Below are 44,583 nucleotides of genomic sequence, written 5' to 3'. Positions count from 1 at the left end.
CGTCGCGCAGGTCGATCGAGGGGATCTTGATCGTGACCGTGGTGCCGCTCTCTTCGTCGATCGCGAGATAGATATGGCTGCGGTGCGAGGCATGCAGCTCGCGCACGATGCGATAGCCGTCGAACAGCACCCGTGCATCGAGCAGCGGCGGCAACGGCAGCTCGGTGGGCTGGCCGAACACCTCGCTGGCATCGCCGTCGGGCAATTCGTCGATCCGGATGATCTGCGCGGTGAGATTGTCCGGGCTGCCGTTCTCATAGGCCTGTTCGACGATCGATTTCGCCGCAGCATCGAGGTCGGCAGCGCCGTCCCTGATCGTCTTCGCGAGCTGCCGCGCCGGAACGTGCTCGTAGACGCCGTCGGTCACCAGCAGGAAGGTGTCGCCGCGCTCGAGCGGAAGGTTCTGATAGTCGATCTCGAGCTGCGGGTTCACGCCGAGCGCGCGGCCGAGATAACTCTGCTGCGAGGAGATCACCACGCGATGATCGTTGGTCAGTTGCTCGAGGCTGCTGCCGGCGACACGGTAGATCCTGCTGTCGCCGACATGGAACAGATGCGCCGTGGTCGACCGGATCACCAGCGCGCTGAGCGTGCAGACGTAGCCCTTGTCCTTGTCGTAGGGATTCTGGCTGCGCCGCGTTTGCGCGTGCAGCCAGGAATTGGTCGCCTCCAGCACCCGCTGCGCCGAGGTCTTCACCGACCAGGATTCCGAGGTGCAGTAATAGTCGGTCAGGAAGCTCTTGACCGCGGACTCCGCGGCGACGCGGCTGACGCTGCTCGAGGAGATGCCGTCGGCGAGCACCACGGCGATGCCTTTCAAGCCGAGCAGCGGCTCGTCGGGGATCAGCACGCCGTGAAAATCCTGATTGGTGTCCTTGCGGCCCTGATCAGTGAATTGCCCGACCGATATGTTCAGCGCGCGCGGCATCGCCTCATGCAGGCCCCTGCGGGTCTCTCCATGACAGGAGAGACCCATAAGCCGGCCAGGATCAAGCCGCGAGGCGCTGGCGCTTCGGCGCCGTCTTCACATGCGTGGTGTAGAGCGTGAGCCCGGTGAAGGCGAGGCCGCCGGCGAGGTTGCCCAGCACGGTCGGAATCTCGTTCCAGATCAAATAGTCCATGATCGAGAACTTCGCATGCAGCATCAGTCCGGACGGGAACAGGAACATGTTCACCACCGAATGCTCGAACACCATGTAGAAGAACACCAGGATCGGCATCCACATCGCGATGACCTTGCCCGGCACCGTGGTCGAGATCATGGCGCCGACGACGCCGGTCGAGACCATCCAGTTGCAGAGCATGCCGCGGATGAACAGGGTCGCCATGCCCGCCGCGCCATGCGCTGCGTAGCCCAGCGTTCGCGCCTCACCGACATTTCCGATGGTCATGCCGACCTTGTCGGGCTCCTGCGTGAAGCCGAAGGTCGTCACGAACGCCATCATGAACGCCACCGTGAGTGCGCCGGCGAAATTGCCGACGAACACGAGGCCCCAGTTGCGCAGCACGCCGCCGAGCGTGACGCCGGCGCGCTTGTCGAGCAGCGCGAGTGGCGACAGCACGAATACGCCCGTCAGCAGGTCGAAGCCCAGCAGATAGAGCATCACGAAGCCGACCGGAAACAGCAATGCGCCGACCAGCGGCTGGCCGGTGTTGACGTTGATCGTCACGGCAAACCAGGCCGCCAGCGCCAGGATCGCACCGGCCATGTAGGCACGGATCACGGTGTCGCGCGTCGACATGAAGATCTTGGATTCGCCGGCGTCCACCATCTTGGTGACGAATTCGGACGGTGCGAGGTAGGCCATTCGTAAAGTCCCCTTGCGCAATTCGGCCGCGCCGGTTGCCTGCCGGAAGCGACGCGGGTTGATAGAAATGCTCGTCCGTTCGGGGAGATGGGGTGCAACGATTGCTCGAGACGCCCGGGCCGGGCGCCTTGATCCCCTCACCTCGGCCTTCGCTGGCTTCGGCAATCCGGAGGACGGCAGTCGTCATTGACCAATGCATTCAAAAGCAATGGATATGCCAACCGCCGACGGCGGCGGCTGGACAAAAAAATTGTTCGAATACAGATACTTAAATGGATGACCGATAGGCTAACCGGCGCGATGCCGCCGATTTATGCAGCCTGCACAGATGTCGCCCAAGGGATGCGCGCCTCTCCATCACCGTCATCCTGAGGAGCCGCGAAGCGGCGTCTCGAAGGATCGACGGCCACCAGCGGGGCCGATTCATCCTTCGAGGCTCGCTTCGCTCGCGCCTCAGGATGACGGCGATAGGGTCGATGCGCGCCGCTGCTTCACTTCACCTCGGTCCGCACCGGCGTGTTCTTCAGCCCGTTGGCATCATAGGCCTTGCGCAGCGTGCCGTTGGCGATTGCATCCGTCATGAACCTGGCGGCGAACGCTGCGGCCAGCGGATGGTCGAGCGGCACCGCGACCGCGGTGACGGTCTGCTTGAAGGTCTCGTCCAGCACGCGGGTGCCCGGAATTTTCCTGGCCATCGCGTTGAGCTGATCGCGCGACAACGCGAACGCATCGACCTCGCCGCTCTTCAACAGATTGAAGATCTCGTCATAGGTCTGATAGCCGGTGACCTTGGCGTGCTTGAGATGCGCGATCGCACCGCGCATCGTGGTGGTCGCGTTGACGGCCGCGACCTTGACGCCGTCCTGATCCAGCGCGGCAAAATTCGCAATCGTCGAGCCCGGCTTGACGATGTAGGTGGCATCGGCGACCTCGTAGTTCGGCCCGAACGTCATCCTGGTCTCGCGCTCGGGATCCCGGGGCAGGAAGGTGATATCCCAGGTGTTCCTGGCCGCCGCGTCGGTGATCTGGCCGGAATTCTGGTGCACGACGTATTCAACGGAAAACACCGAGCTGCGACGCCATCTCGCGGCCGAGATCGACGGGAACGCCGGCATAGCCGTTCTCGGTCCTGGTGCACCAGAACGCGCCGCCCGCCGGGCTGATCGCGATCGCGAGCCGGAGCTTTCCGGTCGGTGCGATCTGATCCTTCAAGGAATCGGCGTTGGCGGATGTGGCCATGACAATCACTCCCAGAACGAGGCCGGCCAGACGCAGCAGTCGCGACAACATCGGACGTCCTCCACACCGGGTCTTGCGCCCGACCGGCGCGCAACAAACCGCACGAGGCCGCTTTGCGCAAGCGGCGGTTCGCGCAAGGGAGCTATCCGTATCGGCCTATTTGACGCGGATGGTGATTTTTTCGGAGACCACCGGCGGGTTGAATGGATAATGCTTGGCGTCGCCCAGCACCAACTGCAAGGTATGCTTGCCGGGCGCCAGATCGAGCTGCGTCTCGGTCTGGCCCGCACCGAAGTGCTGGTGAGACTTGTCCGACGGGATCGGCTCATTCGGATTCAACGGCTCATCCACATCGATCAGAAGATGGTGATGGCCACTGTTCGGATATTCGTCGCCGGCATGGGTGACGCCCATGTTGCGCAGCCCGAAGCGGCACGTGAACGGGCCTTTGAGCTTGGTTCCGTTGTGCGGCCAGATGAAATACAGCTTGGTGTCTTTCCCCGCCGGCTTGTTTTGCGCGTTGGCCGGACCAGCGAGCAATGTCAGTGCTGCAGCGAGCATGATCAAGCCTGCACGTTTCATAGCTCCTCCAAACCCGGCAATTGCAGATAATCTCTCAGGGCGACAGCGCGACCCGGAAACCGTGGGTCGGGTAGCGAACATTGGTGCCGTAATTGTCGCGATTGGCCGGACGGACATAGCGCGCGTCGTTCTTCCAGGAGCCGGAACGAATGACATGGGAGCCGCAGTCGCCGCCGGGCCACACCGCACCGTCGGCCGGCGCGCCCTGGTAGTTCCGGTGCCAGCAATCCTCGACCCACTGATCGACGCTGCCGCCCATGTCGTACAGGCCAAATGGATTCGGCTTGAAGCTGCCGACCTTGACGGGCTGGTCGGTGGTAGCGTCGCCGCCGCAATCCTTACAGCCGGCGTGGCCCGATTGCATCTGGTCGCCCCACCAGTATTTCGACTGCGTTCCGCCCCGCGCCGCGTATTCCCATTCGACCTCGCTCGGAAGCCGGTAGGCCTTCTTCGTCCCCTCGGCGAGCCAGGCCACATATTGTTTCGCATCGCTCCAGCTCACATTGGTGACCGGAATGTCGTCCTTGCCACTGGCCGTGAAGCCGCAAGCCTTGGCCGCCGCGCAGGCATTCCATTCCCGCACGGTGACCGGATATTTGCCCATGGCGAACGGCTTGACCGTCACCCTGCGGATCGGCCGCTCCGAGGGATCGTCATTGCTTCCCATCGAGAAGCTGCCGCCCTGGAGCGAGACCATTTCAGGCTCCGGCACCGACGCGGCCGGAGTTGCAGAGGGCGCGGCTTGAGGCGAGGCTTGCTGCGCCGGTGCGGCCCTCGGGACCGGACTCGCAGCCTGGCCTGGAGCCGGAGGCGGGCTCGGTGCCGGCTGCTGAACGGCCGGCGATACGGCCGGTGACGGAGGCGCCTGCGCCACGTCGATCGGCTTGCTGCGCGGTTGCGCCAGCAGGTACCACAGCACGCCGCCCGCGATGATCGCGATCGCCAGCCCAAGCAACGTGAGCAGGATGGACTCGCGGCGCCGGCGTGTCCTCTGGTACGCGGCAGCGTCCGGCAGCACGCGATAAACCCGGATAGGATCGGTGATGTTCTTCACCTTCTTGTCACCGAGCGATTCGTAGCCGCAGACCATCTTGTGCTTGATCTGCTCGTAGATGCCGCCGGAGATGAAGACGTCGCCCGGCGCTGCGATCCCCTCCAGTCGCGAAGCCACGTTGACGCCGTCGCCATAGATATCGTCGGGCTCGATGATGACGTCGCCGAGGTTGACCCCGATCCGGTACTCGATCCAGCGATCTCGCGCGACCGCCGCGTTGCGGCCGATCATGTTCTGCTGAATCACGATGCTGCACCGGACGGCCTCGACCGGACTGTCGAACATCGCGATAAAGCCGTCGCCGGTGGTCTTGACCAGCTTGCCATGGTGCTCGGCAATGGTCGGCTCGATCAGATCGCGCTCGGCCCGCTTGACGCGGGTATGCGTGCCCTCCTCATCGAGTTGCATCAGCCGGCTGTAGCCGGCGATATCTCCGACAACGATCGCCGCCAAGCGCCGCGGCATCGAAGTTCCGGGCGGCTGTGTATTGTCGGACTGTGACCGGCCTGACTTGAAGTCGCGAATTTCGCCCATGGCGCTCCGGCTGCTCCAAAATACGTGCAAGGAGGCGCAACCGACGCCTTCGTCCCCGAGGCCCGGCTAAAGCTATCACACCTGCAGGCTGGAACAAAGTTCGCGAAGCGTGACCAAGTCACGAACGCCGGCAGGCGCCGATCAGCGCACCCGCTCGCCGGTGCGCATTGCCTCAACGGCAAACGGATCAGGACGCCCGGTTCAGCCCCCCTTGCGTGGCCGGGGTGCGGATCTCGCGCGGCAGGATGATCGCGGCCGCGATCGCCAGCAGGCACAGCGCGGCAAAGGCGCGCAGCATCATGGAGAAGCCGCCCTGGTCATACAGCCAGGCCACCAGGCCGACGGAGGCGCCGGCCGCGGTGAAGCCGACGAAATAGCGCACCGCATAGGCGCGCGAGCGCCATTCCTCGGTGGTGTATTTTCCGACCATGGCATCGTTCACCGTGACTTGGCCGAACGCGCCCATCACGATGCCGATCGAGACCACGATCAGCGGCAGATTGGACAGGCTCGCCGCGAAATAGAGGAACGGCGCCAGCATGAACGACAGCGGCAGCGCCACCGTCTTCAGCGAATGTTTGTCGAGCAGCCTGCCGATCGTGTACTGCGTCATCGCGCCGAACACATAGACGCCTGCGGCGATCACGCCGAGCAGCGCCGGGCTCCTGGTCAGATCGGCGAGCCGCTCCGCGAACAGTTTCGGCAACGCCACCGTCACCGCGTTGAACGTGGTCGAGATCGCGATCACCACGATCACGAGCGACAGCACCACGCGCCACATGTCTTCCTTGGCGACCCGCGCTTGCGCCGCGGCCTGCCTTGCCCCCTTGCGGTCCTCATGCATCACCGTCATCGCAAAGGCGATACCGATCAGCACGGTGACCACGCCGGGCACGATGAAGGCCCAGCGCCAGCCGAGATATTGGCCGATCACGCCGGTGACCAGCGCCGAGGAGGCAACCCCGAGATTGCCCCAGACGCCGTTGATCCCCATCTGGGCGCCGAGCTTCTCGGCATAGGACACGATCATCGCGGTGCCGACCGGATGGTAGATCGAAGCGAAGATGCCGATCGCGAGCAGCGCGGCGCCGAGCTGCAGCGGCGTCTGCACGAAGCCGACCGAGATCATCGACAGGCCGATGCCGACGAAGAAGATCACCATCATGTGGCGGCGGCTCCAGCGGTCGCCGAGCCAGCCCGTGATCAACGAGCCGGCGCCGAAGGCGATGAAGCCCGGCGTCGCATAGGGCAGGAGCTCCGAATAGGCCATGCCGAGCGCCGGGCCCATGATGATGACGGCGGCGGCGAAAATCAGCATCGCATAATGATCGATGAAATGGCCGGCGTTGACGAAGGTGATCACCCGGCTGGGACTATTCATGGCACGTCTCTCACGCGATTCTTCCATTGCTCGAAAATAGGTTATAGGTGCTTGTCCTGACGGGATGTCGCCAATGACTATCGCTGAGCCGCCAATAAGAGCCCTCCACCAGGACCGGCGCGTCACCGGCGACGGCGTCCACATGGTCGCGCGCAACTACCCGAAGGGCATCCGCCTCGACCCGCACATGCATCGCGAGGCGCAGCTGGTCTATGCCGCCAGCGGCACCATGCAGGTGACGACACCGAAGGGCCGCTGGCTTGTGCCGCCGGATCGCGCGGTGTGGGTCCCTGCCCTGCTTCCGCACGCGATCGACGTGCTCGCCGACATCGAGATGCGCACGCTGTATTTCGACCAGGCCTGGCTCGCGCGCGAACAACGCAGCGGCAGCCTCGACCATGAATTCGTGGTGCGGGTGTCGCCGCTGGTGCATCAAGCGATCCTAGCGCTGTTCGACGCCTCATGCGGACGCGAGCGCACCGACCTGCTGATCAGGCTCGTGATGCTGGAGCTGCACCAGGCCGAGGATTCCGCGACCTTCATCCCGCTGCCGCAGGAACCGCGCTGCCGCCGCGCCGCCGACATCGTGCTGGCCGATCCGACCAGGGACCACGAGATCGATGCACTGGCGCGCATGGTCGGCACCTCGGCGCGGACACTGTCACGCCTGTTCTCGGCTGAGACACAACTCTCCTTCAAGAGCTGGTGCCAGCGCGCCCGGATCGCAGCGGCGATCGAGCGCCTGTCGACCGGCGCGAACGTCTCGGTCAAGCAGGTCGCCTCCGACCTCGGTTATGCCAGCGTGCCGGCATTTTCCCACGCGTTCCGCCAGGTTACCGGCAAGACACCGACCGCCTTCGCGGAGAAAACGTGCGAAAAAACGTGAAAGCGATTTGTCACCGGGCGCAGTGAGGACAAATTATACCGCTGTCGCGCTGCGACATATTTCCGTACGATCCATGCGCTTGATTGCAGTCCTCCCGACCTTAAATCCCGTGTAAGGTCCGGCTTCACTGGATACGACCTGCTGGATACGACCCACACATGGCCAACGCCTTCTTCTCCGACTTGCTCTCGACGATTTCCGAACGCGGCCGCGTCCTGCTCGGCCGCGCCAGCCCGGCCGACGACAAGCAGGATGCGTCCGAACTTCTGGAATTGTGCGAGGCGCTGCTGTCCGGCCGCGGCGAGGCCTCCGGCACCGCGATGGCGCGCGAAGTGCTCGACCGCTACCACCACCTCGATGCCGCCGGACGGCTGTCGTTCTTCCAGACGCTGGCGCGCGATTTCGGACCCGATCACGCCCGGCTGGCGCAGGCGATCGACGCCTGGCGCGCCAAAGCCAATGGCGAGGACGCGAGCGACCTGCATTTCGCCTCCGAGCCGCGCCGCCAGGAATTGATCCGCCGGCTCAACCGCGCGCCGGGCGGCACCGGCGAGCTGGTGTCGATCCGCTCGGATCTGCTTTCATTGATGAAGGGCAACAAGGACCTCGCCGCGCTCGATCGCGACGTGGTGCATCTGCTCTCGTCCTGGTTCAACAGGGGATTCCTCGTGCTGCGCAGGATAGACTGGTCGTCTCCGGCCAATATTCTGGAGAAGATCATCCGCTATGAGGCTGTGCACGAGATCCGCGATTGGGATGACCTGCGCCGCCGCATCGATCCGATCGATCGCCGCTGCTACGCATTCTTCCATCCGGCGCTGGCCGACGAGCCGCTGATCTTCGTCGAGGTCGCGCTGACCGAAACCATTCCGGGCGCGATCGCACCGCTGCTTGCCGAAGAGCGCGAGCCGGTTCCGGTCGAGAAGGCCCGCACCGCGGTGTTCTATTCGATTTCCAACACCCAGCGCGGCCTCGGCGGCATCTCGTTCGGCAGCTTCCTGATCAAGCAGGTGGTCGAGGAGTTGCGCCGCGAATTGCCCAAGCTCGACAATTTCGTGACGCTGTCGCCGGTGCCGGGCTTCATGCAGTGGGTCAAGCAGGCCGATGACGTGCCGCTCACCGATGAGGACCGCCAGCTGCTGGAAAGCCTCGGCAAGCCGGACTGGTTCGAGAACGCCGAGCTCGCCACGCAGCTGCGCGCCGTGCTGGAGCCGCTCGCCGCCTATTATTTCCTGAAGGCCCGCACGCCGAAGGGCCGGCTGATCGATTCGGTCGCGCGCTTCCATCTCGGCAATGGCGCGCGGCTGGAGCGGATCAACTGGCTCGGCGACCTCTCGCCCAAGGGCCTGCGCGAATCCGCAGGCGTCATGGTCAACTACCTCTACCGCCTCGACGACATCGAGAAGAACCACGAGGCCTACGCCAACAACGGCGAGGTGATCGCCTCGAGCGCGGTGAAGAAGCTCTTGAAGGGCGAAGGCCGGCGGCTGCTGGACATGCGGTTGTCGTAAGCCGCCGCCGCATTACGCGGTCGCGGATCGCGGCCGCAACCCCGCCGGCAGATGCGTGTCGAGCCAGGCCGCGATCGCGCCCTCGTTGCGATGGTAGAGCAGGCCTGCGGCGATCACGGCAATTCCGATCAGCGACAGCGAGAACGGAAACCACAGCGAGTCCTTGAACACTACGTCGGCGAGATGGCCGAGATAGAGGCAGATGCCGAACGCGCCGAACACTGCATAGGCGCGCCGCATCAGGATCACGGCGACGACGATCAGGCCGACATTGAGCAGGCAGTAGATCGCCTTGCTCAATTCGGTCGAGCCTTCGGAGGCGCTGATGCCGCCCCAGAATGCCATCAGGCCGAACAGATGCAGCCAGAACGCAAAGTCGCCGTTGCGGCTGCGATAATCCACGATCCACGCCACCGCGAGGACGGCCAATCCGAACCACACCGACACCCGGCGCCGCATCTCGAAATCGGCATAGGCCGTGCCGCTGAACCATGGCGCCAGATCCATCGACATGAACCACAACGCGACCGAGATGATCGCGACGATGAAGGCGAAGCGGTAGTAGCGCAGCGCAACGACGCCGGCGGCAATTGTTGCGATCTCCATGAAGATCCAGCTGCCCTTCACCCAGACATAGAAATCCTGCACGGTTCCGGGCTTGCCGAACTTGCCCCACCAGCCGAGTTCGTCCTGGATGCCATAGACCGCGAGCGGCGCCATCGAGACCGCGATCGCGATCAGCAGGCCGCCGGGAACCCGCAAATTCTTGCCGAACCAGAGGTGATGACCTGCCACGGCGAACGCAGTGGCGTAGGCGATCGCGCAGGCCGTGAGCGCCCGACCGCCCATCTGGGTGAAGGCCAGGGTCGAGAACAGGCCCATGGCGCCGATCACGATCAGCGCGCCGGCATACCAGAGCACGTGTGCGGCATCGAACCTGGCTGGCCGGCTTGCGCCATCGGCCGTGCCTTGCCCGGCAGTGCTGGCGAGGAAGGCGAGCAGCCGCTCCAGATCAGCCGCGCTGATCACCCCGGCATCTGCGGCTTCCCGGAGATTCTTTGCTGAATATGGCATGCGGCGATCCTCATGACCGGTTCCAGGCGCCTTCCGGGGATCCGAACAGCACGCCCTCCCGAATGAGTATAGCGTAACGTGAGCAACGTTCAATTATTTCTTGAGCGTCGCTCACATAATTTCGTGAGCGAACTCAACCCTACCCGCGGCCGCCGATCGGCATCGGCCGGGCTGGATCAGTCGGCCAGCGCCTTCATTTCCGCATAGAGGTCGGACTTGCCCTCGAAGCCGATGCCCGGCAGCTCCGGCATCACGATGTGGCCATCCTCGACGCGCACGCCGTCCGGGAAGCCGCCATAGGGCTGGAACAAATCAGGGTAGCTCTCATTGCCGCCGAGGCCGAGGCCGGCCGCGATGTTGAGCGACATCTGGTGGCCGCCATGCGGGATGCAGCGGCTCGGCGACCAGCCGTGGGTCTTCAGCACCTCGAGCGTGCGCTGATACTCGCAGAGCCCGTAGGATAGCGCGCAATCGAATTGCAGCCAGTCGCGATCGGGCCGCATGCCGCCGTAGCGGATTAAATTGCGCGCATCCTGGTGGCTGAACAGGTTCTCGCCGGTCGCCATCGGACCGGGATAGAATTCGGCCAGGGCGGCCTGCAATGCATAATCGAGCGGATCGCCGGCTTCCTCGTACCAGAACAGCGGATACTCCCGCAGCATCTTGGCATAGGCGATCGCGGTCTCCAGATCGAAGCGGCCGTTGGCGTCGACCGCAAGCTGCGCAGTGCTGCCGATCTCCTTCAGCACCGCCTCGATGCGCTCGCGGTCCTCGGCGAGCGGCGCACCGCCGATCTTCATCTTCACGACGTTGTAGCCGCGGTCGAGATAGCCGCGCATCTCCTTGCGCAGCGCGCCGAGGTCCTTGCCCGGATAGTAATAGCCGCCGGCGGCATAGACGAAGACGCGCGGATTGGCGGTCAGGCCATGACGCTCGGCGAGCAATCGGAACAGCGGCTTGCCCGCGATCTTTGCGACCGCGTCCCACACCGCCATGTCGATGGTGCCGACCGCGACCGAGCGCTCGCCATGGCCGCCCGGCTTCTCGTTCGACATCAGCGTCGACCAGACCTTGTCCGGATCGAGGTTGCCGCCATCAGCATCGAGCAGCGATGTCGGATCGGCTTCCAGGAGACGCGGCGCAAAGCGCTCGCGGATCAGACCGCCCTGCCCGTAGCGGCCGTTGGAATTGAAGCCATAGCCGACCACCCGCTTGCCGTCGCGCACCACATCGGTGACCACGGCGACCAGGCTCGTGGTCATCTTGGTGAAGTCGATATAGGCGTTGCGGATCGGCGAGGAGATCGGCTTCGTCACCTCGCGGACGTCGACGATGCGGACGGACATGTGCTTTGCTCTCGCGGTTGCGGTTTGCGGCTTCTCCGCCGTCATTGCGAGCGAAGCGAAGCAATCCAGCTCTCGACATCCGCGGATGCAATGGATTGCTTCGTCAGCGGAGTTTATCATCGGGCCCGCCGAAGGCGGGACCCGTTGGCTCCTCGCAATGACGCGGGGCGATACCGTCAGGACTTCGCCTTGTCCTTGAAATACGGCTCGACCGGCCCGTGCACCTTGATGGTCAGCGGATTGCCGTAACGGTCCTTGGCGTTACCAGCGGTGACCCGCACCCAGCCTTCGCTGATGCAGTACTCCTCGACGTTGGTCTTCTCGGCGCCCTTGAAGCGGATGCCGACATCGCGGGCAAGAATCTCCGCGTTGTAGTACGGACTGTTCGGATCGACCGAAAGGCGGTCGGGGAATTGGTCGTTGGTGGTGTCGTCGCTCATAGCAGCGCCTCGATGTCCTTCTTCAATCCTTCGGGCCGGGCCGTCGGCGCATGCCGCGCCACGACCTTGCCGGAGCGATCGACCAGGAACTTGGTGAAGTTCCATTTGATCGACGGCCCGAGCAGGCCCGACTTCTCACGTTTCAGGTATTCGTACAATGGATGCGCAGCACTGCCATTGACGTCGATCTTGGCGAACATCGGAAACGTCACGGCGTAGTTGGTCTCGCAGAACGTGGCGATCTGCTTCGCATCGCCCGGCTCCTGCGCACCGAACTGGTTGCAGGGAAAGCCGAGCACGGCAAAGCCGCGCGGCGAGAGACCGGCGTGCAGCTCCTGGAGGCCCTTGTATTGCGGCGTGAACCCGCAGGCGCTCGCCGTATTCACGATCAGCAGCACCTGCCCCTCGAACTGCCGCAGCGGCATGTCCTCACCGGCGAGCGACTTGGCGGTGAAATCGTAGACCGTCGCCATCGTTCCTCTCTTATTTGCGCATGATCTCCGCGCAAACGCGTTCCGCGTTTGTCGCGAGGGAAAACCGGTACCCACTTTTCCGGATCATGCGCTAGACCACCGGATCGATTGGAGAGGACGGCGTGCCGCCGGCCTCGATCGCCTCGCCTGCCGCAAGACAGAGATCCTCGCGGTAGCGACCCGCCACCAGCTGCACGCCGACCGGAATCCGTCCCACCAAGCCGGTGGAGACGACGAGCCCAGGAAGCCCCATGAAGGGGATCGCGATCTGCGGCAGCTGCGCGTGCCACACCCGCGCGAACGAGGCCTCGTCCTTGCGGTCGAGATGATCGGGGAACGGCAGCTCGCTGGAGACCGGCATCAGCAGCACCGGATATTTGTCGAGGAAGGCAAACCAGTCGCGCGTCAGCGTGGCGCGGCGGGTCAGCGCCTGCGACAGGGCGAACGGATGCACGCGGGCGCGAACGCCGCGCAGGCAGGCCAGCGCGCCGGGATCGCCCTCGCGCTCGGCGAAGGCGAGCTGGGCCTCGTAGCCGTCGCCGAGCCAGAGCCGGGTCTGGATCTCGGCCGCCTCGCGCAGCGACGGCGTGTCGTCGATCTCCTCGACGATCCAGCCAGCATCTCGCAGTCGCTTGCCGGCATCGGCCACCGCGGCGACCACTTCCGGCACCGGGTTGAGGCCGTCGGGATTGAGGCACATCGCAACGCGCTTCTCGCGCGGCGGTCCCTCGAGCGGCACCGGCGCGTACCAGGGATCGCGATAGTCAGGCGCCGACATCGCCGCGAGCGAGATGCGCAGATCGTTGACAGTCCGCGCCAGCGGCCCCGACACCGCGCTGATCTGCGGGCCGATCGGCCGCTCCGGCAATGCCGGGTTGAAGGCCGGGATACGGCCCATGCTCGGCCGCAGGCCGTGCACGCCGCAGGCATAGGCCGGATAGCGGACCGAGCCGGCGATATCGGTGCCGTGGGCGATGTGACCGATGCCGGCCGCGACCGCGGAGCCCGCGCCGCCCGACGAGCCGCCCGGGGTGATGCCGGGATCGCGCGGGTTCTTGGTGTCGCCGTGAATGAGGTTGGTGGTGAACCAGCGATAGGACACCGCCGGACAATTGGTGCGGCCGAGCAGCACCGCGCCGGCCTTGCGCAGATTGGCGACCACGGGGTTGTCGACCTTGGCGATCAGGTCGCGCTGCGCCTTCAGTCCGTTGGTGGTGGCGTAGCCCTCCTGGTCGACATTGACCTTGATCGTGATCGGCACGCCGGCGAGCGGCCCGACCGCCTCATTGCGCGCAATTGCCGCATCGATCTTCGCGGCCTGCGCCAGCACGTCGTCCGGCCGGTGATCGACCACCGCGTTGAGCTTCGGGTTGACCGCGTCGAGCCGGGCGAGCCCGGCCTCGGCCGCCTCCTTCGCCGAGACCTTCCTGGATTTAATGAGGGAGGCGAGCTCGGCCGCCGACAGACGCCAAATATCCTGCATGAGACACTCCGTATGACGCAGGCGTTTTAGCCCCACACGAAGGGCAAGGCCAGCGGCCCGCCGCCCGATGTTTCAGCGGACATGCGCGATGTAATAGGCAAGGTCGCCGATCTGCTCCTTGGCCACCGTCTGCATCACGTCGGCCATGGTGGCGTCGTAGCCGTGGCGGCTGTTGTCCTTGTATTCGGCCAGCGTCTTGGCGAGGTAGTCCTCGCGCTGGTTGGCGATCCGCGGGACGTTTTCCTTGCCGGAGAAATCGGTGTTGTGGCAGGTGTTGCAGCGGTTCTGCTGCGCCAGCGCCTGGCCACGCGCCATCCGCGCGGGATCGCCGGCATCCGTGGGCGGCGTGGGCTTCGGCAAAGTGGCGATGAAATCGGAGAAGGCGCGCAGATCGTCGTCGGTCATCGACTTCGCCATCTCGTTCATCGGGTCGAACACCCTGAGCTTCTCGCGAAACATGAACAGCTGGATCAGCGCATAGGGCGCCTGCTGGCCGCCGAGCGACGGCGTGTTCTCGGTTTCCGACGTACCATGCTCGCCATGGCAGGCAAAGCACGCCGCAGCGCGCTCCTGGATGGTCTCGGCATTTGCGGAAAATGCGATAGAGGCAAGTGCCAGGGTGGCGATGATCGTCTTGTGCATTGGCCGCTCCGGGCATTAGCCGTCATTGCGAGGAGCCAACGGGTCCCGCCATCGGCGGGCCCGATGATAAACTCCGCTGACGAAGCAATCCATCTCTCCGCAAGTGGCGGAATGGATTGCTTCGCTTCGCTCGCAATGACGATGACGACTTTCAATTACTGGTTTGCGACCTTCGGCTTGCCGTAGCTGACGCGATAGACCGCGCCGTTCCAGTCGTCGGAGACCAGCAAGGAGCCATCCTTCAGCAGCATCACGTCGACCGGGCGGCCGACATACTTGTTGTCCTCGAGGAAGCCGGTCATGAACGGCTCGACCGACTTCACGGTGCCGTCCTTGTTGAGCCTGACGACGACGACGTCACCGCCCTGCTTCTGCGACTTGTTCCAGGAGCCGTGACGCGCGACGAAGATCACGTTCTTGTAGGTCTTCGGGAACATGCTTCCGGTGTAGAAGCGCATGCCGAGCGAGGCAGTGTGCGGGCCCATCAGGCCGACCGGCGGCGTGTAGTCCTTGCAGTTCTTGCCCCAGCCGAGCTCCTGGTCGATGATGTTGCCCTGGTAGCAGAACGGCGCGCCGAAATCCTCGCCCGCCTTGGTGACGCGGTTGAGCTCGTCTTCCGGCACCGTCTCCGACAACCAGTCGCGGCCGTTGTCGGTGAAGTACATCTGCTTGGTCTCGGGATTCCAGTCGAAGCCGACCGAGTTGCGCACGCCGAGCGCATAGACCTCGGCGCCGGAGCCATCGAGATTCATGCGGCGGATCTGGCCGTGGTCGGCGTCATGCAGCACGTTGTTGCCGGGCTGGCCAACCGGGACATAGAGCTTGTTGTCGGGACCGATGGCGATGAACTTCCAGCCATGCGCCTCGTCCTTCGGCAGCTTGTCGTAGATGACGGTGGGCTTCGGCGGGTTGTCCAGATTGTCCTCGATCTTGTCGATCTTGGAGACCTTCGAGAGCTCGGCGATGTAGAGCGTGCCGTCCTTGAAGGCGACGCCGTTCGGGCGGTAGAGGCCGGAGGCGATCACCTTGACCGAGCGTTTGCCGTCCTTGTTGACGATTGCATAGACCTTGTCGACGAGCCGGCTGCCGACGAACACGGTGCCCTTGTCGCCGAGCGCCAGCGAACGCGCATTGGCCATCCCTGCGGCATAGACCTCGACATTGAAGCCGGCCGGCACCTTCAGCTTGGCGAGCGGCAGCTTGTCGGGCGCGGCCGGCAGCGGCGGCGGCGCCACCGGCGCGAGCTTGGCGGCGGCTTCATTGTCCGGACGGCCGATCATGGGCGAGCCCGGCGGCAGCGGCTGGGCGGCAGGCGCGGCACCAGCGGCAGGCGCGGCCGCCGGCTGTTGCGCCGCAGCAGCGAGCGTGAACGCCCCCAGCATGGCACCCGCGAGCAGCAGGCTGCGCGGTGCGAACGAGTGTTGTTTCATGATGATCTCCCCTAGGTAGAAGCCGTTGTTATTGCGCCATTGACGTCGACCGGCGCCATTCGGCTTTCCGTTCATAGTCTTGCGAATTTGTCCGGACAATTGCAATCGGAAACATGCTGACATCGGCCAACGCATGGTTGTGGCCGGGCGGCCCTGTCGGCCCGTGTCAGCCCGTGTCAGTGTAGCCCGTGTCAGTGCCTTGTCATCGAGCGGTCCGGGCGATCGAGAATCGCCTCCGTGAATGGAAACTCCAGCACGATTTCGCCCTCGTCGTCGGTCACCTCGATGACCGCGCTGAGCAACGCGCCATCGGCGCCCTCGGTCTTGAGCAGTTCGCGAATCATCGCCCGCGCCATTTCCCACGCACGATCCGGATCCCGCAGGATTTCGCCGTCGGGGTCGGAGATCAGCTCGTCGCCGATACGGGTATTGAAGAAGTAGCGTGGCATCGGCAGAACTCGGCTCGGTTAGTCGCTTCCCGTCACCGGGAAGCACAGGATCGTCATCAGGACCTTCGGAGGACCGCGGGGCCCCTGTCTCTTAGTCCAAGATCACCATTCACCGTGTGGCGAACAACAGCAAAAAGGTCTGATGGCACCGGGTTTTGACGGGAATTGCGCGCACAAATTTGTGACTGGCCGGAATTCACCCTTCGCAGTGCAGCATGTCCTTGAACAGGGCAGCTTGCGAAAAATTTAAGTGGCGAACTTTTCCAACCGCAGTAGTTTAAATGCAGGGCGGAAAGTTCGTCCGGTTGCAACAAGGAGAGCCAAATGGCCTGGAAAGCACCGAAGATCGTGGAAGTGTCGGTCGGCATGGAAATCAACATGTATATGTGCGCCACCCGCAAGTAAGCGGCAGCGCTCACTACACGTTTAGCGTTTTAGCGCAGGTGGACGTCCGGCGTGACGCGCTCCCGAGCAAGGGGGCGTGTTTCAGACCCGGGGTCCACCTCGTAGCGTTTTTGGGTCCGGGTTAAACTGCTCCAGGGGACGGATCATGCTTCGTGTCGTCGTCCTGGGTGCCGCAGCTGGTGGCGGCGTTCCGCAGTGGAACTGCGGGTGTGCCGTGTGCAGGACGGCGCGAAGCGACCATCCTGAATTGCAGAGCACGCAAGCCTCGATCGCCGTCAGCGGTGATGGCGCGCACTGGTTCCTGGTCAACGCGTCCCCCGATCTGCGCCAGCAAGTGACCGCCACGCCGCAGCTGCACCCGAAGCCCGGCGCCTTGCGCCACAGCCCGATCGCGGGCGTCATCCTCACTAATAGCGAGATCGATGCGGTCACCGGGCTGCTGTCGATGCGTGAGGGCTCGCCGTTCAATATCTACGCGCATGAGCGGGTGCTGGCGATCCTGCGCTCGAACAGCATCTTCAACGTGCTGAGCGAAAAGAACGTGGCGCGGCTGCCGATCGCGGTCGACCAGCCCTTCGAACCAGCCCTGCCCGACGGCTCGCCGTCCGGGCTCGAGGTGCTGCCGTTCGAGGTTCCCGGCAAGGGTGCCTGGTATCTCGAGGGCAAGGCGCACCCGGCGGGCGCCGACGGCGTCGGCGATACGCTCGGTCTGCGTATTGCGGACAAGCGCAGCGGCAAATACTTCTACTTCCTGGCCGCCTGCGCGCGGGTGACTGACGACCTGAAATCGCGGCTCAAGGGCGCCCCGCTGGTGTTCTTCGACGGCACGGTGTGGCGCGACGACGAGCTGATCGCGGCGGGCCTTGGCAACAAGACCGGCCAGGGCATGGGACATATCGCGATGTCGGGCGATCAGGGCGCGATCGCGAGCCTCGCCGGGCTCGACATCGGACGAAAAGTGTTTTTGCATATCAACAACTCCAACCCGGCGCTGCTTGGGACCTCGGCCGAACGCAAGGCGGCCGAACAGGCGGGCTGGCAGATTCCCTCCGACGGAACGGAGATCGTGCTGTGAATGTGGTGCCTACAAACGGAATGACCGCGCTCTCGATCGGCAAGGGCATCACGCTCGACAGTGCCGAGGAGATGGAGGCAACGCTGCGCACGATCGGTGCGACGCGCTATCACAGCCTGCACCCGTTCCACCGCCTGCTGCACGGCGGCAAGCTCAACAAGGGCCAGGTCCAGGCCTGGGCGCTGAACCGCTACTACTACCAGAGCACGATCCCGCTGAAGGACGCGATGGTGATCTCGCGCTTCCGCGACCGCAACACGCGGATCGAATGGCGCCACCGCATCGAGGATCATGACGGCGACCTCGGCAATGAAGGCGGCATCGAGCGCTGGCTGAAGCTGACCGAAGGCCTCGGCCTCGACACCGCCTATGTAGAATCCACCGAAGGCATTCTGCCGGCGACACGCTTCGCCGTGGAAGCCTATGTGCATTTCTGCCGCGACCGCACGCCGCTGGAGGCGATCGCCTCCTCGCTCACCGAATTGTTCGCGCCGAACCTGCACGAGGAGCGCATCTCGGGGATGCTGAAGCATTACGACTTCGTCAATCCCGACATCATGAGCTATTTCAGCCGCCGCCTGACCCAGGCGCCGCGCGACGCCGGCTTTGCGCTCGACTACGTCAAGCAGCATGCCAGGACGCCCGCCGAGCGCGAAGCGGTCTGCAACGCGCTGATCTTCAAGACCAACGTGCTGTGGGTGCAGCTCGACGCGCTCTATCACGCCTATGTCGACGGCCAGATTCCGCCCGGCGCCTTCGTGCCGAAGACGAGCTAGGAAACAGGGTCATGGCCAGCCGCAACATCAGCGTCAGCGAGACCAGCCGGCCGAAACTGCCGCGCCACACCAAGCTGAAATTCGACGAGACGCGGCAGGTCTGGGTGATCCTGGCACCGGAGCGCGTGCTGGCGCCCGATGAGATCGCGGTCGAGGTGCTGCAGCTCTGCGACGGCGTACGCAGCGTCGCCGCGATGGTGGACCAGCTCGCGGAAAAATACGCAGCGCCACGCGAGGCGATCGCGACCGACGTGGTGGCGATGTTGCAGGATCTGGCCGACAAGGGCTTTCTCACCGAAGCGCGCGAGAGCACAGCATGAGTGACACGCTCGCCGACAACAAGACCGCATCGCCGGGCCCGAACGCGGCCCCGAGTGACGGGCTCGCCGTGCTGGAGAGCCGCCGGTCGGCGGCCGAGACCTACGGCATCCCGCTCGCGGTGCTCCTCGAGGTCACCCACCGCTGCCCGCTGCAATGCCCGTATTGCTCCAACCCGGTCGAGCTCGACCGCGGCTCGACCGAGCTCAGCACCGAGGAATGGAAGAAGGTGCTGAGCGAGCTCGCCGAACTCGGCGTATTGCAGATCCATTTCTCCGGCGGCGAGCCGACCGCGCGCAAGGACATCGTCGAGCTGGTGCAGCACGCATCCGATGTCGGGCTCTATTCCAACCTGATCACCTCGGCGGTGCTGCTGACCAAAGACAAGCTGTCGGCGCTGGCCGATGCCGGCCTCAGCCATGTCCAGATCAGTTTTCAGGGCAATGAACCCAATGTCGCGGATCGGGTCGCAGGGCTGAAGGACGCGCACAAGAAGAAGCTCGAAGTCGCGAAATGGACCCGCGAGCTCGACATGCCGCTCACGGTGAACGCCGTGATGCACCGGCAGAACCTGCATCAGCTGTCCGACATCATCCAGATGGCGCTCGATCTCGACGCCGACCGGCTCGAAGTCGCCAACGTGCAGTATTACGGCTGGGCGCTGAAGAACCGTGCCGCCCTGATGCCGACCATCGAGCAGATCGAGGAGACCAGCCGGATCGTCGAGGAAGCGCAAGCGCGCCTGAAGGGCACGCTCGCGATCGACTATGTCGTGCCGGACTACTACGCGCTGCGGCCGAAGAAATGCATGGGCGGCTGGGGCCGCCAGTTCTTCAACATCTCGCCGGCCGGCAAGGTGCTGCCCTGCCATGCCGCCGAAAGCATCACCGGGCTCGAATTCGAGTCGGTGCGTTCGAACCATTCCATCGCCTGGATCTGGCAGAACTCGGAAGCCTTCAACCGCTATCGCGGCACCGGCTGGATGCCGGAGCCGTGCAAATCCTGCGAATTCCGCGAGGTCGATTACGGCGGCTGCCGCTGCCAGGCCTTCGCGCTGACCGGCGACGCCGGCAACGCCGATCCGGCCTGCGCGCTGTCGCCGCGGCACGAGGAAATCTTCAAGCAGGCCGAGCGGGAATCCGCCGGCACGCAGAACCGCTTCCTCTACCGCAACTTCGCCGGCGGCACGCTGGAGTCGAACGACCATCAGGACAAGCTCCAGGACAACCCCAATGGCGCCTGACGCCGACGCCGGCAAGGCCGCAAGGCGATCCGATCCGTTTGCGCCGCTGACGTCGGAATTGCTCGATGTCGGCGACGACCACAATCTGTATGTCGAGAGCGTCGGGCGCGAGGGCGGCATCCCCGCGGTCTATCTGCATGGCGGCCCAGGCAGCGGCTGCCAGCCCGACCACCGGCGGCTGTTCGATCCCGAGCGCTTCCACGCCGTGCTGTTCGACCAGCGCGGTTGCGGCCGTAGCCGGCCGAAGGGCAGCCGCGACCACAACACGACGCAGCATCTGATCGCCGACATGGAGAAGATCCGCGAACGCTTCGGCTTTGCGCGCTGGATGGTGGTCGGCGGCTCCTGGGGCGCGACGCTGGCGCTGGCCTATGCGCAGGCCCATCCCGAGCGGGTCAGTGGCCTCGTGCTGCGCGCGACGTTCCTCGGCACCAGCGAAGAGCTGGAAGACGTTTTCCTGCGCGCTCTGCCGCGCTTCTATCCCGGTCTCTCCGATGACTTCCTCAACTTCCTGCCCGAGAACGAGCGCGCGGCGCCGCTTGCGGCCTATTACCGCCGCATCCTCGATTCTGATGTGGCCGTGCATGCGCCGGCCGCGCGCGCCTGGCACGACACCGAGCGCACGCTGTCGGAACACACGCCGAAGCAGACGCGGCTCGATCTCAAGGCATCGGGCGCCCTGCCCGCGACGCCGTTTATGGAGGCGCACTACTTCGCCAACGATTGCTTCATGCGGCCGCACCAATTGATGGATGAGGCCGGCAAGCTCGCCGGCATTCCCGGCCTCCTGGTGCAGGGCCGCTACGATCTGCTGTGTCCGCCCGCGACATCGCACGCGCTCGCCGCGCGCTGGCCGGGCAGCGAAGTCCGCATCGTCGATGGCGCGGGCCACATCCTCTACGATCCCGGCATCCGCAACGCGGTGATGAAGGCGATCGCGGATCTGGCGGCGAAGAGCTAGATCGGGATGAAGTTAGATTGAATCGGTTCGGCCACGAACACGATTCACCTCTCCGCGCCAAGCCGATTTAATCAAAACTCATCCCGCCCTGGGTTTCAGCCGCCGGCCGGATCGCCGACTGCCGCTTACTGGTCCATACCGACGAAACCCGGCATTCTTCTGCGTGTCGGCCGACGAGGATAAACCGGACCCACCGAGCATCGGCAAGATCGACGCAATTGACCCAACTCGGACATGTCCGTACGCCTGCGGAGTGGCTGATTGCGTTGCTACCGCCGGGTCAGCTTAATCCTTCAGCGCGGCGCTGGGGGCAGCGTCACCGCGCTGCTATTTCGTGAATCTCGGCCTTGAGGATGTCGGCGGCGTCGGCGCCGCGGGCTGAAGATTGAACGTCAGCCAGAGGTTCCAGCCCGCCGGCCGATTTTCATTGGCGAACTCGCCGTAAGCCTTCAGGTTGAGATATCCCTGCATGTCCCCGACCGGGAAAATGTAACCGACCTGCGGGCCGACGCCAACGACCCGCGACTGGAAGCAGCCGACACGGTCGCCGGAGCCGCTGTCGCAGCCGATCTGCTGATAAAGGTAACCGACGAGGCCGACCTGCCACTGCTTGGTCAGGAATTGCGACGCGCCCCAGTCGAGGTGCATGTCGACGCCGCTTTGATATTGAGTGGAGGGGTTGACGAAGTTGTAGGTGAACCCCAGCACCGCCGAAAACTCATGCCCGGTCTGTGGATTGAAGTAGGTGTAGCCGCCGCCCGCGTCGATTGCCCAGTGCCCAATCCCTAAATTCGCAAGGCGGGTCGACTGGTAGGCGCCGGCCGGGAGGTCGGCGGTAATGTAGGTCATGTAGTTGTTGACGCCGGCATTCCAGCGCAGCGCGAACTGCGGCACCAGATCGCCAAATGCAATGAGTGAACTGTCGATGCTGTCGAACCGGGAGAAGGGGAACGTTCCGCCGCCCGGTCCCGTCAATGTCCCCACAAGCGATCCCGCGAGCGACGTGGAGTTGGAGCCGTAGGCCGCCAGCAGGGTGGCAGAGGCCTGACCACCAAGCACCGGTGTCGCAAAGGTGTAGGTCCCGGCCACAAAGCCAAGATTCACATTCGCATTGACGTTGGCGCTCACGTTGACGTTCAGATTCGCGGGAATGCGGCCGAGCGTGATCTCGCGCGCCCGCGCCACGTCGGCCCCGGCGGAAACCGAGTCATGATAATAAATCGAGGTCACCGACCAGCCCGGCGCCTGCTGAGGAACAGCCGCGAGGCTGCCAAAAAATCCGGGTACCCAAAAGCTCACACCACCTTCATCGGCGCGAGCCGCTTGGGTGGAAAGCACCAGCAGAGCGGCAAGCGCCCCAACACTGAAATGCCGCTGCGAAAATCTGCGTCCCAAACCCAGTCCAAGGTACCGCATCGCTGATCCCCCGACTCTCGCGATCCCGTCGTTGCCGGGAGGCTCCGGCGACAGGAAACTCGGAAAGAATAAGCTGACGCCGCCGTTCGTCTATCCAAAATCGGCATACTTGCGCTCAGCCGGCCTTATATTGTAAAGGTTGTGTCTCACATGCCACAGCCCCGCCGCTTTTGCATAACTGTCAGGGCGCTCTCGACAAGACAACGGCTGCTGGCCCGATTGATCTAGATCAATAACAGAAGGACGCGTTGCTGGAGCATCTCGTCCTGCCTGGTTCGCAGACGCTGCGTTGTGACTTGGCCACCGCTTTTCCAGTTCTAACGACCATCTTTTCGGACGTCGCCCAAGATTCGCTTTCTCCTGTAAGGAAGGGCAAGTCGTTATGTCGACGTTGAGACCGAAGCCCTCTTCCCGCGAAGCAAGCCTTTGATCAGAGAACGCAATGGGTACCTTCTCAAAAATCGTGACACGACTTGACGGCACCACTGCGGGTGCCACCGTTTGGCCGGCAATCGGATTGTCCGCAGTCATGGTGATGGCGAGCATCCCCTCGGCGTACGCTCAACAAACCACCGGCACGCCCGGCTCGCCCAGTGCCACGACAACGATCGATGGTCGATATCTACCCGCATCGCCCCAGCAGTTTCGGGGCGACATAGGGCTCAACGCCGCGCAGTCGAAGTCGGCGTGGCCGGCGCGGGTGGTACCGCCGAAAGATGCGCCGAACATCCTCTTGATCATGACCGACGATGTCGGCTTCGGCGCCCCTGCGACGTTCGGCGGGGTGATTCCAACCCCGACGCTCGATCGTATCGCTGCCAGCGGGCTGTGCTACACCAACTTCCATACGACCTCGCTGTGCTCTCCGACCCGTGCCGCCCTCATTACCGGGCGCAATCACCACAGTGCGGGGTACGGCGTCATCGGCGAGATGGCGACGGGATTCCCCGGCTACAACAGCATCATCCCCAAGGACGCCGCCACGATCGGCCGCATTCTCACGGAGAACGGCTATCGCACCTCCTGGTTCGGAAAGGATCACAACACGCCAACCTATCAAACCAGCCAGGCTGGGCCGTTCGATCAATGGCCGACCGGCATGGGTTTTGAGTATTTCTACGGCTTCATCGCCGGCGATACCAGCCAGTGGACTCCGCTGCTGTATCGCAACACGACGCGGATCACTCCCTATGTCGGGCAGCCGGGGTGGAATCTGACCACTGCCATGGCCGATGATGCCATCGGCTGGTTGAACCAATTGAACTCGATCAATCCGTCGATGCCGTTCTTTCTCTACTATGTCCCGGGCGGCACCCACGCGCCGCATCATCCGACGCCCGAATGGATCAAGAAAGCGACCGACCTGCACTTGTTCGACAAGGGCTGGAACGCGCTCCGCGACCAGATCTTCGCCAATCAAAAGAAGCTCGGCATCGTCCCCCGGGATGCCAAGCTGACAGCCTGGCCGGATGATCTGCTCAAGACATGGGACACCCTGTCAGCCGACGAGAAGAAAATGTTCATCCGGGAAGCCGACGTATACGCCGCATATCTCATGTACACCGACCACGAAATCGGCCGCGTCGTCCAGGCGGTGCAGGACCTTGGCAGACTCGACAACACGCTCATCATCTTCATCAGCGGCGACAACGGCGGAAGCGCGGAAGGCACGCTGAATGGCACGATCTCGGAGAATCTCTCGATCAACGGCGTCAATATGACGATCCCCGAACTGCTGAAGTATTACGATGTCTGGGGCACCGACAAGACCTTCCCGCATTACGCCGTCGGATGGGCCTGGGCATTCGACACGCCCTTCAAATGGACCAAGCAGATTGCGTCGTACTTCCGCGGCACGCGCAACGGTATGGCGATCTCCTGGCCGGCGCGTATCACCGACAAGGGTGGCATTCGCAGTCAGTTCCACCATGTCATCGATATCGTGCCGACCATCCTGGAGGCGACGGGCATTCCCGCACTGACCATGGTGGACGGCATCGCGCAAAAGCCGATCGAGGGCGTCAGCCTGGCCTACAGCTTCGACAAGGCCAACGCCGAGGCGCCGTCGCCGCACCACACCCAGTACTTCGAGATGCTGGGCGTTGGTGGGCTCTACAACGACGGCTGGATGCTCAGCGCGCTGCCCAACCGCCCGCCGTGGCAACTTGTCGGCAGTGCGATCGAGAATCCCGCCACCGCTTTCAAGATGGAGTTGTACGATCTCCGGCACGATTGGACGCAGTCCACCGACGTGGCCGCGGCCAATCCTGACAAGGTGAGGGAGATGACGGACCTGATGTTTGGCGAGTTTGCCAAATACCAGGTCCTGCCGCTCGATGCTTCGGTGATAACGCGCTGGGTGTCCGAGCGCCCCTCGGTAACGGCGGGACGAAAGGTGTTTACCTATTTGATGCCGGTCACCGGGTTGCCCGACAGCGTGGCCCCGCAGTTCCTCAACACCTCCTTCACGATCACGGCGGATATCGACGTGCCGCAAGGAGGCGGCGAAGGTTCGATTGTTGCCGAAGGCGGACGGTTTAGCGGGTACGGGCCATATCTGCTGAAGGGCAAACCGGTGTTCAACTACAACCAACTCGACGTCAACTGGGTCCGCTGGGAAGGTCCCGACGCGCTCTCGCCCGGCAAGCACACAATCGTATTCGACTTCAAATATGACGGACTCGGCTTCGCCACGCTTGCCTTCAATAACCTGAGCGGCGTCGGCCGTCCCGCGACCGGAATATTAAGCGTGGACGGCAAGGTCGTCGCGACGCAGAAGATGGAGAAGACAATTCCGTTTGGTATGCCGCTCGACGAGACCTTCGACATCGGTTCGAAGACCGGCTCGCCGGTGGACGACCGCGACTATCAAATCCCGTTCACGTTCACCGGCAAGCTCAACAAGCTGACGATCTCTGTCGAACCGCCGCAGCTGACGCCCGAGGACGAGAAGAAGCTGGCGGAGGCGCATCGCGCCGCTCAGGACGCGAAGTGACTTGGCAGGGTCGCATCTCGGTGCGGCGCGGATGGGCTTGGATGACGGGCGGCTCGCACAGGGCAGCCCGGTAATGGAGAGGACATCCCATGCACCCGGTAATCATGGCCATGGCGGCGGCTACTCAATTGTTGACGCCCATTTCCGATGCTGTCCCAAAATTCAACGTCGAGGCTACTTGCAGAGCGTCGGTAGAAGCCGACAAGGCGATGAATTTGAGCTTGCCTCAAAGTTTAGACAAGTGTTTGAGCGATGAGAACTCAGCGCGTGAACAGCTGAGCCGGATTTGGTCTTCGTACTCCACGGCAGTCAGGACCCAGTGTGAGGCCGAGGCGACGATAGGCGAAGCGAGCTATGTCGATCTTTTGACCTGTCTTCAAATGACTGATGGATCAGTCACGACCTCGGCAGCAGCTTTGAGGGGCGCGAGCAAAAAGAAAAAGGCTCCAAACTAATCCGTATTGTCGCCGCGGCGCCTGCTGCCGGGGGATAGACCGGACGTCCTCATGACTTGATCCAGGGTGTTCTGGGTTGTAGTCGCGCCTTGACACTTATTAGTTGTTACAAGCATGATTGCAAACCTTCGCTGCCCGGCTCAACGTGATGCTATAGGTTGTGCCGCTGCGAAGGGCGTAGTCGGCCTCGCACTTCAGATGCTCGATCGTCTTTTCGACTGACCAAGGCGTTAAACGCTCCCCCGACGAATCGGCGCGCTAGAAAGCTGCCGAGAGATTCTCGAAATTGCTCGGGGCGGCGCTCGTAACTTTGAAACTCGTTCACTGCGAGTAGCCTATGCAAGACGTTGGCGTTGCGGCAGGCGTACCTTTGTCGGATGGGCCCGGTGAGAGGGGTATGGTCTGGATTCCGGGCGGCACGTTCCGTATGGGCTCCGACAGGCACTATGCCGAAGAGGCGCCGGTCCATCGCGTCTCGGTGAGCGGCTTCTGGATGGACCGGACGCCGGTCACCAATCGCGATTTTCGCAAGTTCGTCAACGCAACAGGCTACGTGACGTCAGCGGAGACGCGGCCTGACGCAAAGGACTATCCAGGCGCACTGCCGCACATGCTCAAGGCAGGCTCGCTGGTTTTCACACCACCGAAGCGTCCGGTCGATTTGCGCGACTGGTCGCAATGGTGGAATTTCAAGTTTGGCGCCGACTGGCGCCGGCCGTACGGCCCCCGCAGTTCGATCAGCGGCCTCGACGATCATCCCGTGGTCCACGTTGCCTATCGCGATGCTGAGGCCTACGCGAGATGGGCTGGCAAGGATTTGCCGACCGAAGCCGAGTGGGAGTTTGCCGCACGCGGCGGCCTCGACGGAGCCGAGTTCGCCTGGGGCGACGAGTTCATGCCCGGCGGCAGGCCAATGGCGAATACCTGGCAAGGCGCATTTCCGTACGAAAATCTCAGCAGCGATGGCTACGCGCGCACCTCACCCGTCACCGCATTCCCGGTAAATGGCTATGGCCTCCATGACATGATCGGCAACGTCTGGGAGTGGACCACAGATTGGTGGTCCACCAGACATGAACCCGATGCTGCCAAGGCGTGCTGCATTCCGCACAATCCGCGCGGTGGGCAAGAGCAAGCCAGTCACGATCCGTCTCTGCCCAAGATCAAGATTCCCCGCAAGGTTCTCAAAGGCGGCTCGCATCTCTGCGCGCCGAACTACTGCCGTCGCTATCGCCCGGCTGCGCGCCATGCGGAAGCGGTGGATACGTCCACGAGCCACGTTGGTTTTCGATGCGTCATGAGGAAGGGAGCAGATTATGAGCGAGGACAAGGATAACACCTCACGCGATATGAGCCGTCGCAATGTTTTGCTCGCGACGACAAGCCTGGCTGCCGCGTCCGCATTGGGCGCCGCCGCATCGGTTGAAAAGGCACTGGCCCAGGCGCAGCAGGCACCGAGCGGCCAGCGGCCCAACATCGTCGTCATCATGGGCGATGACATCGGCATCTGGAACATCGGTGCCTACCACCGCGGCATGATGGCTGGACGGACACCGAACCTCGACAAGCTCGCGGCCGAAGGAATGCTGTTCACCGATTACTATGCCGAGGCAAGCTGCACCGCCGGCCGCGCCGCCTTCGTCACCGGCGAACTGCCGATCCGTACCGGCATGACGACGGTCGGCCAGGCCGGCGCTCCGACCGGGCTTCCGGCGGAAGCGGCGACGATCGCCACCGTGCTCAAGTCAATGGGCTACGCGACCGGCCAGTTCGGCAAGAACCATCTGGGCGACAAGAACGAGTTTCTGCCGACCGTGCACGGCTTCGACGAATTCTTCGGCTATCTGTACCACCTCGACGCCATGGAGGATCCAGCGCACCCAGCCTACCCCCAAGAGCTGCTGAACGTGGTCGGTCCGCGCAACATGGTTCACTCGTGGGCAACCGACACCGACGATGCCACGGTCGACCCGCGTTGGGGCAAGGTCGGCAAGCAGAGGATCGAGGATGCCGGCACCCTCTATCCCAAGCGCATGGAGACGGTGGACGATGAGATTCGCGACTTTGCCGTGAAATTCATCGAGAAGGCCAAGGCCGACAACAAGCCGTTCTTCCTCTGGCTTAACCCGACGCGCATGCACATCGTCACTCACCTGTCGCAGAAGTATGAGGCGATGCGCAACTCGAAGAACGGCTGGACGATTCATGAAGCCGGCATGGCGCAGCTTGACGATATCGTCGGCGAGGTGATGAAGAAGCTCAAGGACATGGGTGTCGACGAGAACACCATCGTCGTCTTCACCACCGACAACGGCACCGAGGTGTTCACGTGGCCCGACGGCGGACAGACGCCATTTGCTCAAGCAAAAGGCACGATCATGGAAGGCGGTTATCGTGCGCCTGCCATGATCCGTTGGCCAGGCCGGGTGCCGGCCGGCAAGGTCGAGAACGGCATCATGTCGGGGCTCGACTGGTTCCCGACGCTGGTGGCGGCCGCGGGCAATCCGAACATTGCCGAGGAGCTGAAGAAGGGCAAGCAGATGGGCGACCGCACCTACAAGGTCTATCTCGACGGCTACAACCAGATGGACATGATCACCGGCAAGGGGCCGTCGAACAGGCATGAGATCTGGTATTTTGGCGAGAGCTCGCTAGGTGCCATACGCATCGACGACTACAAGTACCGCTTCATTGACCAGCCCCAGGGTTGGCTGGGTGAAAAGACCAAGGTCGACGTGCCTTACATCACCAATCTGCGCCTCGATCCTTTCGAGCGCACCGGCTGGCCCGATAACGGCACAAAATCCGGTGCCCAAGAATACTTCGGCTGGTTCCAGTACGAATTCTGGCGCTTCGTGTTCATCCAGCAGAAAGTGGAGGAGCTGGCCAAGACAGCCATCGAATTCCCGCCGATGCAGAAGGGAGCGAGCTTCAATCTCGACGCGGTGAAAGCCCAGATCGAGGCGGCGAGGCATGCCGTGGCAAGGTGAAAGGACCGCGATTGACTTCGTGCCGATGCGAAAAGATACAAGTTTCAATCTGGAAGCCGTCAAGGCGCAGATCGAGAAAGCCATGCAATCGCACGCCGGCAAGTAGAATACGCGATCGGCGGGCGCCCAAGCCCTGGGGCGCCCGTCTGGACGACCATCGTCGCAACTGGGCGACGACCAAGCTCGCATTTCCGATGTTGGCCCATACCGACGAGGCCCAGCATTCTTCCGCGTGTCAACTGACGAGGGTAAGCCGGCCCCCACCGAGCATCGGCAAGATCGACGCAATTGACCCAGAGCGATCCAGGGGTGCGCGAGCTGCGCTCCGTTGAGCGGCAGTTTCCAAGCGCAGCTAAGCCGTCCCGCGCGGATCACCATCAACTCAACTCATTCGCCGGCGGCCTCATCACCGTCGACCGTCGCCGACGGCGCAATACTCGGCGAGGAGGAGCAGGCCTCAAGCATCGACTTCGCAACGGCGTCGCTTGGGAACTCTTCCAAAACGTCCTGGTAGCGACGGGCGGCCTCGCCGAACTCTCCCCTCTCGAAATACTCCGACGCTTCCCATGTCATTTGGCTCAGCCTTACGTCACGGGGTCGAGCTTCGATCTCCGGGTCGCCGCTGCCGGTTATCCCAAGCAACTCATACACCATGAATTCCTGTTTACGGCCCTTGACCTGAACGTGACGCAAGGGCCGCACCACCACCCTGGATGCCACGGCAGCGAGCATACTGTCGCTGATGCAGATCGTCGTCCCGAATGCCTTGTTCAAGCCCTCGAGCCGGGCGGCGACGTTCACCCCGTCGCCCATGACCGTGTAACTCAGTCGCGCGGTTGAACCGACATTGCCGACCAGGACATCCGCGCAATGCAAGCCGATGCGCAGCGTCAGCGGCCGCCGACCTTCCGTGCTCCATGTCGCGTTCTGCTGTCGCATCCGCCGTGCGGCCTTGAGCGCGCCGCAACAGGCGCGCAGCACATGGTCGTCGCGATGCGCCGGTGCGCCCCAAAACGCCATGATGCCGTCGCCGATGAACTTGTCCACCGTGCCGTGCTCCTCAGTGATCGCCTGCGAGACGGTCTCAAAATAGACCGACAATTGAGCGAGGAGATCGTTCGGCGCCATGTGCTCCGCGAGACTGGAAAAATCCTGCAGATCGGCAAACAGCACCGTCATGAAGCGCGGTTCGACACCGAGCGTCAGCGGAACGCCGGATTTGGTCAGTTTGCGCACCACATCCAGGGGCACGAACGAGGAGAACGAGCGCAGCGAGGTTTCGAACAGCGACAGCGCCGTCTGCAGCTCCTTGATCTCCCGGATGTTGGATGACGGCCGCGTCGCGTGCGAGAATGTGAGGTCCTCGACCGATCGCAGCTCCCGCGAAACGTTTTCAATTGGTCGCGATAGCCGCCGCGAGAGCACATAGATCAGCAGCAGTTCGATGCCGGTCAGGGCGGCGATCAGAACGATCATCTGCCGATTCGTTCGCTCTAGGGTCCCGACAAAGTCGTCGGTCGGCGTCAGGATGATGATCTCCCACGGTTGTCCGAAACTGCCGGGATAGCGAGTGAAAGAAGCGCTGATCTTCTCGCCGCTCTGTGGCGAGCTGAAGAAGAAATCCTCGCTGTTGGTCTCCTTCTTCAGTCGATAGGCCTCGCGCAAGTCGGCGTCGGCGATGGTGTCCAGCCTGGCAAGCTCCAGCCGGTTGTTCTCGAATCTTACCGTCTTCTTGGGGTCGGGATGCGCGATAATGGTACCCTTGGTTGCATTGGCGATAACCGTAATGCTGTGGGGGCTCGCACGATGAATGGTCAGAAACTGCGATAGTATGTCGAGCGTGATATTGGCGCTGGCGCAGCCGATGAATGCATCATGCCTGATGATCGGAACCCGGACGAAGATGACGGGGTATCCAGTATCCGGATTGAGCGCCGGTTCCTCTATGGTGAGGGCGCGGGCGTCCTTCGCGGCCTGGTACCCCCGCAGAGTTCTGACATCCATGATTTGCTCGACATCGTAACTCCCGACCACATGGGACCAAGTGTCAAAAAACGTTCGATGCCGGACCCGTCGCGGGGAGCCGGAAAAACTGTCGATATAGCTCGAGTGCCAGTTCGCGTTTGGCGGAATTGCGGAGTCGGAGCGCCTGCGGTCGTCATCGATCCGGGTCACGACCCGATGATAGCCGTCTTCAAAGCTGACATAGGCCGCGTCAATCTGCGGCGCCGACGTGAGCGCCCTGTAGAGCAGATCCCGGCTGTCTTCCTTTCGAAATACCTCCGGGTCCTCTGCGGCTACCGCAGCGAGCAGCTCAAGCGTAGCAGCGACCGGATTGATCAGGTTCCCTGCGTCCTCGATGCTGACCTGCCTGGTCTTGGCCACAACGTCGTGGAGGGTCGCGTTGATCGCCGCAGCGTTTTGTCGATAGTTGTACACCAGGATGAAGATCAATACGGGAATGCTGAGAAGGACGAACAACCCCGACATCACCGCGCTGAGGTGTATCGCTCCGAATGCGCGTGCGCTCCGGTAAAAGGTCCAGCCCAGCGCGGATACGAGAATTGTCGCAAGCAGGCCCCACAGCAGCGGGGCCTGCAGCCTCGTCAGCCATCCTCCGCTGTCTGGCTCGTAGATCAGCCCCGCGGGCAGCTTCGCCTCGCTCAACATTCCGAGGTCGACATAGGCGTCGGCGATGGCCTTCCAGCGCGCGCTGCTCTGATCGCCGATCGGCCTCAGATGCGGCTGGATCAGCAACTCGGTCCGCGCCGCCTCGTACAGCAGCGCCTCGCGGGATTTCCTTGAGGAGTATTTGCGCAAGATCAGGTCGACGATTTCGTCCTTGTGATCGAGTGCGTATTCCCAACCCTTCAGGCTCGCGGCGCGAAATGCGCGCACGCGCTCGGAATGCTCGGCCACCTGCCGTTTGGAAGTGCACAAGCTGTCGCCGTAAAAGTCGAACCCGTAGGCGCGTGGGGCGAACATCAGATACGGCGTGCCCAACTTTTCGAGCGCGTAAGGCTCGTTGGTGCTGTAGGCGACCATCGCATCCGCCTTGCCGCTGAGCAGATCGCGGGAATCGCCGGTGTGGGCAACGCGCGGAAGGCTCGCGTAGTCGACCCCCTCGCGCTTGAGCATGGCGGCGATGTCGTCGCTGCCGGGGGCATCCATCAAGCGGTGTCCCTTCAATTCCGAGACCGCGCGGATGCCGGTGCGGTGCGGCACCAGGATGACGGCTGGGGAATGCTGAAAGATCGCACCGAGGACGACGACGGGCGGTGCATCGGGCTTCTTAAGCAAAACGCCTGTGGTGCAGACTCCAAAATCAGCCTTGCCTTCCTCGACTGCCTTCATCGCGTCTATGTTGGGGCCGCCCTCGCGAATGTCGACGTCGAGCCCGGCACTCCTATAGAAGCCGCGATCGAGCGCCGCGTAATAGCCAGCGAACTGGAACTGATGCAGCCATTTCAGCTGCAGCGACACCTTATCCGCCGCTGAACAGGGGTCCGCTACCAACAGAGTGAGCAACGCAAAGGCCAGTCGTCCCATTGAAACAGCAAGCTGCGAGAGAGCGCTTCTGCTGGTCGCATCGTGGCTGAACGCCGCCTCAAGGCGTTCGAGGCCAAGACTCCGCAGCCAATTCCCGAGGCCCATGGTTGCGTCCCTCGAACGTCACCGACCCACTGGCAATACCGGTTAGACTGGCCCACCGTTCAACGGTTGCCTATGCGAAATCGGCTGTGTGCTGCCGCCGTTACTTCAGCATCCCCGTATGATCAGCGCGCCGGTCGGAAACTCTGCGAACGGAGCGAGTGGCCGCTTGATCTAGATCAAAGTGAGACCGTCGAGTCGCGGTTCTGGAGCAGCGTCCGCCGCGCGACCTCGACCCGTTCGTCGGCGATGCGGCGCCGCCATTGCAGGATTTCTGAATAATAGAAGAATGCCGCTGATTTGCCCGACGTGTCAACTTGCCAAGTCGAACACCGGGCTCCCGGCGGCACCTTTGCATGGGGTTGTTTTCGATATTTTGGCAGTGCCTCCTCAAACTAGGTTCAGATCCTTCGGCTTGATGCCGGTGAAGATGCGTTCGAGGCTTGCTTGCTGCAGACCGTAGACGTGCTGGATCAGACCGGCGAAGAACGCCTTGTAGTCGGTCAGGACCGGATAATCGCGGTTCTGGAACAGCGTCGCCTGCGTCACCTGGACCTGCTCGCCGGCCATGCGTCCGCCGTTGATGCCACCGCCCATCACCCAATAGACGCTGCCATGGCCATGATCGGTGCCGCGATCGCCGTTCTCGCGGAAGGTGCGGCCGAATTCGGAGATCACGACCACGACCGTGTCGCGCCACATCGTGGGACCGATTTCCTCGGAGAAGCCGGCAAGGCCCCTGCCCAGTTCGCCGAGACGGTCGGCGAGATAGCCGGTCGCCGCGCCCTGGTTGACGTGGGTGTCCCAGCCGCCGACGTCGACGAAGCCGAGGTTGAACTGCTCGCGCATCAGGCGGCCGATCCGCCGCGCCGACAGCTCGAAGCCGCGCGGCGACACGGCGCCGCGGTTGGCCGCCATCATCTCCTCGGAGACCGATTTGTAGACGTCGTCGCGGACCCGAAAACCTTCCGACACCGAATTGGCCAGATCGCCTTTCGCATACATCTCCCGGATCAGCCGCGCCTGCCGGTCGTCGACGCCGGGCTTGCTGACGCTGGCGATGCCGATGTTCGGAATCTGGTTCTGGCCGCGGAAGACCAGCGGCAGCTGGTCGGTGAAGGAGATCGGCTTCACCCGCGTCAGCTCGGTCGCCAGCCGGCTCATAAAGCCGGAGTGGTAGTCGCGGCTGCCGCCGACCGCCTGCCCGAGCTCGATCGTGTCCTGGGTCTCGAAATGGCTGCGCGAGAGGTCATCGCTGGTGCCGGCAAACGGAACGAAAGCGATCTCGCGCCTGGCCCACAACGGATAGATCGAATCGCGCAAGCTTGGATGCAGCCCCCATCCGGCGTCGAGCGCCAGTGCCGCATTCGGATTACCGGCATCGGGCCGCGCGACCGCAAGCGTCGGTCGCGAGGCGTAGTAGAACTCGCTGCCGACCGGCACCACCACATTGGCAGCGTCATAGGCGCCGCGCAGGAATACGACGAGCAGGCGCGCGTCGGTCGCGGGTGCCGCCCAGACCCGGCCGGCGACGGTGAGCGAAGCGGAAGCAGCGAAGGCCTTGATCAGGTCACGGCGGTTCATTGGCGAACCTCCCTTTCAGTGCATGAACTCGGGTGACGACAGAAACAGCGTGTTCCAATCCTGCGGCGAGACGGCCTGGTCGAGCGCGGCAAGCGTGGTCGGGCTCAGCGTCTGCCTGATGTTGCTGAAGTAGAGCCCGTTCATGACCAGCGGAAACGCCGGCTGGTCGACCGCGTTGGGCTCGTTCGGCTTGAACAGCCCGGCCGAACCCGAGCCGATCGCGCGCGCGATCTCGAAACGCAGCATCATCTGCCCGGGACCGTTCCAGGCTGCCGACAGCATCGAATAGCCGTCGGGAGTCTCGTGATTGAACAGACCTTCGGACAGGCGGTTGAGCCAGCCCTGGATCGGCAGCGTATTGAGGACGACCTTGCTGTCGTAGGCGAGCCGCACCGACGACATCACGTAGAGCATCGGGTCCTTGAACTTGGCGCCGCCCTTCAGGCTGGCGGCGAACTCCGGCGCATGGACCAGCGTCGCCATCACCGCCGCGATATCGCCGTCGGTCTTCTGGAAGGTCTGCGCCATTTGCTGCACCAGCGTTGGCGGCGGATTGTCCGACACGAAATAGGTCGCGAGCTGCTTTGCGATATGCGTGGCGGTCGCAGGATGGTGGCAGAGGATGTCGAGGGCCTCGTCGACCTCTGCGAGACCGCGGCCCTTGATCTGATGGCCGAGGAAGGTCTTGTCGCCGAAATCGTGGCGCGCCGGATTGAATTCGAACGCGCCCTCGCGGACCAGCTGGGATTGCTGCTCGGGCTTCAGCTTCGGATCCTCCGACTTGAAGTCGATGCCGACGCCGGTGAGGATGCGCGCCAGCGCCTCGACATCGGCCTGGGTGTAGCCGGAGCCGACGCCCATGGTGTGCAGCTCCATGATCTCGCGGGCGTAGTTCTCGTTGAGGTGACCGGCCGCGTTATCGGCGTTGTCGAGATAACGCAGCATCACCGGATGATGCAGCGTCGCCGAGAGCAGGTTGCGGAATTTGCCGAGCGCGTTGACGCGGATCGCGCGATCCTCGTAGTCGCCGACCAGCACGCGGATGTTGGACTTGTACTGGTGGACATTGAAGTGGTTGAACCAGAACCAGGTCAGCCGTTCGCGCAACTGATCCGGCGCGTAGAGCGCGCGCAGGATGGTGCGGGCCGCGGCCTGCCTGGCGCGGTCGTTCATGGCCTGCTGGTAGACCTGTTGCGCGGCCTTCCGCTGCTCGGGATCGGCGACCTGGTTGGCGGATTTGCCCTGCTGGTCGAACGAGACCGCAATGTCGAACGGGAAGCGATGCACGTCCGGCATCGCCTCGATCTGCTTCTGGACGGCGGCCGGCAATGCGGTGTTGACCGGATGCAGCTGCTCCTGCAGCCAGCGCTCGACGCCGACTTCGCGCAGATGCGCCGCGCTCGACGCATTGACGCCCCAGGTCAGGCGATCGAGCAGCGCGATTTCCTGCGCCGCGAGATCGGCTGCCCGAGCCGGCTGGTGGAACACCACCAGCCCCGCGATCGTGCCGATCACTAGAGCCATTTCCGTTCCGATGGAATTGGAACGGAGCTCTAGATTTTTGTTTTGACGCGTTTTCTTCACGCGAACCGGCATCCACTTCGCTCGAAAACGCTCTAGGTTCGCGACTGTCCGCGATCCGAGTGTGGCCGTGATGCTCATGAAGGCTGACCTGCTCGGCTCATGGTGTCATGCCCTCAGTGTTTGCACTTGCCGGGAGGACATGCCGGCGCTGCTGCGCGTGGTGCGGGCGCGGGCCTTGTCGGCGGCGCCGCCATCCGCGGCGGCGGAGCCGCGCGTTGCGCCTGCACCGCCGGTCGTGGCGGCGGTGGCGGAGCGGCGCGCGGAGCCGGCGCGGGTGCCGGTCGCGGCGCAACAGCCGCAGCACGCGGCGGCGGGGCCGCACGCTGCGGAGGTGCAGACCGTACCGGTGCAGCGCGAGAGACCGGCGGCGGCGACACCGCGGCATGCGCGGGTGCCGAATGCGCGGCCGGCGTCGACGGTGCCGATGTCGCGCGGTTCGCCGGCGACGGTGCCGCTGCAGGCTTCACGTTTGTGGTCGGCGCGGTCGCAGCATGCGAGAGCGGTTGCGCCCCCGGCTTGCCGGCGGTCGCGGGCGAGGCCGGCGCACTTGTCGCCGGGGCGCCGGGCTTGCCCTGAGCAGCAGGCTGCCCATTGGCAGGCGCCGTGGCCGTCGCCGGCTTGGCGGGCGTCAGCGCGTTCGGCTTTGCGCCGGATTGCGCGGCGCCAGGCTGCGCGGCACCAGGTTGCACGGTGCCCGGCTGCACGGCGCCATGCTGCTGGGCGGGATTGGCCGGCGCGGTCGCCGACTGCGGCAGCGGCGGTCCATTCTTTGCGCCCGGCAATGTGTGCGCAGCCGGCGCGCCCATCGCGTTCGGCGCGGCAGGTGCGTTCGGTGCAGCGCCAGGCGCTCCTATGGCTGCGCCCTGGGCCGGCGTCACGCCTTGCGGACCGCCCGGCTGCGCCAGATTGGCGCGCTGCATCGCTGCGGCCGGCAGTTGCGGTGCCGCCGTGACCGGTGCGCCGCCCATTGCCGCCGTCACCCCGGCCGCATGAAGCTGCGCCGGCGTCGGGTTGGGATTGTTGATCACCGTGTTGATGACCGTCGTGTTGTGGATGTTGTTGAACACGATGTTGTTCTGCGGCGGCACGACATAGGCCGGGGCGGCGACATAGGCCGGGATGGCCACGAAGAACGGCGTCGGCAGCACGAACAGGCCGATCGGCGGCGGCGGCGGCGGCAGCACGACGAAGTCCGGCGGCGGCGGCGGCAGGAAGAACAGCGGTGGCGGCGGCGGCGGCGCGAAGGCGAACACCGGATCGCTGTAGTACAGCACCGGACGGTCGACATAGACGATCTCGTCGGGCGGCGGCGGCGGCACGTCATAATCGATCGCCGCGAACTGCGGCGGCGGCTCCAGCGCGGCCGACAGATAGGAGAGCCGGCGCCTTGCGTCGTAAGCATGCGGCCCGCGCGGATAACGCCGCAGGTACGACCAATACGCATCAGCCGTGTCGGCGTTGTAGGTGCGCCGCCAGGTGATGGCCTCGCGCCGCGCCGCCACGATCGCGCGCACGCGCTTGGCCAACGGATCGGTCGGGTAGGCCTGCAGATAGTCCTCGTAGCCTTGCAGCGTGTCGCGCTCCAGCGCCGCGGCATAGGCATCCTGGGCCGGGAAATCGCGGATCGGCTTGGTGCGCAGTCCGGCATCGACCTGCTGCGGCGGCGCATCCGGCTTGCGCTCGAAGAACATGAAGGGCGCGTCGACCTTCTGCGCATTCCACGGGATCTCGGCACCCTTGGTCATCTCGTTGACGCGCAGGCGGACGCGGTCGAACACCTCGGGCAAGGTCAGGCCGCCGGCGCGAATCATCTCCGCCAGCGCTTGCGCGTAGGGTCCGTAAGGCGGCGCGCCGTCGGGGGCGACGGTGCCGGGCGCCGAATTGAAGGCGATCAGCATCTTCGGATCGGGATCGACCAGCGCAAGGCCGCCGGCCAGCGGCTGGCCGTCCTTGGCGAAGGAATTGCTGCGCGCCGCGTCGAGCACGATCACACCGGCCTTGATCGGCAGCGCCGACAGCTGATGGCTGTAATCGGAGATGCGAATCGCCTCGACCGGCACGTCGGTGTCGCGGGCGATCTTGGCATCCACCGGCACGAAGTAATTCTCGCCGGTGAGCTGCACGCCGTAGCCGGCGAGGTAGACGAAGGCCACGGCGTTGGGCCCCGCGTCCTGCACCTTCTGAATGAAATCGCGGAACGACTTGCGGAGCGTCTCGGCATCGAGATCGCGCGCCCCGACCACGTCGAAGCCGGCGGCCTGCAAGGTCTGCGCGATCAGTCCGGCATCGTTCGCGGCGGTCTGCAACGCACTCGCCTGATAGGCGCCGTTGCCGACGACGAGCGCAAGGCGTTTCTCCTGGTCCTGCGCATGCACGGGAAGCGACGCAAGCGACACCAGACCGACGATCAATGCCCACAGAATGCGCGCCATAGTGGTCGTCCCTTTTCTTCTCAAGAGTTGGCGTAACGGATGGAAATGCTACTTCCGTGAATACGCGCTGAACAGGATTGCGGCAATTGTGGCAATCCTTGGTCTGAGCCGTCCTCGCCGCCCCGGACCCGCTTCCCTGACCAGCGCCGTTCGGCGATATTATGCAGATAAAACAGGCAAAAAAGGAGCACTCGATGCCAATCGCCGGACAAGGCATGCTGCTGACGTCGATGGATATCGACAGCTTACACGAAGCTGAATTCAATCGCTGGTACGACCGCGAGCATCTCGAAGAACGAGTCGCGATCGACGGATTCCTGGAAGCCCGCCGCTACGTCGCCCATGACGGCAGGCCGAAATATCTCAGCCTCTACTCGACCGCGACCTTCGACGTGCTCGAGAGCCCGGCCTACCGCAAGGCGCTCGCCAGCCAGACCGACTGGTCGAAGGCCAACATCGCGCGCTTCCAGAACATGATCCGCGGGGTTTCCCGCATCACGATCAGCCGCGGCGTCGGCCGCGGCGCAGCGCTCGGCATCATCCGCCTGCGGCCGCCGGCCGACGGCGCGGACAAACTCCGCGCTGCATTGCGGGAGCAACTCGATCCCGCCGCGCGCGACGGCGTCATCTCGATGCACCTTTTGGAGAACGATCCCGTGCTGTCGAAGCCGCTGACACCGGACGCCGACAAAGTCGATCCCGGCGCCGGCGACTGGTTCGTGCTGATCGACGCCACCGACGTTGGCGCGGTCCCTGCGGCCGCAGCGGCCGTCACCGGCAACGCTGCCTTGAAGCAACTGGTGGTCACCAGCGGCGTCTACAGGCTGTTGTGGGATATCGCCAAGAGCGATCTTCCGCGCGCGTAACAAGCGCGGCTTGAAGCGCGCTTTGGCGGTGCGATCATGCTGCACCGCCACATAACGAAATCGAGATTAACGCTGAGCGCACATCAGCCGCGCGAAAGCAGATGATCAGACAATTTAGCCTTTGCCTTCTCTGGAACGGCTCTAATAAGATAAACCTATGATCCAATTCAAAAACCAGAACAACGCCACGTGAGCGTTCGTCGTCAACGATAAGGCCGCGCGGTCAGGCATTTTCGCGCGGGTCAAAGGTAGGAATGAAACCGACTGATATCTCGGCGCCGGATTACTTTCATAAAGTAGTCGATTGCCAATGGGCCTGCCCCGCACACACCCCCGTTCCCGAGTACATCCGGTTGATTGCTGAGGGGCGTTACAGCGACGCCTACATGATCAATTGGAAGTCCAACGTGTTCCCCGGCATTCTCGGGCGCACCTGTGACCGTCCATGCGAACCCGCATGCCGCCGCGGCCGGGTCGAGGACAATCCGGTCGCGATCTGCCGCCTGAAGCGCGTCGCAGCCGACTTCAAGGACGACATCAAGCATCGCCTGCCGAAGCCAGGGCCGAAGAACGGCAAACGCGTCGCGCTGGTCGGCGGCGGCCCCGCCTCGCTCGCGGTGGCACGCGATCTCGCCCCGCTCGGCTATCACTGCACCGTGTTCGACGGCGATCCCAAGGCCGGCGGCATGATGCGCAGCCAGATCCCGAAATTCCGCCTGCCCGACAGCGTGATCGACGAAGAGACCGATTACATTCTCAACCTCGGCGTCGAGTTCAAGGGCGGCCAGCGCGTCGACAGCCTGAAGCAGCTGCTCGCCGAGAACTACGACGCGATCTTCGTCGGAAGCGGCGCGCCGCGCGGCCGCGAGCTGGACATTCCCGGCCGCACGGAAGCCACCGCCAACATCCATATCGGCATCGAGTGGCTGGCCAACGTGTCGTTCGGCCACGTCGAAAAGATCGGCCGCCGCGTCATCGTGCTCGGCGGCGGCAATACCGCGATGGATTGCTGCCGCACCGCGCGCCGCCTCGGCGGCGAGAGCGTCAAGGTGGTCGTCCGCTCCGGCTTCGAGGAGATGAAGGCCTCGCCGTGGGAGAAGGAAGACGCCCTCCACGAGGACATCCCGATCCTCAACTACATGGTGCCGGTGGCGTTCAAGCATGTGGCCGGCAAGCTGATCGGCGTCATCTTCCAGAAGGTGAAGGCGGAGTACGACGCCAAGGGTCGGCGCAATCTGGTGCCCTCGGGCGAGCCGGACGAGACCATCCCCTGCGACGATGTGCTCGTTGCGGTCGGCCAGGAGAACGCGTTCCCCTGGATCGAAGCCGATTGCGGCATCGAATTCGACAAGTGGCACATGCCGAAGGTCGACCCCAAGACGTTCGTCTCGACCAATCCCAAGGTGTTCTTCGGCGGCGACGCCGCGTTCGGGCCGAAGAACATCATCTGGGCGGTGGCGCACGGCCACGACGCCGCGCTCTCCATTCACAAGATGCTGTCCGGCGAGGACATCAACGAGCGCCCGCTGCCCGAGGTGCACGTTTCCTCGCAGAAGATGGGCATCCACGAGTGGAGCTACGACAACGACATCTCCACCGACAAGCGCTTCAAGGTGCCGCATCGCGACAAGGTGATCGCGCTGAAGGACATCCGCGCCGAGGTCGAGCTGGGCTACGACCTGAAGCTCGCGCTCGGCGAAGCGGAGCGCTGCCTGAACTGCGACGTGCAGACGGTGTTTGCCGCGCCGCTGTGCATCGAATGCGACGCCTGCGTCGACATCTGTCCGATGGACTGCATCAGCTTCACCGAGAACGGCGAGGAGGATGATTTGCGGCAGCGGCTGAAGGCGCCCTCGCCGCATCACGACCAGGCGCTGTACGTCTCCGGCGACCTGAAGACCGGCCGCGTCATGGTGAAAGACGAAGACGTCTGCCTGCATTGCGGACTGTGTGCCGAGCGCTGCCCGACCGGCGCCTGGGACATGCAGAAGTACCTCATCGATATGGTTCAAGCGGGATCAACATGTCAGTCCAAAGCCCGATCAGCAGCGTAAACGACTTCGTCGTCCGCTTCGCCAACGTCAACGGTTCGGGCTCGGCTTCCGCCAACGAGCTGTTCGCGCGTTCGATCCTGCGGCACGGCGTGCCGGTGTCGCCGCGCAACATCTTCCCCTCCAACATCCAGGGTCTGCCGACCTGGTATGAGGTGCGCGTCACCGAGGACGGCCATCTCGGCGCCCGCGGCGCCGTCGACATGATGGTGGCGATGAACCCGCAGACCTGGGACAAGGACGTCGCCTCGATCGAGCCCGGCGGCTATCTGTTCTATGATTCGACCAAGCCGATGCCGACGTCGAAATTCCGAGAGGACATCACGGTCATCGGCGTGCCGCTGACCGCGATCACCAACTCGACCTACACCGATCCCAGGCAGCGCCAGCTGTTCAAGAACATCATCTATCTCGGCGCGCTCTGCGCCCTGCTCGACCTCGATCCCAAGCTGGTCGAGCAGCTGATCGGCGAGCAGTACAAGGGCAAGGAGAAGCTGCTCTCCTCCAACGTCCATGCGCTGCATCTCGGCCGCGACTGGGCGCTGCAGAACCTGAAATGCCCGATCGGACTGCGGGTGAAGAAGTCCGACAAGGTCGGCGACCGCATCTTCATCGAGGGCAACAGCGCCGCCGCGCTCGGCGCCGTCTATGGCGGCGCCACCGTGTGCGCCTGGTATCCGATCACGCCGTCATCGTCGGTCGCGGAAGCCTTCACCAGCCACTGCAAGAAGTACCGCCACGATCCCGAAACCGGCAAGGCGAAATACGCGATCGTGCAGGGTGAGGACGAGCTCGCCTCGATCGGCATCGTGATCGGCGCCTCCTGGAACGGTGCGCGGGCCTTCACCGCGACCTCGGGTCCGGGCATCTCGCTGATGACCGAGTTCATCGGCCTGTCCTATTTCGCCGAGATCCCGGCTGTGATCATGAACATCCAGCGCGCCGGCCCGTCGACGGGCATGCCGACCCGCACCCAACAATGCGACGTGATCGCCTGCGCCTATGCTTCGCACGGCGACACCAAGCACGTGCTGCTGTTCCCGGAAGATCCGGCGGAGGCGTTCGAATTCGCCGCCGCCGCGTTCGATCTCGCCGAGCGGCTGCAGACCACGATCTTCCTGATGCTCGATCTCGACATCGGCATGAACCACCGGCTGTGCCGCCCGCTGAAGTGGGATGACGCGAAGCAATATGACCGCGGCAAGGTAATGACGGCGGAGATGCTCGAGGAGGGCCGCGACTTCGGCCGCTACCTCGACGTCGACGGCGACGGCATCCCCTATCGCACCTATCCCGGCACGCATCCGACCAAGGGCTCCTACTTCACCCGCGGCACCTCGCGCGACCGTTACGCGCGCTATTCCGAGGAAGGCGCCGTCTACGCCGACAACATGCAGCGCCTGGTACGCAAGTTCGAGACCGCGCAGGACATGGTACCGCGGCCGTTGCAGGCCAATGCGGCAAAGCCGACCAAGTATGGCGTGCTCTATTTCGGCTCGACCTCGCCCGCGATGGACGAGGCGATCGGGATTTTGGAGGCGCGCGGCCATCAGCTCGACCGCATGCGCATCCGCGCCTTCCCGTTCCACTCCAGCGTCGCGAGCTTCATCGCCGATCACGACTTCGTCTACGTGGTCGAGCAGAACCGCGACGCGCAGCTCCGCCAGCTGATCGTCAACGAGAACGGCATCGACCCGGTCAGGCTGGTGCCGATCCTGCACTATGACGGCACGCCGATCACCGCGCGCTTCATCGCCAACGCGATCGGCGACCACCAGGATCATCTCAAGGTGACCCCTCTCCGCAAGGCCGTGACATGACCTACATCGCAAAGCCGAAATTTCATCATCCCGGCCTGAAGAAGAACGAGCTGGGCTATACCCATCGCGACTACGAGGGGAAGATCTCGACCCTGTGCGCCGGCTGCGGCCACGATTCGATCACCGCCTCGATCATCGAGGCCTGCTACGAGCTGTCGATCGAGCCGCACCGGGTGGCCAAGATTTCCGGCATCGGCTGCTCGTCGAAAACCCCGGACTATTTCCTCGGCAATTCGCACGGCTTCAACTCGGTGCATGGCCGGATGCCGTCGGTCTTGACCGGCGCCAACCTCGCCAACCGCGACCTGATCTATCTCGGCGTCTCCGGCGACGGGGACAGCGCCTCGATCGGCTTCGGCCAGTTCGCGCATTCGATCCGGCGCGCGGTCAACATGACCTATATCGTCGAGAACAATGGCGTGTACGGCCTGACCAAGGGCCAGTTCTCGGCGACCGCCGACCGCGGCTCGAAGTCCAAGAAGGGTGTCACCAACACCGACAACGCGATCGACCTGGTCGCGATCGCCTTGCAGTTAGGGGCCACCTTCGTGGCGCGCAGCTTCTCCGGCGACAAGACGCAATTGGTTCCCTTGATTGCCGCTGCGATCCGCCACAAGGGCGCGTCCTTCATCGACGTGATCAGCCCGTGCATCGCCTTCAACAACCACGCCGGCTCGACCAAGAGCTTCGATTATGTGCGCGAGCACAATGACGCGGTGAACCGGCTCGACGTGCTGGTCGGCCGCGATCCGATCAGCGTCGACTATGCACCCGGCACCGTGCAGGTGGTCGAGCAGCATGACGGCTCCAGGCTCGCGCTGCGCAAGCTCGACGCCGACTACGATCCGCATGATCGGCTCGGCGCGATGACCTTCCTGCAGAGGCATGCGGCCAAGGGCCAGATCGTCACCGGCCTGCTCTATGTCGATCCGGAGGCCGAGGACCTGCACACCCATCTCGACACCGTCGAGACACCGCTCAACACGCTCGACGAACAGGCGCTGTGCCCCGGCTCAGCCGTGCTGGACAAGATCAACGCCAGCCTGCGTTGAGGTTTGAATCTGGTTTCAGATCGGGCCTTCCGGCAACCACCGGAAGGCCCGATTTGCGTTTGGCCGGCTACTTGTCGCTCAGCACGTCGCCGAACAGTGCCCAGGACTTGCCGTCGAACCGTGCCATCTGGATCTGTCGAATCGGCGTCACATTGTCGGGCTCGGTCTGCACCTTGATGCCCGGCAGCAGCATCGGCAGTTCAAGTGACTTCAGATTGGTCGCCTGCTTGATGATGTTGTCGCGGCTGTAATCGCCGTTGCAGTTCTTCAGAACCGCCGCCATGACCTGTGCGACCGTATAGCCCTGCACGTTGAAGAGATCGCCCGCGCTCGCATTCGGCTGATACTTCTTCATCCAGGCCGCAAACTCCTTCTGCGCGGGATCGTCGGCCCAGCGCGGATCGGTCGGGTCCTTCAGATAGAGGCCGGTCACGACCCCGATCACATTCTCGAGCCCGGCCGGCTCGAGCACCGCCGAGACCGAGTTGGAGACGGTCGGCAGGATGGTCAACGGCTTCCAGCGCATACTCGCCGCCTTGCGCAGCGCCTGCGCCGCGAATTTCGGCGTCGCCTCGGC

The 44,583-nt window shown here is 63.8% G+C and carries 36 protein-coding genes and 1 pseudogene (1 of these 37 cut by a window edge); 17 read left to right on the top strand and 20 right to left on the bottom strand.

Going from position 1 to position 44,583, the window contains the following annotated elements:
• The 6 genes and pseudogenes from FNJ47_RS02175 to FNJ47_RS02150 all read right to left on the bottom strand — a co-directional run.
• A partial coding sequence (locus FNJ47_RS02175; RefSeq protein ID WP_163150134.1) for a PP2C family protein-serine/threonine phosphatase occupies nt 1-928 on the bottom strand: 928 nt, incomplete at its 3' end.
• A 61-nt stretch (nt 929-989) separates the two neighbouring features.
• Nucleotides 990-1,808 carry a formate/nitrite transporter family protein gene (locus FNJ47_RS02170; RefSeq protein WP_163150131.1) on the bottom strand — a complete coding sequence of 273 codons (819 nt, stop codon included), beginning with the start codon at nt 1,806-1,808 and terminating at the stop codon, nt 990-992.
• Nucleotides 1,809-2,299: 491 nt separating this feature from the next.
• Nucleotides 2,300-3,047, bottom strand: a pseudogene (locus FNJ47_RS02165) (transporter substrate-binding domain-containing protein).
• A 156-nt stretch (nt 3,048-3,203) separates the two neighbouring features.
• Nucleotides 3,204-3,629, bottom strand: coding sequence for a DUF4399 domain-containing protein (locus FNJ47_RS02160; RefSeq protein ID WP_163150128.1), 426 nt, complete (start codon nt 3,627-3,629; stop codon nt 3,204-3,206).
• Nucleotides 3,630-3,663: 34 nt separating this feature from the next.
• Nucleotides 3,664-5,217: an SUMF1/EgtB/PvdO family nonheme iron enzyme gene (locus tag FNJ47_RS02155; protein WP_163150125.1), complete on the bottom strand. Its 1,554-nt coding sequence runs from the start codon at nt 5,215-5,217 to the stop codon at nt 3,664-3,666.
• Nucleotides 5,218-5,404: 187 nt separating this feature from the next.
• A complete protein-coding gene (locus FNJ47_RS02150) occupies nt 5,405-6,598 on the bottom strand; it encodes an MFS transporter (protein WP_163150110.1) in 1,194 nt (397 codons plus the stop codon).
• Between the two features lie 73 nt (nt 6,599-6,671).
• On the opposite strand from FNJ47_RS02150, the gene FNJ47_RS02145 reads away from it, so the two are divergent.
• Together FNJ47_RS02145 and FNJ47_RS02140 are read left to right on the top strand one after the other, a co-directional pair.
• Nucleotides 6,672-7,484, top strand: a complete 813-nt coding sequence (locus FNJ47_RS02145; RefSeq protein WP_163150107.1) for an AraC family transcriptional regulator — start codon at nt 6,672-6,674, stop codon at nt 7,482-7,484.
• Between the two features lie 158 nt (nt 7,485-7,642).
• Nucleotides 7,643-8,995, top strand: a complete 1,353-nt coding sequence (locus tag FNJ47_RS02140) for a malonyl-CoA decarboxylase (RefSeq protein ID WP_163150104.1) — start codon at nt 7,643-7,645, stop codon at nt 8,993-8,995.
• Nucleotides 8,996-9,007: 12 nt separating this feature from the next.
• On the opposite strand, the gene FNJ47_RS02135 is transcribed toward FNJ47_RS02140, so the two are convergent.
• From FNJ47_RS02135 to FNJ47_RS02100, 8 genes are all read right to left on the bottom strand, one after another.
• A complete protein-coding gene (locus tag FNJ47_RS02135; RefSeq protein ID WP_163150101.1) occupies nt 9,008-10,069 on the bottom strand; it encodes a hypothetical protein in 1,062 nt (353 codons plus the stop codon).
• Nucleotides 10,070-10,245: 176 nt separating this feature from the next.
• Complete coding sequence (locus FNJ47_RS02130) at nt 10,246-11,415, bottom strand: mandelate racemase/muconate lactonizing enzyme family protein (RefSeq protein ID WP_163150098.1); 1,170 nt, start codon at nt 11,413-11,415, stop codon at nt 10,246-10,248.
• Between the two features lie 176 nt (nt 11,416-11,591).
• Nucleotides 11,592-11,855 (bottom strand): DUF3297 family protein, encoded by a 264-nt coding sequence (locus FNJ47_RS02125; RefSeq protein WP_163150095.1) that lies wholly within the window; start codon nt 11,853-11,855, stop codon nt 11,592-11,594.
• Nucleotides 11,852-12,328: a glutathione peroxidase gene (locus FNJ47_RS02120; protein ID WP_163150092.1), complete on the bottom strand. Its 477-nt coding sequence runs from the start codon at nt 12,326-12,328 to the stop codon at nt 11,852-11,854. Before FNJ47_RS02120 ends, FNJ47_RS02125 begins: the two co-directional genes overlap by 4 nt.
• 91 nt (nt 12,329-12,419) lie before the next feature.
• A complete protein-coding gene (locus FNJ47_RS02115) occupies nt 12,420-13,811 on the bottom strand; it encodes an amidase family protein (RefSeq protein WP_163150089.1) in 1,392 nt (463 codons plus the stop codon).
• 72 nt (nt 13,812-13,883) lie between these two features.
• Nucleotides 13,884-14,453: a c-type cytochrome gene (locus FNJ47_RS02110; RefSeq protein ID WP_163150086.1), complete on the bottom strand. Its 570-nt coding sequence runs from the start codon at nt 14,451-14,453 to the stop codon at nt 13,884-13,886.
• A gap of 155 nt (nt 14,454-14,608) precedes the next feature.
• Nucleotides 14,609-15,883 (bottom strand): PQQ-dependent sugar dehydrogenase, encoded by a 1,275-nt coding sequence (locus tag FNJ47_RS02105; protein WP_175068339.1) that lies wholly within the window; start codon nt 15,881-15,883, stop codon nt 14,609-14,611.
• Between the two features lie 191 nt (nt 15,884-16,074).
• Nucleotides 16,075-16,332 (bottom strand): DUF6894 family protein, encoded by a 258-nt coding sequence (locus tag FNJ47_RS02100; protein ID WP_016839844.1) that lies wholly within the window; start codon nt 16,330-16,332, stop codon nt 16,075-16,077.
• A 324-nt stretch (nt 16,333-16,656) separates the two neighbouring features.
• Here FNJ47_RS02100 and pqqA point away from each other — a divergent pair, with 324 nt between their 5' ends.
• The 6 genes from pqqA to pip all read left to right on the top strand — a co-directional run bounded on the left by pqqA (nt 16,657) and on the right by pip (nt 21,110).
• Nucleotides 16,657-16,737 carry a pyrroloquinoline quinone precursor peptide PqqA gene (gene pqqA, locus FNJ47_RS02095; protein ID WP_035635412.1) on the top strand — a complete coding sequence of 27 codons (81 nt, stop codon included), beginning with the start codon at nt 16,657-16,659 and terminating at the stop codon, nt 16,735-16,737.
• 145 nt (nt 16,738-16,882) lie between these two features.
• Nucleotides 16,883-17,812, top strand: coding sequence for a pyrroloquinoline quinone biosynthesis protein PqqB (gene pqqB / locus FNJ47_RS02090; protein WP_163150083.1), 930 nt, complete (start codon nt 16,883-16,885; stop codon nt 17,810-17,812).
• A 20-nt stretch (nt 17,813-17,832) separates the two neighbouring features.
• Nucleotides 17,833-18,588 (top strand): pyrroloquinoline-quinone synthase PqqC, encoded by a 756-nt coding sequence (gene pqqC / locus FNJ47_RS02085; RefSeq protein WP_163150143.1) that lies wholly within the window; start codon nt 17,833-17,835, stop codon nt 18,586-18,588.
• 11 nt (nt 18,589-18,599) lie between these two features.
• Entirely contained in the window at nt 18,600-18,908 is a 309-nt protein-coding gene (gene pqqD, locus FNJ47_RS02080) for a pyrroloquinoline quinone biosynthesis peptide chaperone PqqD (RefSeq protein ID WP_163150080.1), read from the top strand.
• The gene (gene pqqE / locus FNJ47_RS02075; RefSeq protein WP_163150077.1) at nt 18,905-20,149 is read left to right on the top strand and encodes a pyrroloquinoline quinone biosynthesis protein PqqE; all 1,245 of its coding nucleotides are present in this window, start codon (nt 18,905-18,907) and stop codon (nt 20,147-20,149) included. Before pqqD ends, pqqE begins: the two co-directional genes overlap by 4 nt.
• Nucleotides 20,139-21,110, top strand: a complete 972-nt coding sequence (gene pip / locus FNJ47_RS02070; RefSeq protein ID WP_163150074.1) for a prolyl aminopeptidase — start codon at nt 20,139-20,141, stop codon at nt 21,108-21,110. The genes pqqE and pip overlap by 11 nt, the downstream gene beginning before the upstream one ends.
• 327 nt (nt 21,111-21,437) lie before the next feature.
• On the opposite strand, the gene FNJ47_RS02065 is transcribed toward pip, so the two are convergent.
• Nucleotides 21,438-22,526: a SphA family protein gene (locus FNJ47_RS02065; protein ID WP_163150071.1), complete on the bottom strand. Its 1,089-nt coding sequence runs from the start codon at nt 22,524-22,526 to the stop codon at nt 21,438-21,440.
• A 529-nt stretch (nt 22,527-23,055) separates the two neighbouring features.
• Here FNJ47_RS02065 and FNJ47_RS02060 point away from each other — a divergent pair.
• The 5 genes from FNJ47_RS02060 (at nt 23,056) to FNJ47_RS53135 (ending at nt 29,072) form a co-directional block, all read left to right on the top strand.
• A complete protein-coding gene (locus tag FNJ47_RS02060) occupies nt 23,056-25,521 on the top strand; it encodes an arylsulfatase (RefSeq protein ID WP_163150140.1) in 2,466 nt (821 codons plus the stop codon).
• A gap of 89 nt (nt 25,522-25,610) precedes the next feature.
• Nucleotides 25,611-25,976, top strand: coding sequence for a hypothetical protein (locus tag FNJ47_RS02055; RefSeq protein ID WP_163150067.1), 366 nt, complete (start codon nt 25,611-25,613; stop codon nt 25,974-25,976).
• Nucleotides 25,977-26,313: 337 nt separating this feature from the next.
• On the top strand, nt 26,314-27,312 hold the full coding sequence (locus tag FNJ47_RS02050; protein WP_163150064.1) for a formylglycine-generating enzyme family protein: 999 nt from the start codon (nt 26,314-26,316) through the stop codon (nt 27,310-27,312).
• 13 nt (nt 27,313-27,325) lie between these two features.
• On the top strand, nt 27,326-28,966 hold the full coding sequence (locus tag FNJ47_RS02045; RefSeq protein ID WP_163150137.1) for an arylsulfatase: 1,641 nt from the start codon (nt 27,326-27,328) through the stop codon (nt 28,964-28,966).
• Complete coding sequence (locus FNJ47_RS53135) at nt 28,950-29,072, top strand: hypothetical protein (protein WP_283811178.1); 123 nt, start codon at nt 28,950-28,952, stop codon at nt 29,070-29,072. The genes FNJ47_RS02045 and FNJ47_RS53135 overlap by 17 nt, the downstream gene beginning before the upstream one ends.
• Before the next feature lie 281 nt (nt 29,073-29,353).
• On the opposite strand, the gene FNJ47_RS02040 is transcribed toward FNJ47_RS53135, so the two are convergent.
• The 4 genes from FNJ47_RS02040 to FNJ47_RS02025 all read right to left on the bottom strand — a co-directional run bounded on the left by FNJ47_RS02040 (nt 29,354) and on the right by FNJ47_RS02025 (nt 38,217).
• Complete coding sequence (locus FNJ47_RS02040) at nt 29,354-32,515, bottom strand: ABC transporter substrate-binding protein (protein WP_235999317.1); 3,162 nt, start codon at nt 32,513-32,515, stop codon at nt 29,354-29,356.
• A gap of 492 nt (nt 32,516-33,007) precedes the next feature.
• Nucleotides 33,008-34,201 (bottom strand): DUF1501 domain-containing protein, encoded by a 1,194-nt coding sequence (locus tag FNJ47_RS02035; RefSeq protein ID WP_163150058.1) that lies wholly within the window; start codon nt 34,199-34,201, stop codon nt 33,008-33,010.
• A gap of 15 nt (nt 34,202-34,216) precedes the next feature.
• Entirely contained in the window at nt 34,217-35,725 is a 1,509-nt protein-coding gene (locus FNJ47_RS02030) for a DUF1800 domain-containing protein (protein ID WP_163150054.1), read from the bottom strand.
• A 173-nt stretch (nt 35,726-35,898) separates the two neighbouring features.
• The gene (locus tag FNJ47_RS02025; RefSeq protein WP_163150051.1) at nt 35,899-38,217 is read right to left on the bottom strand and encodes a caspase family protein; all 2,319 of its coding nucleotides are present in this window, start codon (nt 38,215-38,217) and stop codon (nt 35,899-35,901) included.
• Between the two features lie 194 nt (nt 38,218-38,411).
• Here FNJ47_RS02025 and FNJ47_RS02020 point away from each other — a divergent pair, with 194 nt between their 5' ends.
• The 4 genes from FNJ47_RS02020 to FNJ47_RS02005 all read left to right on the top strand — a co-directional run bounded on the left by FNJ47_RS02020 (nt 38,412) and on the right by FNJ47_RS02005 (nt 44,006).
• Complete coding sequence (locus FNJ47_RS02020; protein ID WP_163150048.1) at nt 38,412-39,083, top strand: DUF4286 family protein; 672 nt, start codon at nt 38,412-38,414, stop codon at nt 39,081-39,083.
• A gap of 254 nt (nt 39,084-39,337) precedes the next feature.
• Nucleotides 39,338-41,137 carry an FAD-dependent oxidoreductase gene (locus FNJ47_RS02015; protein WP_163150044.1) on the top strand — a complete coding sequence of 600 codons (1,800 nt, stop codon included), beginning with the start codon at nt 39,338-39,340 and terminating at the stop codon, nt 41,135-41,137.
• A complete protein-coding gene (locus tag FNJ47_RS02010; protein ID WP_163150041.1) occupies nt 41,107-42,954 on the top strand; it encodes a 2-oxoacid:acceptor oxidoreductase subunit alpha in 1,848 nt (615 codons plus the stop codon). The genes FNJ47_RS02015 and FNJ47_RS02010 overlap by 31 nt, the downstream gene beginning before the upstream one ends.
• Complete coding sequence (locus tag FNJ47_RS02005) at nt 42,951-44,006, top strand: 2-oxoacid:ferredoxin oxidoreductase subunit beta (protein ID WP_163150038.1); 1,056 nt, start codon at nt 42,951-42,953, stop codon at nt 44,004-44,006. The genes FNJ47_RS02010 and FNJ47_RS02005 overlap by 4 nt, the downstream gene beginning before the upstream one ends.
• Nucleotides 44,007-44,073: 67 nt before the next feature.
• Here FNJ47_RS02005 and FNJ47_RS02000 read toward each other — a convergent pair whose 3' ends face one another.
• Nucleotides 44,074-44,583, bottom strand: partial view of an ABC transporter substrate-binding protein gene (locus FNJ47_RS02000; protein WP_163150035.1) — the 3' end only. 681 nt of this gene lie beyond the right edge of the window; the window shows 510 of its 1,191 coding nt (coding positions 682-1,191); its start codon lies off the right edge, out of view; its stop codon occupies nt 44,074-44,076.

Origin of the sequence: Bradyrhizobium uaiense (assembly GCF_010811875.1) — a bacterium.
In the GTDB taxonomy this organism is placed as follows: Bacteria; Pseudomonadota; Alphaproteobacteria; order Rhizobiales; family Xanthobacteraceae; genus Bradyrhizobium; species Bradyrhizobium uaiense.
The sequence above is the reverse complement of the archived record's forward strand: the minus strand, read 5'-3'. Positions and strand labels throughout refer to the sequence as shown.

Bases quoted from the DNA above. Each gene is read 5' to 3' on its own strand.
- FNJ47_RS02125 (WP_163150095.1), bottom strand. From the start codon at position 11,855: ATGAGCGACGACACCACCAACGACCAATTCCCCGACCGCCTTTCGGTC.
- FNJ47_RS02140 (WP_163150104.1), top strand. From the start codon at position 7,643: ATGGCCAACGCCTTCTTCTCCGACTTGCTCTCGACGATTTCCGAACGC.
- FNJ47_RS02115 (WP_163150089.1), bottom strand. From the start codon at position 13,811: ATGCAGGATATTTGGCGTCTGTCGGCGGCCGAGCTCGCCTCCCTCATT.
- pqqC (WP_163150143.1), top strand. From the start codon at position 17,833: ATGACCGCGCTCTCGATCGGCAAGGGCATCACGCTCGACAGTGCCGAG.
- FNJ47_RS02120 (WP_163150092.1), bottom strand. From the start codon at position 12,328: ATGGCGACGGTCTACGATTTCACCGCCAAGTCGCTCGCCGGTGAGGAC.
- FNJ47_RS02015 (WP_163150044.1), top strand. From the start codon at position 39,338: ATGAAACCGACTGATATCTCGGCGCCGGATTACTTTCATAAAGTAGTC.
- pqqD (WP_163150080.1), top strand. From the start codon at position 18,600: ATGGCCAGCCGCAACATCAGCGTCAGCGAGACCAGCCGGCCGAAACTG.
- FNJ47_RS02030 (WP_163150054.1), bottom strand. From the start codon at position 35,725: ATGGCTCTAGTGATCGGCACGATCGCGGGGCTGGTGGTGTTCCACCAG.
- FNJ47_RS02050 (WP_163150064.1), top strand. From the start codon at position 26,314: ATGCAAGACGTTGGCGTTGCGGCAGGCGTACCTTTGTCGGATGGGCCC.
- FNJ47_RS02170 (WP_163150131.1), bottom strand. From the start codon at position 1,808: ATGGCCTACCTCGCACCGTCCGAATTCGTCACCAAGATGGTGGACGCC.
- pqqA (WP_035635412.1), top strand. From the start codon at position 16,657: ATGGCCTGGAAAGCACCGAAGATCGTGGAAGTGTCGGTCGGCATGGAA.
- FNJ47_RS02100 (WP_016839844.1), bottom strand. From the start codon at position 16,332: ATGCCACGCTACTTCTTCAATACCCGTATCGGCGACGAGCTGATCTCC.
- FNJ47_RS02150 (WP_163150110.1), bottom strand. From the start codon at position 6,598: ATGAATAGTCCCAGCCGGGTGATCACCTTCGTCAACGCCGGCCATTTC.
- pqqE (WP_163150077.1), top strand. From the start codon at position 18,905: ATGAGTGACACGCTCGCCGACAACAAGACCGCATCGCCGGGCCCGAAC.
- FNJ47_RS02055 (WP_163150067.1), top strand. From the start codon at position 25,611: ATGCACCCGGTAATCATGGCCATGGCGGCGGCTACTCAATTGTTGACG.
- FNJ47_RS02110 (WP_163150086.1), bottom strand. From the start codon at position 14,453: ATGCACAAGACGATCATCGCCACCCTGGCACTTGCCTCTATCGCATTT.
- FNJ47_RS02005 (WP_163150038.1), top strand. From the start codon at position 42,951: ATGACCTACATCGCAAAGCCGAAATTTCATCATCCCGGCCTGAAGAAG.
- FNJ47_RS02020 (WP_163150048.1), top strand. From the start codon at position 38,412: ATGCCAATCGCCGGACAAGGCATGCTGCTGACGTCGATGGATATCGAC.
- FNJ47_RS02155 (WP_163150125.1), bottom strand. From the start codon at position 5,217: ATGGGCGAAATTCGCGACTTCAAGTCAGGCCGGTCACAGTCCGACAAT.
- FNJ47_RS02105 (WP_175068339.1), bottom strand. From the start codon at position 15,883: ATGAAACAACACTCGTTCGCACCGCGCAGCCTGCTGCTCGCGGGTGCC.
- FNJ47_RS02130 (WP_163150098.1), bottom strand. From the start codon at position 11,415: ATGTCCGTCCGCATCGTCGACGTCCGCGAGGTGACGAAGCCGATCTCC.
- FNJ47_RS02065 (WP_163150071.1), bottom strand. From the start codon at position 22,526: ATGCGGTACCTTGGACTGGGTTTGGGACGCAGATTTTCGCAGCGGCAT.
- FNJ47_RS02025 (WP_163150051.1), bottom strand. From the start codon at position 38,217: ATGGCGCGCATTCTGTGGGCATTGATCGTCGGTCTGGTGTCGCTTGCG.
- FNJ47_RS02135 (WP_163150101.1), bottom strand. From the start codon at position 10,069: ATGCCATATTCAGCAAAGAATCTCCGGGAAGCCGCAGATGCCGGGGTG.
- FNJ47_RS02145 (WP_163150107.1), top strand. From the start codon at position 6,672: ATGACTATCGCTGAGCCGCCAATAAGAGCCCTCCACCAGGACCGGCGC.
- FNJ47_RS02060 (WP_163150140.1), top strand. From the start codon at position 23,056: ATGGTGATGGCGAGCATCCCCTCGGCGTACGCTCAACAAACCACCGGC.
- FNJ47_RS02040 (WP_235999317.1), bottom strand. From the start codon at position 32,515: ATGGGACGACTGGCCTTTGCGTTGCTCACTCTGTTGGTAGCGGACCCC.
- FNJ47_RS02160 (WP_163150128.1), bottom strand. From the start codon at position 3,629: ATGAAACGTGCAGGCTTGATCATGCTCGCTGCAGCACTGACATTGCTC.
- FNJ47_RS53135 (WP_283811178.1), top strand. From the start codon at position 28,950: ATGCCGTGGCAAGGTGAAAGGACCGCGATTGACTTCGTGCCGATGCGA.
- pip (WP_163150074.1), top strand. From the start codon at position 20,139: ATGGCGCCTGACGCCGACGCCGGCAAGGCCGCAAGGCGATCCGATCCG.
- FNJ47_RS02010 (WP_163150041.1), top strand. From the start codon at position 41,107: ATGTCAGTCCAAAGCCCGATCAGCAGCGTAAACGACTTCGTCGTCCGC.
- FNJ47_RS02035 (WP_163150058.1), bottom strand. From the start codon at position 34,201: ATGAACCGCCGTGACCTGATCAAGGCCTTCGCTGCTTCCGCTTCGCTC.
- FNJ47_RS02045 (WP_163150137.1), top strand. From the start codon at position 27,326: ATGAGCCGTCGCAATGTTTTGCTCGCGACGACAAGCCTGGCTGCCGCG.
- pqqB (WP_163150083.1), top strand. From the start codon at position 16,883: ATGCTTCGTGTCGTCGTCCTGGGTGCCGCAGCTGGTGGCGGCGTTCCG.